Below are 57,245 nucleotides of genomic sequence, written 5' to 3'. Positions count from 1 at the left end.
AGGGAATCAATAGCCTCATCCAGGCGGCCAAAGCACGGGCACGGGGTTACCGCACTACCAAAAATCTCATCAATATGATCTACCTGATCAGCGGGAAGCTTAATTTTGGCTTACCCACTTGAAATAGCGAGGAGCCTAATATATACAACCGGATATGGAGGACGCTCAAAAGGGGAAAGGTATGGCGTGGAGAGCTGCTCAACAAGAAAAAAAACGGTGACCCCTACTGGGATAACGTCATTATCGCACCGGTAAAAAACGATCAGGGGGTTGTTACCAACTATGTCGCACTGGCCGAAGATATCACCGAACAGAAAAGGCTGTGGAGCGAACTTGTTGCCGCGAAGGAAAAGGCCGAGGAGAGCGACCGCCTGAAAACCGCATTTCTTGCCAATATGAGCCACGAGATCCGCACTCCCATGAACGGGATACTCGGGTTTTCGGAACTGTTGAAAGACCCGCTGCTCAGCGGCAGCAAAAAAGATGAATATATCGAGCTTATCCACAAGAGCGGAAGAAGAATGCTCTGCATTCTGAACGATCTTATCGATATTTCAAAAATAGAGGCGGGAGAGATTACCCTACAGTATACGGTAGTCTCTCTCAATGATGTTTTTCTCGATCTTAAGGCCTTTTTCGAACCACAGGCAACCCTGAAAGGCCTCTTTCTGCGTTGCGGCAAATGTCTCGATGCTTCCGATTGCCTTATCGAGACCGACAGTACCCGGCTTATCCAGATACTGACCAATCTTATGCAGAACGCACTGAAGTATACCCTTACCGGAGGAATAGATTTCGGCTGCACAAAAAAAGGCGACCAGCTTGAATTTTATGTCAGGGATACAGGTATCGGTGTTCCCGAATATCTCAAGGAAAGGATTTTCGACCGTTTTCTGCAGGGGCATGCAGATGTCGTTCACCTGCATGATGGAGTGGGTCTCGGACTGAGCATTTCAAAATCCCTGGTCGAACTGCTTGGTGGTTCTATCAGGCTTGAGTCCGGGGACGGGCAGGGGTCTGTTTTTTATTTCACGCTGCCGTACCGGAAGGGTGTATGTCAGAAAACGGATATGAACCCGCTTTCAGTGCTGTCCGGCCAGAAATTCAAAAAAGACCTGTGCATTCTTGTCGCAGAAGATGACAACGTCAACCGGATACTTCTCGAGAAAGTGCTTGGCGGCAAAAATATCGATGTCATTTCAGCTGTCGACGGGAGCCAGGCCGTTCGGGAAGCACTTCGCAACCCTCATATTGATCTTGTGCTTATGGATATCCGGATGCCGGGAATGAACGGATACGATGCTCTCAGGGAGATCAAGAAGAGCAGGCCGGAACTGCCGGTTATTGCCCATACGGCTTTTGCTTTGTCCGAAGACAAAAAAAAAGCGCTTGATGCCGGTTTTGACCAATTTCTTTCAAAGCCGGTCAATATTGATGAATTGTTTGCCCTGATTCACCGTTTTACGGAATAATTTCATACGACTGATAACGGATTGCATTTTTTATACAACCCTAATAAATAAAGGAGCAAGCCATGGAGATCAAAAGCGTAATTGCCGGAGCAGTCCTGATCATTGCGGTTGCATCCTGCGCACCCGCGCCACAGGCGGGCAAGGAGAGCGTACCGCCTGAAACCCTGAAAGTCGAACCACCCAAACCAAGGACCGGAGAACCCGTTTCTCCCATTGCGGCGGCATCGGTTTCAAACCCCGCTATGGCGGAACTCGGTAAAAAGCTTTTTTTTGATCCACGGCTTTCAAAATCCGGCTTTATCTCCTGCAACTCCTGCCACAATCTCAGTATGGGAGGCAGCGACAACCTTAAATCCTCTGTAGGCCACAAGTGGAACAAGGGTCCCATCAACTCGCCGACGGTACTGAATTCATCGATGAATCTCGCACAGTTCTGGGACGGCAGGGCCAAAGACCTCAAGGAGCAGGCAGGCGGTCCTATCGCCAATCCTGGTGAAATGGCATTTACCCACGAGCTTGCAGTCAGCATGCTGCAATCGATTCCAGGGTATGTCGAGGAGTTCAAAACAGTATTTGGTTCCGACGGGATTACCATTGATCAGGTCACCCAGGCAATCGCAGCTTTCGAGGAAACGCTTGTCACTCCCGGTTCCCGTTTTGACAAATGGCTTCTTGGAGAGGATGAGGCCATAACCAAAGAGGAACTTGAGGGGTATGAACTCTTCAAGACAAGTGGCTGTACCGCCTGTCACAACGGCCCGGCTCTCGGTGGCAATTCCTACCAGAAAATGGGTGTTGTCGAGCCATACAAGGCAACGAGTCCCGCTGAGGGGCGTTCGGCAGTAACGGGCAAGGATGCCGACCGTTTCAACTTCAAGGTACCTTCGCTGCGCAATGTCGAGTTGACTTATCCCTACTTTCATGACGGCGAAGCTGCTACGCTTGCCGAAGCCATTGACGTGATGGGACAGATACAGCTCGGAAAGAAGTTTACTCCGGAAGAGAACGCAAAGCTTGTGGCGTTCATGAAAACGCTTACCGGAACCCAGCCTGTTTTCGAGTTGCCGATTCTGCCGCCTTCCTCGGAAAAGACGCCGGCTCCGGAACCTTTCGGGAAGTGATACCCCCATACCATTTCCTGACGGAGACCGGAAAAGGGCGCACATATTGAAAAGTGTGCCCTTTTTTTTGTGCTTATTGCCCGAAATGTATTGTATCATAGAGGAAGCTTAATTCTTATATCCCATCATTCCCCATGAATGACAAAGAGAAAACCAGAGCTGAACTCATAGACGAGCTTGAAAATATCCGTCGGCATTGCGCCTTGCTTGAAAGGATCGCAAAGCTTCGGAAAACGACCGAGGATCTTCGTTTTAACGAGGATGTGGTACTGCAAAGCATTTTTCGAGCGGTTTCTGCCGGAATCGGGCTGATTTCCGACCGTGTATTCATGGAGGTCAACAGTCGTTTCTGCGAGATGGTGGGTTATTCCAGAGATGAACTGCTTCACCGAAATAGCAGGATGCTTTATGTGAGTGACGATGATTATGAGCATGTCGGCAGGGAAAAGTACCGCCAGATAAGGGAACACGGTACCGGAACCGTTGAAACCCGCCTGAAATGCAAGGACGGACGAATCATCAATGTTCTGCTCAGCTCATCTCCTCTCGATCCGTCTGACTACTCTCAGGGTATTACCTTTACTGCGCTGGACATCACCGATCAGAAACAGGCGGAAAAAGAGTTTGAGGAAACACGCCGGAGGTACTCGGCCCTGTTCGAAAACATGGGAAGCGGATTGGCGGTGTACGAGCCTATGGAAGGTGGGCGTGATTTCAGGTTCAAGGCGTTCAATCCTGCAGCCGAGTCCATAACCCGGATTTCAAGGGAAAAGGTTATCGGCAATACCCTGCTGACCCTCTTTCCGAACATGGATAAAACCGGACTTCTCGATGCGCTGCGCCGGGTTTCGGAGACCGGACGTCCCGAACATCTCCCCCCGTTTTATTATCAGGACAACGACAGGCAGGGGTGGCGTGAAAACCACCTTTACAGGATACCCTCGGGAGAGGTTGTCGCTCTTTTTGATGACATTACCGGATACTGGGAGACGAAGCATGCACTGCAGAAGAGTGAAGAAAGGCTCAGGTTGCTCTTTGAGCATATCAGGGATGGCGTGTTTGTGCATCCTATTCTCGAAAACGGCGATTTGGGCAGGTTTGAAATGGTGAATGCAGCGGCGTGCGGGACTCTGGGCTACACCGAAGAGGAGCTTCTCCAGATGAGTCCCGGGGAGATTGACGATCCGGAACATTCATCCAGCTATATTCCCGAGGCGACGAAGCATCTCTTGCATGAAGGTCAGGTTCTTTTCGAGGCGGTACAGGTCAGCAAAAACGGCACCAGGATTCCTGTAGAGGTGAGTTCGACAAGGGTCGAGCTTTCCGGATCTCCATACATTATCTCCACGGTACGCAATATCTCCGGTCGCAAGGAGAATGAGCGGGAATTGCAGGAAAACAGGCGGTTTCTCCAAAGTATCTATGAAGGGGTCAACCACTCGATTTTCGTTGTTGATGTTCTGCCTGACCGCTCCTACCGCTACAGGGGCATCAACCGGCTGCATGAAACCCTGACCGGCATCAGCAATGAAGAGATTGCGGGGAAAACACCCGAAGAGGTTATCGATCCCCTTTTTGCCGAAGAGGTCATCCGGCACTATGATACCTGTGTGCATGAAGGCGCTCCCATTCGGTATGAGGAGCTGCTTCCGTTCAGAGGCAGGGAGAGCTGGTGGGAAACCGTTCTGAACCCTGTCCGCAACGATGAGGGGTTCATATTCAGAATTATCGGGACCAGCACCGATATTACCCGTCACAAGAAGACAGAGGCAGCGCTTAAAAAACTCAGTGTTGCCGTAAAGCAGAGCCCCTCAGTTGTCGTCATTACCGGCCTGGACGGAACGATCGAGTATGTAAATCCCAAGTTTACCCGTCTGACCGGATATTCCGCCCGGGAAGTTATCGGAAAAAATCCGCGAGTTTTCAAGTCGGGCATGGTACCCAAAGAGGTCTACGACAAACTCTGGAAGAAGGTGCTTGCAGGACAGGAGTGGCATGGGGAATTTTACAATAAAAAAAAAGACGGCGAACTTTACTGGGAAGAGGCAGTCATTGCTCCCATTCTGAATGAAGAGGGGATCATCACCAATTTCGTTGCGGTAAAAGAGGATATCACCGAAAAGAAAAAGCTCTGGAGCGAACTGATTGCGGCCAAGGAAAAAGCCGAGGAGAGCGACCGCCTTAAAACCGCTTTTCTGGCCAACATCAGCCACGAGATCCGTACTCCCATGAACGGTATACTCGGTTTTTCCGAGCTGCTCAAGGACTCGCACCTGTCCGGAGAGGAACAGGCGGAGTATATCGGTCTCATCGAGCAGAGCGGCTTGCGCATGCTGAACATCATCAACGAACTCATCGACATTTCACGTATTGAAGCCGGAGAAACCGTGCTTCAGATCGCCGAAACCTTCCTCAACCGCCTCATGCGCGAACTCCATGCTTTTTTCAAGCCTGAAGCCGAAAAGAAAGGGCTGCATTTCGGTTGTTTTCCCGGACTCTCCGACGAGGAAAGTCTTATCGAAACAGACAGTTCGAAGCTGAGCCAGATTTTGACGAACCTTATCCAGAACGCCCTGAAGTTCACTGCCGAAGGCCATGTGGAGTTCGGCTATACCAGAAAAGACGGAATGCTCGAGTTTTATGTGACCGATTCCGGTATCGGCATTCCGCTCGACAGGCAGGAAGAGATTTTCGAGCGTTTCAGGCAGGTTGATTCGCGTCATGCCCGGAGCTTTGAGGGCACCGGTCTCGGGCTGTGTATTTCCAGGGCTTTTGTCGAGATGCTCGGAGGCTCGATCGGGGTGACATCGGTTGAGGGCCGGGGAAGCCAATTCCATGTTACGCTGCCATACAACCGTGCAGGAACATCTCAAACAGCCGGTTCAGGCTCGCTGCTCGACGAGAAGACCCGGTTTTTGCGAGGAATGACCATTCTGGTAGCCGAGGATGACCGATCCTGCAGTATTCTGCTGAAAGCTATCCTGAAAGGGGCCGACATGACGATTCTACACGCGCAAAACGGCAGGGAAGCGGTGGAGCTGATCTCACGGTACAAGGATATCCGCCTTGTACTGATGGACATTAAAATGCCGGTGATGGACGGTTTGGAGGCTACAACGCGAATAAAGAAGATAAGGCCCGCGCTTCCGGTGATAGCCCAGACGGCGTTCGCTCTGGAAAGTGACCGGCAAAAAGCAGCAGATGCAGGTTGCGACGCGTTTATCACAAAACCGATCAGAAAGGCCGAACTTCTCGAACTGATACAGGAACTTCTTTTGCGGTAAGGAGAACCCTGTATTTGTGCCGGAGGAGAACTTTGTTGTCAAGACATTTTTCGTGCAATTCCGGCCAGAATCGCAAGGGTTCCGATTACGGCATGGGAAAACGATACGCCGGCAAGATTGGGATATTTTCTGTAAATCCCGGCAAAGACAAGGCCTGCGACGAATGTCGCCAGCGTGGTGAAGGCGTCAAGATAGATGATATGCAGAAAGGCAAATGAAGCAGCCGAAACGACGACCTGTGCTGAAGCCCGGGTAATGCCGGAACGGTACATTTCCGCAAACAGAAAGCTCCGGAACAGGAACTCCTGCAAAGGGCTTGAAATGAGCACATAGAAAAAGAAAAAAATGGTCTTCGGGGGTTCGGCTTTTATGGCCAGCACATCAGTATCGTCCAGAAGCAGGAAAAGCGCCATGACAGGGATGATGAAGAGTGCGTTGGCCAGCAGGGACTGCTTAAGGTTTGAAATCCGGATTCCCAGTTCTTCGGCACGATATCCCTTGAGCCGCGAGATCAGCAGCGACACCAGGAAAATACCGGCAAGAACCATCCAGCGGAAAGAGAATGGAACCGCTCCCGATACAAGAAGAACGACCGGCAGATAGTACAGCAGGAACAGCTGGATCAGAAATGCCGCTGGTGAGGGCTTTTTTATGGGAGAAAGCAGGCTTTCTATTCGAAAGAGTGGTTGCATTGCGTTTCAGCTTGAGGTCGTGAATGCGGGTGAGCGGACAAAACAGTGCCATATTCTGATAAGCTGTTTTCGGGACAATCCGTTCAGGTTACCGGAGCCACGAACCGATTCTTCTTGCTGCCGTGAAGCTGCTCCAGGCAAGAAGGCCGAGAAGCCTCCCGTCGCCGGGAAATGAGGCCGAAAATTCGCGGATGTGCTCTTCGGTGATTCGGTAAGGTGCGAGTGCGGCCAGAAGCGAAAGCCTTCCCGCGCTTTTTTCGGAAGCTTCGAACCGGGCCAGCGCGTTGTCGCACCACCTGCCGGAAATATCGGGATCGCCTCCATTCCAGTTCATGACCATCTCCCCGGTGATATTCCGGACCGATTCCGGAACGGCAGCCGAACCTGCCGTTTCAATCGCGCCTGCAAAGCGTGCAAAAGCTCCTGCAGTTTCAACCGAAGATTCCGCCCAGGAGAGGTCATCCGGCAGTTCCGCTGCAGGCAGCAGTCCGAGCGAAGTGCCAGGTATCTTCTCCAGATGGATAGCCGGTTTGAAATACCATGCACCGAGGCGCATCGAAACCGTTTTCCCGATGCCGGATTTCAGCGGCAGGGGGGAGCTTCCAAGCAGGATCGTGACCATGCGGTTGATGTAATGGAAGAACACCGAGGTTCCGATAAATGCAGGCGCTTCGTCCGGTGTGAACGGAGGCGCGGCGAGCGATCTCGCCTTCGGGTCTCGCGTTGCGGCAGCCCATGCGGCAACTGCACGGAGGTACGGATCCCTGTTGCGCTGATTTCCCGATGTACCCATCAGCATCATCGAGTGCGCATCCACGCAGTAAGGACAGTTGTTTATCGACGAAACCGCTGCGGCGACCATCTCTCTGCCATCACGGCGGCCTTTTCCGGCAAGCAGCGTTTCCCGACAGGTCATCCAGGCCCCGGCAAGCAGCTCCGGCAACGGCAGGTGCAGGGTGAACGGCTCGACTTCAGCCCCGAACTCTCTTTTTATCTCTCTGAGCACTCTACCCTGGAGGCTTTCCCTGGAGGGTCGGGGCATGGACCGGAAATATCTGATGCTCATAGCCGGAAAGTCTGCTGAAGGTGACTTGCCGATAACCCTGTCGGACTCTGAATGATTTGACAGCATGTATTCCGTTTCGACGGTTCCGCATGGAAACAGCTTTCGGCTTCCGGATGAAGCATGGAGATTGCCCTCTTGCGTTTTTTTGTCAGGAACCGGAACGGCGGCTTCCGGGGTTTTCTACTGCAGGGCCCGGATCTTTTCGATGATCTCATGATGCGGGTGCTTCAGGAGGTCGTCGTCATGTTCCGGCAGGGTGACGTGCCGGGCAACCACTTCGAGCATGCGCTTTTCGAGGTGCTCGGCAATGTCGAGTATATGGGTGAGATGGTGCTGCAGTTCGTAGTGAATGAACTTTTCGGCATGATGCCTTTTCATTTTGGCGAGCAGTTCGGCCATCATGGTGGCATCGATGTGCCGGGAAACTTCGCTGAAATACTCGAGCGGCAGGTCGTTGGCGTAGCCTGTGGCCTGGTCGACGCCCATTTTCCGGCATACGCCTGCTGCGATGGCGGGTTTGATATGCTCGACCATGAGCGGAATCACCACGAAATGCGGGATGTATTTCACGATCATGCCGATTGCCTGGTAGAGCTCTTCGAAGCCGTCGGTTTTACGGTTTACTACCGCCCTGACATAGGCGACAACGCTTTGCTTCTGCTCCTCCGGCAGATGACGCAGATCTTCGGGTACGGGAATATCGGTCCATGCCAGCGCTTTCTTCAGTTCACTCATGGGATTGTAATTCTTCTTGCAACGTTGACGGTTTTGCCTTGCGGTTCGGGGAAAGTGCAGTTTATCAAAAAAAAACCGAAGAATGAACCCCGGAAGCCAGTTCAGGCTTAAAACAGTAATGAGCAGGGAAAAACCATAGGTTGATTGCCTATATTGAGCGGTTTTTGGATGTGAAGATTATCACGCGAATGTGATGCCCCGAATAACATAACAGGTGGAAAGGTATGGTGCTTTTAACGGTGGAAGGCCTGAGCAAACAGTACGGCCTCAAGAAACTTTTCGAAGATGTCTCGTTCGGAATCGACGACAGGGACAAGATCGGTATTATCGGGGCGAACGGCAGCGGCAAGAGCACGCTCCTGAAAATTCTTGCCGGGGTCGAAACTCCCGATACGGGGCGGGTGACGGTCACCAATAATCGGAAAATCGCCTATCTCCCCCAGGAATCCCCTTATAACCCCGAAGATACGGTGCTCGAGGCCGTCCTGAAATCGGGCGACAACGTCATGCAGCTCATTCTCGATTACGAGCTGGCCTGCCGGGAGCTTGAAGCAGGCCACAGCGACGATCCGGAGCTGCTTGAACGCTTCAGCCGCCTCTCGCATGAACTCGACGCTTCCGGAGCCTGGGATCTCGAATCGAACGCTACGGTCGTGCTCGGCAAACTCGGCCTGAACGATGTGACTGCCAGAATGGGCGAGCTTTCAGGAGGGCAGCGCAAGCGGGCCGCCCTGGCTCACGCCCTTGTAACCCCGTCCGATGCCCTGATTCTCGACGAACCCACCAACCATCTCGACGCCGACAGCGTCGAGTGGCTTGAAAACTATATCCGCCGCTATCAGGGAGCTGTTCTGCTCATCACGCACGACCGGTATTTTCTCGACCGTGTAGCCAACCGCATGTTCGAGCTCGATGGACGCACGGCGCGAACTTTTTCGGGAGGCTACGCAAGTTACCTGCAGCAGAAGGACGAACTGGAGCAGCAGGAGCAGCGCGAGGACCGAAAGCGGCAGGCTCTGATCCGCCAGGAACTCGAATGGATGAGAACCGGCTGCAAGGCTCGTACCACCAAGCAGAAGGCCCGCATGCAGCGGGCCGAAGAGCTGGTCTACGCTCCCGGAAAGGAGCAGCAGAAAGCGCTCGAGATCGGTTTCGGAGCCGATCGGCTGGGCGGCATGATTATCGAGTTTCATCAGGTCTCCAAATCGTACGGCGATAAAAAACTGCTGCACTCGTTCGACTATATGCTGCAGAAGGGAGACCGTATCGGTATTATCGGCCCCAACGGTTCGGGCAAGACAACGCTTTTCGACATGATCACCGGACGGGTGCAGCCCGACAGCGGCCGCATCGATATCGGCAAGACCGTAAAGATCGGCTACTACGATCAGGAGAGCCGTGAGCTCGACGACGACAAGCGGGTGATCGAGTTCATCCAGGAAGAGGCCGAACAGATAAAGCTGAAGGACGGACAGGTTTTTTCGGCATCGAAAATGCTGGAGCGTTTTCTCTTTACCCCCTCGACGCAGTACAGCTATATCAGAACGCTTTCCGGAGGCGAACGCCGCAGGCTCTACCTGCTCCGCCAGCTTATCGGCTCGCCCAACGTGCTGCTGCTCGACGAGCCCACCAACGACCTCGACATTCCCACCCTGCGGGTGCTCGAGGATTATCTCGACAACTATCAGGGGTGTCTTCTCGTGGTGAGCCATGATCGCTACTTCCTCGACCGCACGGTCGAGCATGTGTTCGTTTTTGAAGAGGAGGGACGTATCAGACGCTATCCCGGCAATTACAGCGTCTATCTTGAAATGAAGTCGAAGTACCAGGAACGGCCGGCGTCGAAACCTGTCGCTAAAGAGCCGAAGAAAGAGGTTTCGTCTGTCGCTGCCGTTTCGAAACAGCGCAAACTCAACAGCAGGGAGAAGCGTGAGCTCGAACAGCTCGAAGAGTGGATAGCCAAGGCCGAGGCCCGTCAGGCGGCTATCGGGGATGAACTGACCGCAGCGTCCAGCGACTTCCCGCTGGTACAGAAACTGACCGACGAACTGCGCGCCATCCAGCAGGAGATGGACGGCAAGATGGGCCGCTGGACGGAGCTTGCCGAGTTACTTTAGGGGGAAGGAGGCATTCTGTGTGGGCAGTGGGCAGTGGGTAGTGGGCAGAAGTGTTGGTTGAAAGCAATGGGGGAGATTCCGGATTTTGAATTCCGGATTGTTTATCCGGGTGAACAGCATGTAACGATCGCCAATATGATGGTAGCGGAAATACGCGGCAGGCTTGAAAAGCTTGCCGATCAGGAGACGGCGGAAATCCTTCGTCGATTCTTTAAAACCGGCCCCGGAGAGTATGGAGAAGGGGACATGTTTCGTGGAATCCGTGTGCCCGTGCTTCGCAAACTGTGCCGCGAGTTTTCCCGTGCAAGTGTCGATGATGCCGTCGAGCTTCTGGCCTCCGGGTGGCATGAAGACCGGCTGCTGGCCCTTCTGCTGCTTGTCGAGCGCTCCAGACAAGCGGATGAAGCTCTAAGAACACTGATTTACACGCACTACTGTTCCCATACCGACAGGATCAACAACTGGGATCTTGTCGATCTTTCCTGTCCGCGGATCGTCGGTTGCCACCTGCAGGAGCGCGACCGTTCGCCGCTGTACCGTTTCGCCCTGTCGGAGAGCCTCTGGGAGCGCCGGATCGCTATCGTTTCGACGTTTCATTTCATCAGGGCCGACGACTTCGACGATACGCTTGCCATAGCCGAAAAGCTGATGGAAGACACCGAAGATCTGATACACAAGGCAACAGGCTGGATGCTCCGCGAAGTCGGCAAACGGAACGAAGAAGTGCTGGAGGGGTTCCTTTCTGAATATTACAGCGACATGCCGAGAACGATGCTTCGTTATGCTATCGAAAAGCTGCCGGAGCCTCGCCGACAGGCCTGGCTCAAAGGCCGGGTCTGAGCCGCCGGCCTTGCCGGGAATCTTCAGCTCACCCGGGGAAAGAAAGGGACATAAGGGACCTCAAGGAATCAAGCGCCGAAAACCCTTCGTCTGAGGTGATGTTCTATCCCGGAGTTCCACGTCGCGCTACCGATATGCCGCTCCTGCGGAGCCGGAGTCTTCCGTTCTCCGGCTACTCTGCCGCCTTAATGCTGAAATTCCGGATGTCCGGTCTGCCAGAGACCGAAACTCAGGATGTCGGACAGGGCTTCAAAGTTTTTCGTTTTCGAGTTTCCCATTCCGTGTCCGGCCTCGAAATCGGTAAACAGGATCACAGGTTTGCCGGAAGCGGTTGCATTCTGCAGGCGCGCGGCGAATTTTGCCGGCTGCCAGGCGATTACTCTCGGATCGTTTATTCCTGCCGTAACCAGTGCTGCAGGGTAGTTCACGCCATTACGCAGGTTGAGATAGGGATCCATGGCAATCAGCGCCCTGCACTCGGCGGGAATTTTCATGGTGCCGAACTCCGGGACGTTGACCGGCCCGTTTGCCGTGGTCTCGCCGCGCAGCGGATTCATTGCGCCTACCTGGGGAATGGCGGCGGCGAAGAGGTCGGGTCGTTCTGTCATTGCCCTGCCGACCATGATGCCGCCTGCGCTTGCGCCGTTGATGGCGATATTGCCGGGAGAGGAGTAGGCGTTTTTAACCAGATACTCCGCCATGCTGACGGCGTCTTTCCAGGTATTGGCTTTGGTGGTTTTCATGCCTGCCGTATGCCACTGGTAGCCGAGTTCCCCTCCGCCTCGTACGTGCGGTACCGCCAGAATGCCCCCTTTCCATGTCCAGAGCAGCATCGGCGGACTGAAAAACGGGGTCATGGAATTGCCGTAAGCGCCGTAGCCGTAAAGCAGGACGGGGTTCGAGCCGTTCTTCAGGAGACCCTTGCGGTAAATGAGCGAGAGCGGCACCTCAACGCCATCATGCGACGGCACCATCAGCTCTTCTACGGCAAGATCCTCATATTCCGGATAGAGAGCCGGGGAGGAGAGGGTTTCGTTGACGAATGAACCGCTTTCGGCGTCGAAACGGAACCGGCGGTAGTCGCGGTTCCATCCGGCAAGCACCGTCCAGACCTCAGGATACCTGAACCCTTTCGACGAAAGCGTTATGGTGCCTGCCTGGAAGGGGAGGGAGAGCTTTCTGGAGAGAACGCTTCCGTAATCCTGATGGTAGAGCTCCTCCTGCACCCCGTTCATTGAAAGGGTATAGAAAATACCGCTTCTGGAGAGGACGAACCCGCTCAGCTTGGCTCCGCGGAACTCCGGTACGACCACTTCGGCTCCTTTCAGGTCGGGTTTCTGGAGGGAGGTTTTCAACAGCCTGAATCCCGGAGCGTTTTTCGGGGTGTACAGGTAAAGATCTTTTTCCGTTACGGCAAAATCGTGGATTTCGTCTTCCGGCCTGAAAAGCCTTTTCCAGGCGATTTTTTCCTTTTCAAGTTCGGCGACAGGTGCGTAATAAACGGTCAGACGCCGGTCGACATTGGAAACGAAGGCGAAAAGAAAGCTGCTCTCCTTGTCGTAGGATACTTCGGGAATATCGTCGGGATCGATGCCGAGTTCGGCGTTCAGGGTGCTTGAAAAGATTTCCCTGTCCGAAGACGGATCGGTTCCTGGCTTGTGCAGCCAGGTTTTGCTGGCGTACCGCGGACTGTTTTCCTTTTTTGAGGGCGCATCCAGGCGATTGTACAGAAACGAGCTTCCTTCTGGCGTCCAGGAGGGTGAAGCGAAACGGCAGCGGCTGATGGTTTCAGGGTAGAGCTGAACGGTTCCGGTTTCCATGATCAGGAGTGTGGCGTTTTCCGAGCCGTTAGGGTAAACGGTGAATGCCACTTTCGATCCGTCATCGGAGGGAGATACCGTTCCGACGACATAGCTGCCTTTTCTGTCTCCGGAGTAAGTCGCCGGATCGAACAGCAGGGTTTCCTTTCCGTTGAATCCGTCCCGGTAAAAGAGTTTTCCTGTTTCGTCGCCGGGTGTCTGTTTCAGGTAGAAGTAGCGGTCGTTGTCGGTAATGGCGAGATTGTAGATTTTTGCCGATTTTCGTCTATCGAACTCCTGCATTTTCTTCAGCAGCTCTTTTCTGCCCGGAATGCCGGTCAGGACTTTTCGTGCGAATGCCGACTGCGCTTTCATCCATTTGAGCACTTCCGGATCCCTGAGCTTTTCCATATAACGGTATGGGTCGGCTATGGTGGTATCGCAGAGTGTTTCCTGAAACGATGTTGCTGCTGCCGGTGAGGGTGCGTCCGAAAGCGTCCCCGAACGGTCGAGAGCGGAGGCTGTTCCCGGCATAACAAACAGAATGGAGAGTGCGAGAAGGCTTTTGCAGAAAGTCATAACGGTTCAGATCAATATAATGTGTTATCGGGAGCAGTGTGTCCCCAAATGGTCGGCAGTGTTCGAGGGCTGCGCCGATGCGCGCCCGGCAAAATCTCAATATACGATCTCCGCTGGCGAAAACAGCCTCTTTGCCTGTCGGCAGGTTTTCCGGAAAGCGGCGAACAACACAACGGCGGGATGCCGGACCGGCAGACCCGGTGCGACATCCCGCCGTAATGGCGGGTATTCATAACTCCCTACCTTCTGTCGTCTCCGCTCCGGTTGCCGTTGTCATTCCGGTCATTCCGCCTCTCCTCGAAACGGCGGTCGTCACGACTCTCCATCCTTCTGTCTGCCGGAGGCCGCATCTCCTTTTTTACCCAGCGGTTCCCGTGTTTTTTGCGGTACTCGATGTCGCGGTGCCTTCTGATCTCGGCCCAGCGGTATTTTCTGAGTTGGCGGGGCAGCCGGTTTTCGCGAACCACTACCCATTGGCCCCGGTGTGATGACGACCGGTACCAGTAGCCCTGCCTGTAGACGTAGTAGTAGTTGCCGTAACGGATTATGTCATAGGAGTTGGCGGTCGATACCGAAAAGCCGAGTTTCGGCACGTAGATGAAGTCCGGCCAGGAATTGATGACGAAAGCCGGTCGGTCGGAAGTCCTTACATGGACGACGACATCCGCATTCGCGTTTGCCTGGGGCACTCCGCCAAGCAGCATCCCTGCTATTCCCGCCGTTATCCAGATCTGTTTTTTCATGGTGATACTTTTTTTGTTATTACAATAGGGTTACAGGTATATGAGCCGCGTGATTGCATCTCCTCCTTCCTTCATTTTCTGTAGCCATCCCGCCATTGGGTGTCGTTATACCTGGTTTCGTTCCGGTTATCCTTGTTGACACTTCTGTTGTCGATGTCCTCCCGTTTGTTATCAGGGTTATCCGCCCGGTCTCCTTTTGGGTCACGGCCATCGCCCGGCTTGTTGTCCAGACGCTGTTTTTCGACAACCCGGATGTTGTTTTCGGGACGGCGTTCAGTTTCGCTTCTCCGTTTGTCGTCGAAGCGGCGTTCGTCGCGATTGTCCCTGCGCTCCTCAAAGCGCGGGCCCTGCTCGAACTGGCGGTTCCTGTCGCGTTTGCGGTATTCGATATCGCGGTACCTCCGGATATCCATCCAGTTGTGTCTGCGGATCTTTCCGGGTATCCTGTCGTGCCGGACGATCACCCATGGTCCGCGTTTATGAGACGAGCGGTACCAGTAGTTGTTGCGGTAGACATAGTAGTGGTTGTCGTACATCACGATATCCCAGGGACTTCCCACAGAAACGGAGAACCCGAGCGCCGGGATGTAGATAAAGTCATACTGTTCCGCGTTTTCATACCATCCATTGTCATGATGTTTCCGGTATTCGACATCACGATACCGCCGGATGTCAACCCAATTGTGTCTGCGGATATTGTAGGGCAGTCTGTCGCGCTCGACAATCACCCATGGACCACGCTGGTGGGATGAGCGGTACCAGTAGTTGTCGCGATAGACGTAGTAGTAGTTGTCGTACCTCAGAATATCCCATTGATTCCCCTCGGCTACAGCAAAGCCGAGATACGGCACATAGATAAATTCCGGCCAGACATCGATGGCGATCGGTGGCCTGCTGTTGACTCCGATATGGACGTTGATATCGGCATGGGCGTCGAATGGGGTATTGCCGAGAAGCATTCCTGCAATTCCGGCTGCTACCCAGATCTGTTTTTTCATTCGTCTACTCCTGTTTGTTTTATCGGTTGTTCAAACCCTGTTCTGCATCGTTTCTATCTGTTGAGACGATCTTTTTTTTTCGATTCCTGCGCATGAAAATTCCGGAACCGGAAATAAACGCACTTTCGGCAAGGATGGGGAGGGGAGTGAAAGACGGTGAGAGGTGTGCCATATGCAGTGAGCAGGAAAAGACGCCGGGAGCAGGGAGGCAGTGAAAGATTGTGGGCGGTGGGCGGTGAGCGGGAAAAGGAGTCGGGAGCAGGGGAGTAGGTGAATAAGGACAAATACGGGTGATTGGATGTCAGCTGTGGAGCTGGCTTGCAAGCACGGTTCTTACCCTGTCGAGCGTACGGAGCATGTCTACGGGCAGGGGGGCGCTGAAGGAGAGCGTTTCATGCGTCGTGGGCTGGCTGAAGCGCAGTTTTTCGGCATGCAGTGCCTGACGGGGCATGCATTCGAGCAGGTTTTTTACGAAGCTTTCGCTTCGGCTGAAGGAGAGTGTCCGGAGCACCCGTCCTCCATAGGTTTCGTCTCCGAGGATCGGATGGCCGATATGCAGCATGTGCGCCCTGATCTGGTGGGTGCGGCCGGTATGCAGGGTGAGCGAGACGACCGAGAACCAGTGCAGGTTTTCCTCGACAAGGTAGTCCGTAACGGCATGTTTGCCGTCAGGTCCTTCGTAGGGGTAGTTTGCCATTACCTTCCGGTTTTTTTTCGATCTTCCAATGTTGGTGAGGATGGTGCCAGATGCGGGATCGGGCACCCCCCAGACAATGGCCTTGTAGACCTTTTCCACCTGCCGCTGCGCGAACTGCCGGGCAAGCCGGTGAAGGGCGGTCGGATTTTTGGCAATGATGATAAGGCCGGAGGTGTCCTTGTCGAGCCGGTGGACGATGCCCGGTCTTAGTTCCGAAGGGTCCAGCGTTCCTGCGTCCTTTCCGATATGGTGCAGAATGGCGTTGGCCAGAGTGCCGGTCCAGTTGCCGAAGGCGGGGTGTACCACCATGCCCGGCTCCTTGTTGACCACCATCAGATCGCTGTCCTCGTAAACGATGCTGATCGGGATGTCCTCCGGGGCAAGCTCAGGAGCGGGAGGACGAAGAAAGGTGATCTGGATGGAGTCGCACGACTTGATGCGGTAGTTCGATTTGACCGGTCTGCCGTTTACGAGCACCCGTTCCTCTTCTATAGCTTCCTGCACCTTGTTGCGTGTGGCGTTTTCAACCTGCTGGGTAAGGTATTTATCGATCCGCATGGGTATCTGCACCTTGCTGACCTGGAGCGTAAGCTTTTTGGGTTCGGAATTCTCCTCTTCCGGCTGGAAGGATTCGTTTTTTATGGTGTGATTTTGCATTTTGTGAAACTTGACGGCATCCGGCGGTTCTCTTCCGGATAAGGTAAAATAAAACCAGCAGATTTCTTTCTTATGCAGGAACAAAGGGAAAGCGGGCTTTACGATGTCGATCTTGCCGTTATCGGTTCAGGCCCCGGGGGATATGAGGCCGCCCTCAAGGCGGCCCGAATCGGCATGAAAGTTGCTCTCGTCGAAAAGGCGGCTCCCGGAGGTGTCTGCGTGAACTGGGGCTGCATTCCTACCAAAGCACTGCTGCGCAGCGCGGATCTGTTCGATGAGCTCCCTAAAGCCGCAGTGTACGGCGTGCACGTGGAAAATGCCTCATTTGATCTCGCGCAGGCGGTCAAGCGCAGCCGAAATGTGGTGCTGAAGCTCTCCAAAGGGATCGAATTCATGCTCGGAAAAGCCGGCGTCGAGTACCGGCAGGGCGAAGCCCGGCTCAGTGATTCGCATGAGATTACGGTTGTTCGGCAGGGAGCTCCCGATTCGGTGTTTTCCGCCCGTCATATCATTATTGCAACCGGGGGGCGTTTCAGGGAGCTGCCGGGCCTGAAGCCGGACGGCAGGCACATCATCACCAGCCGTGAGGCGCTTGCCCTGAAGGAGGTACCCCGTTCCATGCTCGTTCTAGGCGGAGGGGCCATAGGCGTGGAGATGGCCTGGTTCTATGCAAAAGCCGGTTCGAAGGTCACCATCGTTGAAATGATGCCCCGAATCCTCCCACTTGAAGAGAGCGAAATTTCGGAAGCCCTCGGCCGTTCGTTCGAAAAGGCGGGCATTGAAATCATTACAGGAGCAAAGCTTGAAGAGGTAGTTTGCAGCGATGGGAGCGTTCATGGCGTTATCCTGAGAGAGGGCGAAGAGCTCCGTCAGGCCCTTGCCGACTTGCTTCTGGTGGCCGTAGGGGTGGCGGGCAATGCCGAGGGACTCGGGCTCGAGGAGGCAGGCGTGGAAATTTCCAGGGGCTTTATCCTCACCGATGACCAGTGCCGTACCGCGGTTCCCCATATCTATGCCGTCGGTGATGTCCGCGGAGGTATGCTGCTTGCCCACAAGGCATCTGCTGAAGCTGCAATCGCCGTCGCTGCCATTTCAGGAAACCCGCTTGCCGCACTCGACGAGACGAAAATCCCGAGGTGCGTCTATGCCGAGCCCGCTGTTGCAAGTGTTGGGCTTACCGAAGCCCAGGCTGAAGCTGCAGGGTACCGGGTCATCACCGGACGATCGATGTTTGCCGCCTCCGGAAAGGCCAACGCCTACGGTCATCTCGAAGGTATGGTGAAGCTGGTATTCAATGCCGCCGACCATCGGCTTCTCGGCGCCCACATTCTCGGCCGCAGTGCAGTGGAACTTGTCGGCGAAATCGCTCTTGCCCGTCATCTTGAAGCCACGGTCGAGGATATGGCGCATACCGTTCACGCCCATCCCACCCTCTCGGAAACCATCAGGGAGGCCGCCGAACATGCGCTTGGGCAATAGGCTTTCCGGGCCGTTTGCCGCCGAATCGCAAAAACCTTTCCGAAGTGCGAGAACTATTTTCTATTGTCTCCTTAAAAGCATAAATTCTGAGTTTATTATTTGAGTTTTAAAAAAAACAGTAAGCCTTTGCCTCTGAACAAGTTCACCCTTCAGCAGGCGGAGTAACAACCAAAAGATCAATTATGACTCAGACTGAAACAGCTGCAAAAAAGAGTGCCGCAGCCAGGGCAAAAACAGGTTCGGATGCGCCGGCAACCCAGGAACCGAAGAAGGCTACGAAGCCTGCTGGCAAAAAGAAGTCAGGCCTGGCATTTCCGTTTACGGCCATCGTCGGTCAGGAGGAAATGAAACTCAGTCTGATTCTCAATATTATCGATCCGAGGATCGGGGGCGTGCTGGTCATGGGCCACAGGGGTACCGGAAAAAGTACCACCGTAAGGGCTCTTGCCGAAGTGCTTCCCTTTATCGACAGGGTCAAGGACGATATCTACAACCGCACTCCCGAGCAGTACCTTGAAGGCGAGGACGCCAGAAAGGGCCGCAAGGCAATCGATCCGGCAGCCATCAAAATCGAAAAAATTCCGGTTCCTGTCGTCGATCTTCCTCTCGGCGCCACCGAAGACCGCGTTTGCGGCACCATCGATATCGAACAGGCGCTCACCAGCGGCGTCAAGGCTTTCGAGCCCGGACTGCTCGCCCAGGCGAACCGCGGCTTCCTCTACATCGACGAGGTCAACCTGCTTGACGATCACCTGGTCGACGTGCTGCTCGACGTGGCCGCCAGCGGCAAGAACGTCGTCGAACGCGAAGGTATCAGCATCCGACATCCGGCCCGTTTCGTGCTTGTCGGTTCCGGCAACCCCGAAGAGGGTGAGCTCCGTCCCCAGCTGCTCGACCGTTTCGGTTTGCATGCCCGCATCATCACCATTCTCGACGTCGCCAAACGCGTCGATATCGTCAAGCGCCGCCGCGATTTCGACGAGGATCCGGACGCCTTCATGAAGAAATACAACCGCGAACAGCTGAAGCTCCAGAAAAAGATCCAGCAGGCCAAGGATCTGCTTCCCCAGGTGAGCATGAACGACAGCGTACTGACCGATATCGCAAGGCTCTGCATGAACCTCGGCATCGACGGTCACCGCGGCGAACTCACCATTACCCGTACGGCCCATGCCTACGCGGCTTTCCTCGGCGACAAGGAGGTGACCATGAAGCATGTCAGGGAAATTGCGGGACTCTGTCTCCGGCACCGTCTGCGCAAGGACCCGCTTGAAACTCTCGACGCAGGTGAAAAAATCGAACGTGAACTCGCAAAAGTCCTTGGAGAAGCGGAAGCAGTATAATGATAGCTTTTACCGATATAGTTGGAATGGATCTGGCCAAGCAGGCGCTGATGCTGCTGGCCGTCGATCCTTCACTCGGAGGGGTGGTTATTCCCTCGGCGGTCGGTTCCGGAAAGTCAACGCTTGCCCGTGCATTTTCGGGCATCCTTCCTGAAGGGACTCCTTTTGTCGAGCTTCCTCTGAATGTAACCGAAGACCGCCTGATCGGCGGTGTCGATCTCGAAGCTACCCTTGCATCCGGCGTTCGCGTCGTTCAGCACGGGGTGCTCTCCAAAGCCCATGGCGGCGTACTCTATGTCGACTCGCTCAGCCTGCTCGACAGTTCCGCAGTGTCGCACATCATGGACGCCATGTCGCGGGGTGAAGTGCTCGTCGAACGCGAGGGCCTCAGCGAGGTGCACCCGGCCAACTTCATGCTGGTCGGCACTTACGACCCGAGCGACGGCGAAGTGCGCATGGGACTGCTCGACCGGATCGGCATCATCGTGCCGTTCACCGCCCAGAACGATTTCAGGGCGCGCAAGAAAATCGTCAATACCGTGCTCGGCAAACGGGATGCGGAGGACACGCAGGATGAACTGAACATGCTCAAAGGCCTTATTCAGGCCGCAAGGGAGCAGCTTCCGCACGTTTCCATCACCGGCGATCAGGTAAAAGCGCTCATCCAGACCGCGCTCAGCCTCGGGGTCGAGGGAAACCGGTCCGACATCTTCACCGTTCGGGCTGCGCTTGCAAGTGCAGCGCTTGCCCAGCGCACCGATGTCGAGGAGGAGGATATGAAGCTCGCCATCAAAATCGTGCTGATTCCCCGCGCCACGCGCATGCCCGAAAGGGAGCCCGACGTCGACGATATGCCGCCTCAGGAGGAACCGCCGCCACAGGAAGAGCCCGAAGCCGAGGACGAGGAGGCTCCGGCCGACACTCCCGATTCGGATGCCGAATCCGACGAGGAGCAGAAGGATACTCCCGACATGATCGAGGAGCTCATGATGGACGCCATCGAAACCGAACTGCCCGACAACATTCTCAATATTTCGCTTGCCTCCAAGAAGAAAAGCAAGTCCGGCAGCAGGGGTGAAGCGCTCAACAACCGGCGCGGCCGTTTCGTGCGGGCTCAGCCCGGCGAAATGCGTAGCGGTAAGGTCGCCCTTATACCGACGCTCATTTCCGCCGCTCCGTGGCAGGAGACCCGCAAGCGCGACAAGAAAATGGCCGGACGGCCGAAAACCGCGCTCATCATCAGCAAGGACGATGTCAAGATCAAGCGGTTCCGTGACAAATCGGGTACGCTTTTCATCTTCATGGTCGATGCATCCGGATCCATGGCGCTCAACCGCATGCGGCAGGCCAAGGGCGCTGTGGCAAGCCTGCTGCAGAATGCCTACGTGCATCGCGACCAGGTTTCGCTGATCTCCTTCCGCGGCAAACAGGCCCAGGTGCTCCTGCCTCCGTCGCAGAGCGTGGACCGCGCCAAACGCGAGCTTGACGTGCTGCCGACCGGTGGCGGTACTCCGCTTGCCTCGGCGCTCTATCTCGGATGGGAAACCGCCAAGCAGGCGCGTACCAAAGGTATTTCCCAGATCATGTTCGTGCTCATTACCGATGGGCGCGGCAATATCGGCCTGCAGTCGGCATTCGATCCCGAAGCGGCCAAGCCCTCCAAGGAGGAGCTTGAAAAAGAGATCGAAGCGCTCTCCGGTTCCATTTGCGCTGACGGAATCGCGGCTATTGTGGTGGATACCCAGATGAACTACCTTTCGAGGGGCGAGGCTCCCAAACTTGCCCAGAAACTCGGAGGCCGTTACTTCTACCTTCCCAATGCCAAGGCGGAACAGATTGTCGAAGCCGCCCTCAGTTTTTAGTTTTTCTTGTGCCTCCTGTGTATCTTGTTTATACGGGAGGCATTAAGGAATGATTAGCCTTCGAATTACATTAGATGCTCACGTTTCAGTGCGAAAACAGAATTTTTCGTCTAATGCTCACCTATCAGTCACATCATGTCAACTCGCCGCAAAATTGCCGCTATTGTAGGGCTTGAGCAGTACAATGCCGGTCTTTGGAAAAAAATCACGGGGCTTCTCCAGAACGAAGCCGAACTTACCCAACTGAGCGATGTCGATCTTGAAAAGCAGACCCCTGCAGCGGCTGCGGCCATTCAGGATGCGGACTGCGTTTTCATGAGCATGATCCAGTTCAAGGAGCAGGTCGACTGGTTCAAGCTGCAGCTCGATCAGGGCAAGCCCGATAAAACGATTTTCGTATTCGAATCGATGCCAGAAGCCATGTCGCTTACCAAAGTCGGCAACTATGCAGTCGGCGACGGGAAGGCAGGCATGCCGGACATGGTCAAAAAGGTGGCCAAGATGCTGGTCAAGGGGCGCGACGAGGATGCCCTCTACGGCTACATGAAGCTCATGAAGATCATGCGCACCATTCTGCCGCTCGTGCCCAGCAAGGCGAAGGACTTCAAAAACTGGCTGACGGTCTACTCCTACTGGATGCAGCCGACTCCCGAGAACATCGCCAACATGTTCCGGCTGATCCTGCGTGAATACTACAACGAGCCGGTTACGGTAGGCGCCATTGTAGACGTGCCGAACATGGGGCTCTACCACCCCGACGCCCCGGCTTACTTCAAGGATGTCAGGAGCTTCAAGAACTGGTCGAAGAAACGCGGCGTCAACTTCGACAAAGGCCAGAAAATAGGCGTTCTGTTCTTCCGCAAGCATCTCATTCAGGAAAAAACCTATATCGACAATACGATCCGTGTGCTCGAGAAACACGGCATCCATGTCTATCCCGCTTTCGTGATGGGTGTCGAGGGGCACGTGCTGGTCAGGGACTGGCTGCTCAGGGAGAATCTGGACCTGCTCCTGAACATGATGGGATTCGGCCTTGTAGGCGGTCCTGCAGGTTCCACCAAGCCCGGAACCGCCTCCGAGGCCCGTCAGGAGATCATGTCGAAACTCGATGCGCCCTATATGGTGGCGCAGCCGCTTCTGACACAGGAGTTCGAGTCATGGCAGGATTACGGCGTTTCTCCCATGCAGATCACCTTCACCTACTCCATTCCGGAAATGGACGGAGCGATATGCCCGGTCATACTCGGAGCGCTCAAAGACGGCAAGATCGAAACGGTTCCGGAACGCCTCGAGCGGCTTGCCCTGCTCGTCAAGCAGTGGCTCCGTCTGCGGGAAGCGTCAAATCGGGATAAAAAACTTGCCTTTGTCGTGTACGACTATCCTCCGGGTCTCGGCAAGAAAGCCAGTGCAGCATTGCTCGATGTACCGAGAACGCTTTTCGTCATCCTGCAGCGTCTTAAAAAGGAAGGGTACAACGTCGGGCAGCTTCCCGAAAGCCCCGACGAGCTTTTCCATGCGCTTGACCGTGCGACCGACTACCAGATACAGCAGCAGCGTCCAGACGCCGTGAAGATCAATTACGAGAAGTTCAGGGAGCTGACCTCTGCCCGTGAGCGCGAACGCATCGAGGAGCGCTGGCAGGGATTTCCCGGTGAAATCGTGCCGATCGGCACCGAGGAGGTGTTTGTCGGCGGCATACGATTCGGCAACATCTTTATCGGCGTTCAGCCGAGAATCGGCGTCCAGGGCGATCCCATGCGCCTGCTTTTCGACAAGGCAAACACTCCGCACCACCAGTATATAGCCTTCTATCGCTGGATCAGCCGCGAGTTTCAGGCGCACGCCATGGTGCATGTGGGCATGCACGGATCGGTCGAATGGATGCCGGGCCTGCAGACCGGCCTGACCGGTGATTGCTGGCCCGATGCGCTGCTCGGCGAAGTACCGCACATCTACATCTATCCGGTCAACAACCCCAGCGAATCCTCGATTGCCAAACGCAGGGGGCTGGCAACCATGGTGTCGCATGTGGTTCCGCCGCTCTCACGCGCAGGCCTCTACAAGGAGCTTCCCGCGCTCAAGGACCTGCTCACGGATTTCCGTGAACGCAATCTTGCCATCTCATCCGACGGCAACGACGACAGATCCGGCATGGAGGAGGCAATCATGCAGAAAGCCGAACTGCTCAACCTTACCGACGATTGTCCCCGCCGTGAAGGCGAAGGATTCGGCGATTACGTCAGCAGGCTCTACATCTATATTTCGGAGCTCGAGAACCGGCTGATTTCAAACTCCCTGCATGTGTTCGGCGAGGCGAGTCCGCTGGAATCGCAGATCATCACCATTACCGAAACCCTCAAGAACCGCGGAGAGGACGGCAAAACCCTGCCCTATATCCTCATGACCTCTTCCGGCAGGAACGGGCACTACCGGAGCTACGAGGAGCTAACCGGTCGGTCCAGAAAGGGCGATGAAGAGGCGATCCGCCTGCGCGAGTGGGTGGAGCAGGCCTGCCGGGATTTCGTGCAGCAGGTGCTCTTTGACCGGAAAAACGCTTCTTCGACGTTCGCCTCGATAACCGGCGGTACCCAGCTTTCCGCCGAGTATATGCCCCTCATCGAGCGCCTGACCAGCGAAGGTTCGCAGCTACTCCATGCGCTTCGAGACAATACCGGAGAGATGGAATCGCTCATGAAGGTGCTTCGCGGCCGCTACATTCCTTCAGGCCCCGGCGGCGACCTGGTGCGCGACGGCATGAACGTGCTCCCTTCGGGGCGGAACATCCATTCCATCGATCCCTGGAGAATTCCTTCTGAGCTGGCCTTCAAGAGGGGCACCCTCATTGCAGACAGCATCGTCAAAAAGCATCTCGAAGAGAACGACGGCAACTACCCCGAAACCATCGCACAGGTGCTCTGGGGTCTCGATACCATCAAAACCAAGGGCGAGGCTGTAGCTGTTGTCATCAGGCTGCTCGGAGGCGAACCCTCCTACGACGGTTCCGGCAAGATCAGCCACTACTCTCTGGTGCCGCTTGAAAAGCTCGGACGGCCGCGAATCGACGTGCTCATGCAGCTCAGCCCGATTTTCCGCGACGCGTTCGGCATTCTCATGGACCAGCTCGACCGTCTGGTCAAGGATGCCGCGAAAGCCGACGAATCCATTGATATGAACTACGTTAAAAAACATGTCGACGAGGCTCTCGCCACCGGCGTGGAGTTCGACAGCGCCACGGCCAGGCAGTTCACCCAGTCGCCCGGAGCCTACGGCACCTATGTAGACGATATGATCGAAGACTCCGCCTGGGAGTCGGAAGGCGACCTCGACGACCTTTTCATCCGCCGCAACAGCAGCGCCTACGGAGGTGGCCGCAAAGGGGAGAAGGAGACCGAAATTCTCAAGAACCTGCTCGGTTCGGTCGACCGGGTGGTGCACCAGGTCGATTCCACGGAGTTCGGTATTTCCGATATCGACCACTACTTCTCCTCGTCAGGTTCACTGCAGCTTGCCGCTCGGCGCCGCAACACCCGCACAAGCGATGTGAAGCTCAACTACGTCGAGTCATTCACCTCCGACATCAAGGTGGACGACGCCGAAAAGTCGCTGCGCGTTGAGTACCGCTCCAAGCTGCTTAATCCGAAATGGTTCGAGGGCATGCTCAAGCATGGCCACAGCGGCGCAACGGAAATCAGCAACCGGGTGACCTACATGCTGGGATGGGATGCCGTGACCAAGAGTGTGGACGACTGGGTCTACAAGAAAACCGCAGAGACCTATGCGCTCGATCCCGACATGCGTGAAAGGCTTGCGACGCTCAATCCCCAGGCCATCAAGAACATCGTGGGACGCATGCTCGAAGCTCACGGACGTGGCATGTGGAAAGCCGACGAGAGCATGATCAACGAGCTGCAGGAGATCTACGCCGATCTGGAGGATCGGCTTGAGGGGATGACCGACGACGAGTGATTGAGGTGCCGCTGTACATCTGTTGCACACTTGGATAGCTGCGTTGGGTGGTGCTCGAAATCCTCACGTACTTCGTGTACGCTCCGGTTTCTGCGCTCCATCCGCCTTGCTATCCAAGTGCTCACGACGATCTACAGCGGCACCTGCTCCGCCAGATAAGTTGTAAACGACTTTTGGCCCTTTCAACCCCTGATATCTTTTTTTTTGGTGATTTTATTGCACTGGCAGGGGCGGTTCACTGACCGCACCTGTTCAGCACGATCAGCACTGTTTTACAACTTCGTGCGCATGCAGCGGTCGAAGCGCGATTTCACCTTGTCTGCGAACCACTTCGTGGAAAGGTTCCTGCCGGAAAACTTGTCGCTTTTCAGGGGAATTTCCGGCATTCCTGCATAGATGGTACTGCCGAATTTCGATTTGTGCAACGCCGAAATCGTTTTGTATGAGAAGGTTTTCTCGAAATCGGAGCTCTTTTCTTTTCGGAAATCCTTTTTGATCTCCTCTTCGTTAAAAGCCATTCCCATCTCCTTCAGATAGTCGATCAGGATGCCATAGGTGGATCCAAAGGCTGCATGGCCATCTTTATAGCTGAGCAGGTCGCCATCCGTAACGATTTTTTTACGGGTCAGATTTGCCAGCATGTTCTGAAAGCCGACGTTCCGGCAAGCATAGTGACCCGCGTTGTAATCGGCGAACACATATTTCCAGTCATCGTAATTGTGTTTGTAATCGAGCATATAAGCCGATCCGTAGAATACTCCGCCCTTGCAGGTGTAGAGGATTTTACGGATATCGTTATGCCCGACGTTTTCGGGTTTTTTCGGGTAATGCCCGGCAAATTTGACCGATATCTGCATCGATCCGATTGTGGTGATAAGATCGTCCACATCCTTGTCGAGCACCTGAAGAATAGGCTTGGTGACATCAGCAGCGATAAATTCGTTATACCACAGCTCTACATCGCGCTCGCTTTCAATTGAATCGATGTTTTCACGGAACGTTTTCCCGTTTGCTGCCGGTTGATCAAGTCTTGAATCGATGATAAAGCGGACAATCGGGTTGCTTCCGGCATTTTTCAGTTTGTTGCGCAGGATATTGCCCATGCCGGGTGTTTTCGGAACGGTTTTGAAGCCGCTTTCCTGAGCAATAACAGCTATGACGGCACATGCATTTTCCTTGCTGACAGGCACGCCGATCTCCTGAAGGCTCTCTTTTATTGCTTTTGCCCATATGTCGGGAGAATCAAGGCCTGGAGTGGCCACAAGAACCAGTTTCTCTATCTGTTGTTCGGCAAGTCCGGAAGTATCGTTTCGAGAGCAACCACTCTGAATAAAGGTGAAAAAGAGCGCACAAAGAGTGAAGAGTGCGATGCGTGTTTCTCTGATCATAGCCGGCAGATTCTTGCTGGATAAACGTTGAACGAGGCCATCAGGACAAAACCTTCCAGCTTAGATTCTTGTGTGCATGCAGTGGTTGTACCGTGACTTCACGCGCTGGGCAAACCACTTCGTGGAAAGGTTTTTGCTGGTGAATTTCGGACTGTTCAGGGGGATATCGGGCAGTACCGCATAGATCGTGCGTCCGAATTTTTGCTTGTACATTTCAGTGATCTTCTTATAAGACCAGGTGTTCTCGAAATCACGGCTTTTCTCCTTCGAAAAATCCTTCCTGATCTGATCTTCGTCGAACTCCACTCCTTTGTTCTTCAGCAAACCGGTGAAGGTGTCATAGGTAACCGACGTGGCGATATGGCCGTTTTCATAGCTCATCAGGTCGCCGTCAAGCACGACGGTTCTGTGTGTCAGTTTCGCCAGCATTTTCTGGAAGCCGGCGTTCCGGCTTGAGTAATGGCCTGCGTTGAAATCGGCGAACACATATTTCCAGTCATCGTAGTCGTGTGTGAAGCCGAGCAGATAGGCCGTTCCGTAGAACACTCCGCCTTTACAGGTGTAGAGCATGCTGCGCACGCTTCCGAAGCCGACGTTTTGTGGCTTTTTCGGATACTCTTCGGCGAACTTCACCGACACCTGCATCGAGCCGATCGTGGTAACCAGATCGCTTGCATCCTTCCGGAGTACGAGAAGAATCGGCTTCGTTATGCTCGCGGAAGTGAATTCGTCGTACCAGCGCTCGAAATCCAGTTCGCTTGCAACCGAATCGATGTTTTCGCGGAATGTTCTGCCGTTCGAAGCCTTTTGATCCAGCCTGGTTTCGATAATGAAGCGCAAAACCTCGTTCGATTCGGCAGCCTCTATCTTTTTTCGCAGGATGCCGGCCATTCTCGTGTTTCTGGGGGCGATCGAAAGTCCGCTGACCTGCGATATGACGGCCACCACGGCAGAGACATGCTCCTTGTCGACAGGCTGATCCAGCTCTTCGAGGCTCTCTTTTATGGCTTTTGCCCAGATGTCCGGCGAGGGAGTGTTAGGTCTGGCGGCAAGAACCAGTTTTTCTATCTGCATTTCCGTCAGGCCGGAATCCCGGGATCCCGAGCATCCGCCCAGAAACAGGGCGAAAAGCAACGTAAAGAGTATGAACCGGTTCTCTCTCTGCATGGTACTTGTTTCTGTGGGTAATGCCGGATACAGTGCTGCTGCTATCGGAAAACCCCGGTTTATTGCCGGGGGTTTCCGGCGTTTTTCCTGCCGGGCATCTCTATTTATTGTCAGAGAGGATCCCGACACCGTCGGGAAAGATGGCTGGAGTTCCGACTTTGTCGGGACAATACAGCAATCGGCTTCGGAACAAATAAACAGAGGTGTCCTGTGTTACATCGATGTTGAATAGTTCGGCGCCTCCTTGGTGATCTTGACGTCGTGCGGATGGCTTTCGCGCAGGCCGGCCGATGTGATGCGTACGAACTGCGTATTCGTTTTCAGCTCACCTACCGTTCCCACGCCGCAATAGCCCATGGCCGATTTCAGCCCTCCGATAAGCTGGTAGACCACCTCGTCGAGTTTGCCTTTCGACGGGATGCGTCCCTCTATGCCTTCCGGAACATACTTTTTCGATTCGCTCGATGCGTCCTGGAAGTAGCGGTCGCTGCTGCCTTCAGGTTCCGACATGGCGCCCAGCGAGCCCATGCCGCGGTAGGTCTTGAACCTTCTGCCTTCGTAGAGAATGGTTTCGCCGGGGCTCTCGTCGGTACCTGCGAAAATGCTGCCCATCATCACCGAATCCGCTCCGGCTGCAAGAGCCTTGGCGATATCGCCGCTGTATTTGATGCCTCCATCCGCGATGATCGTCGTACCGGTTTTGGCGGCTTCTTCGGCACAGTTCATGATTGCGGTAAGCTGCGGCATGCCTACGCCGGCAACAATGCGGGTCGTGCAGATACTGCCCGGTCCTATGCCCACCTTCACGCAGTCGGCACCGGCCTCTACGAGGTCCCGCACCGCTTCGGGTGTGGCCACGTTGCCGGCGATGACCTGCAGTTTCGGATAGGATTTCTTGATGGCTTTCACCGTATCGATAACGGCCTGGCTGTGTCCGTGAGCCGTATCGACAGCAACCGCGTCGACTCCGGCCTCCACCAGCGCCCTCACCCTGTCGAGCGTGTTTTCCCTGATGCCTACCGCTGCGCCTACCCGAAGGTGGCCCTGGCTGTCCTTGCAGGCGTCGGGAAACTGCTTGCGCGTCTGGATGTCCTTAAAGGTGATGAGTCCCTTCAGGTTATTTTCGTCATCGACGATCAGGAGCTTTTCGATCTTGTTTTTCAGCAGAATCTGTTCTGCGGATTCGAGATCGACATCCTCCCTTGCGGTGATAAGATTCCTGCTGGTCATGATGGTCGCGATCCCGGCATCGAGCGATGGCTTGATGCGAAGGTCGCGGTTGGTGACGATCCCCTTGAGCTTCTTTGACGGATCGCCCTCGTAGGCAGGCTGTTCGATGACCGGAATGCCCGAAATGGAGTGGCGCAGCATGAGATCGAGCGCATCCTGCATGGTGGCGTCTTCGTAAAGGGTGAAGGGATCGCGGATGATGCCGCTCTCGTAGCGCTTCACCTTGGCGACTTCGCGTGCCTGCTCTTCGATGGAGAGGTTCTTGTGTATAATGCCGATGCCGCCGGAACGGGCCAGCGCTATGGCCAGTCGCGACTCCGTTACGGTGTCCATGGCCGCACTGACGAGCGGTATTCTCAGCTCTATGGATTTCGTGAGGCGGGTCGCAACCCTGGTCTCTTTGGGAAGTATGTTGGAATATGCCGGAATCAGGAGTACGTCATCGAACGTGAGCGCTTCGTAAAGGATTTTCGTCATCGTAAGGCAGGTTTAGATTTGCTGCTGAATTGAATCTGCCAATTTACGAAAAGTGCCGGGACTATGGCAACGTTAATCACTGTTAAAGCGCACATGAAAATTTGCCGGTGAGGCGTCAAGCGCCATAAAAAAGGGTGCTTAGCCGCATTTTTATCTGGAATGCGTTTTTGAAAAGTCAAAAGAGAATGTAAATTACAGGCCATTTATTACGGAGAGGTCGCATAGTTGGTCTAGTGCGCTCGCCTGGAAAGCGGGTAGGGTGTAACAGCCCTCGAGGGTTCGAATCCCTCCCTCTCCGCCAGGAAAATCAGTACCGAGCAATGAGTGCCGAGTGCTGAGTGAACAAGGGAAAAAGGCAGGAGAGAGGGAGGGTGAGAACCCTCGACTGGGTTCGAAAACGGCTTCAGGCCGTTTCGACGGCGAGCGAAAGCGAGACCGCCCCCGGCAATCCGGGGGTGAGGGCGAAAAGCCCGAATCAATCCCTCCCTCTCCGCAGAAGACCAGAGTCAAGTACTGAGTGCCGAGTACTGAGTGAAAGGCCGGAGAAAGGCAATGAGAGGGAGGGGTGAGAACCCTCGACCGGGTTCGAAAACGGCCTCAAGCCGTTTCGACGGCGAGAGGAAGCGAGACCGCCCCCGAAGGGGGTGAGGGTCGAAAGGCCCGAATCAATCCCTCCCTCTCCGCCAGGAAGAAATTTCAGCTCCGGAGGAGCGGCGTATCGGTAGCGCAGGGCGACAGCCCAGGGGAAAAATCCGGTATTATTTTTCTCTGGCATTTTTCCCGCAATTCGCTATCTTTGATGCCTGTTCTTCAGGATAGCTGGAGGATTAGCCTAATTGGTAAGGCAGCAGTCTTGAAAACTGCCGGGTTCACGCCCATGGGGGTTCGAGTCCCTCATCCTCCGCACAACATTTTCAGGAGAGGTGGCCGAGTGGCTGAAGGCACCGGTTTGCTAAACCGACGTAGTTCGTAAAGGGCTACCGAGGGTTCGAATCCCTCCCTCTCCGCAACAAACCCCGCACCAGCGGGGTTTTTGCATTATGGGAGGGGTGAGAACCCGAAAGGAGGGTTCGAAAACGGCCTCAAGCCGTTTCGACGGCGAGCGGAAGCGAGACCGCCCCCGAAGGAGGTGAGGGTCGAAAGGCCCGAATCAATCCCTCCCTCTCCGCAAAACAGCAGTCTACAGCTGTCTTATGTAGTCCGAAAAGCCCTGATTTTACAGGGCTTTTTTTGTTTTTATGTCTGATGTTGTCTGAATTGGTTTTGTAAAGGCCAATGTTTTTGGGGGTATTTTTGGTGGTAGATGCTATCAAGGGGATTTCGAATACCATCAAGACAAAATTTGAACCGATGCCAAAACGGATTCCCTCTCTTTTGCATTAAGGGAGGGGTGAGAACCCGTTTATCCGCCACCCAGCTTCGCGTACTCCGCTCTCAACTGCTCTCCGGCCTCGCCCGCGATGAGCAGCACGACCGGGCAATCCTTTATGTGTACAACCCCGTATTTTCCGAACAGGTGCTTCTGTTCGCCGACCGACTCTATCGCCCTCCAGGGGATGAAAAGCGGCGGGGAGAGAAAGCGGAAGATGAAGAAGATGCCGAGATGCACCCCTCTGCTGTCAAGAGTCACTGACAGGCAGTTCCGGTAGCTGACCGGTAAGAGCCTGAATCGCCTGATGAACCCTGAAGCGAAACGGAACTGCTTTCCGGTAGATGGTTCGGCGCCCTTAAACCGTTCGGCAAGGAGCGACCATCCGCTCAGTTTCGAGAGCAGGGCGCTTACTCCGATCCACAAAAGGGCGAACACGGCGATCAGAAAAACCGGCAGCAACATGAAAAAAGATGTATCCATCATGCTTCGGTTGAGCTATTGTCGTCAACGGATCGAGGGAAAGGCCGGGGATGCACACCGGCAAACAGTGCTTCCTGGCGTCTTCGCATGGACGCGAACCCGGACGCAGGCCTTATGTTCAAGGATTTCGCAGGGCATCGAGTACGTTTGAAAAATCCTGCCGGATGCGGAGCGCGGCTTCGGGCGTAATCCTTGCGGCAGCGGCGAACTCCGGCCAGCGCCCGACGGCCTCGGCCACTTCGCTAAGGATGCTTTCATGGTACGGAACCCTGAAGCGCTTTCCGACCATATCGAAATCCTCTCGTGAAATATCGCTGAACTTCCCGTTGACCGACATCCGGTGCCGGAACTTCCACTCTCCGTAAGGGGTGAACGCGTGCGTCAGGCCGCAGGCCGGGGAGAGCGACCAGTTGCCGGCAGGCTCCATGAGGAACGAGAGCTTCCGGGTGTGATCGTCGCAGTTGGCCGCAAGCACGTTGAACACCATACGCCGGAAAGCCTCCTGCATGGCCGTTTCCGGAAGCCTAAGCGCCCCGACGGTTTCGAAATACCGGTCGTAATCGTGGGCGTCCCTCCGGGTGAAGTCGAGATGGCACAGGGCGCAGAGGCTCTGCATATGCAGTTTTTCGCCATCCCTGCGGTCGAAGCGGCGGGTCATGAAGTGCGCCCTTCCGTTCTCCTCGAGCAGGCAGCACTCCGTCATGGCAATGCCCGCCGCTTTTGCCATCATCGAATAGGCGTACTCTATGCGTCCTGCAGAGCGGTCGTTTACCGCTTCATCCTCCACGCCAACGCCGTCGAGTTTGATGATCCAGTGCTCGAAGCCCGGTCCGGCCGGCAGTTGACCCGAGCGGATCTCGTCGGTTTCCTCGTTCCACGAGATAACGGCTTTCGGCTGTTCGCCGCCGGCCGACGTGCCGACCTGGAAGAGGTTTGCTGTTGCGGCTTCGGTTTCACGGTCGTTGTGGAAATTTCCCGCAAGCGCCGCGTTCGATGCGGCTACCAGATGGTCTATCTCCAGTTCCTTCGGTTTCGAAAAACGCGGGCCGCGCACAGGGCGGAACTCCAGCGCGCCCATGCCGCTGCTGCCCATGTAAGCGAGCCGGTCAAGCGGCGTGATCGCCTCGGGGGAGAGCCCCTCCTTTGCCAGATAGGTCTCGATGAGCCTGCTGGCGAACCCTTCGGGGATGGAATCGGCAAGCAGGCCGGGGAGGCGCATGAAGGCGGCTTCCGGGAGCAGCGGAAAGGTGTGGACGGCCTCTGCGATCGGCATGGTCAGCGGTGCGAGTTCGATGCCTCCGGCCTGCCACGAGGGGTCGTACCCGAAAATGCAGCAGCCCGAAGCGGCATCCAGGGTAACGGCTCCGACGGTGCGATTCCAGATGCGAACTTCAATGCGGTTGACGGAACGGTACATGGCGAGGTAACTCCGGTTATGTTGGCTGCGCAGGTGCATGGTGAAGCCTGCAGGATAACGATTATTGCCGAGATACAAAGCCCGTATCGGGGTTGTTTCCCCGTTTTCCGGGTCATCGCCGGTCGGTCGGGTTCAGGATTGCGACGGGCCGGGAATCTCCTTCATGGCCCCAGGTGCATCGGCGAAGAGCGCAGATGCCGAACCTACTCGATCTCGATGCCGTAGGTGTCGAGCAGGCCGACGACCCCCGGCAGGGTGAAGCACGCTTTGCGGAGGCGGTTGGCTTCGGGGTTGATGGAGTAGTTGAAGGCCGTGCGGAAATCCGCCTTTTCGAGGTTCGTGTGGTGAAAGAGGGCTTTCAGGAGGTCGCTCCCGGCAAAAGAGGCTCCCGTGAGATCGGCTTCGGTGAAGTCCGCCTCCTGAAGGTCGCAGTTTTTGAACACGGTCTCTTTCAGGCTGAGCTTGAGAAAGGTCGTGAGCTTCATCATGCAGCTTTCGAAGCGCAGTTCGAGAAGAAAGGTCCTGCACTCGCCGAACTGCACGCCGAGCAGCTTGCACTCCCTGAAGAGCACCTCCTGCAGGCTCAGGTTTTTCACCTTCGCCAGGCTGAAATCGCACCCTTCGAAGGTGCAGTTCCTGAAGGTCACTCCCGAAAGCTCCGCGTTGGTGAAGCCGCAGCCGAGAAAACGGCACTCCTCGTACACGCCGCAGAGCGGGTTTTCTGCATCGAAAACGGTTTTCTCGAAAACCCGGTTTTCGGTAAGCTCGATGTTCGCTTTGTTCCCCTTGTTCATGCCTTCAACTTACCATCCGGAAACCTTTTCTGAAAATCAGTCAGGCCCTCACCGCCATAGTTACATTATTGAGTGAATTGATTCGTATTTTGCACAGTGTTAACACTGAAACCTATTGGTGCAAAAAATGGACAGAAATACAGCGCTTAACCTCCTGAAAGCCATCGCGGCACCGATCCTTGTCGACGGAGGATACTCGCAGTTCGGACGCACGCTCTATGTCCTGACGGACGAAGGACTGATCACCGTGGATTGCCGGGTGTACGACCCTCTGCTCGGCCCCATCGAGTTCTCGCTGCAGCATTATGCGGAAATAAAGGATATATCGAAAGAGAACGAATCGCTCGAAGAGAACGAAGATCTCGACCCCGACGAAAAACTTTTTCTCTTCAACGACGGCAAACCGGGCGTTGCGTACTGGGCATTCCAGCCCCACGACGACGCAGCCCTCGACGACTACGTTTTTTCATCCGACAAAACTGAAATCGAACAGGCATTCATAGAACAGGCGCTCGGCGGCAAGGTCGAGCCGTGGGAGGGTATGAATGAGAAGAAGGTTATCGAGTGGGCTGAGAGGGTTGAGGCGCATGGAGATGCGGGGGAGTAGGCCGTGTGTTTAATAGCTGTTGATTTTTAAATTTGATTGCATTTCTTTTTAAGTAAGTATAAATATATATGAAAAATCATAAAGAGCCGAAAAATATACTTGATTTGGTCGTTGCATCAATTGCAATATTTACGTCTATATTTTTTTTATCTGGCTTTATTTATAATTATTTTTTTCTTTCGTACTTCGGTATTGATGTGGGTAGATATTTTTTAGTTTCCGATTATTTTGAGTCAAGTGTTAGCGTTATTTTTCTTTGTTTAATTTTAGTGCTCTGGGGTATAGTGCCATATTTTTTTGGTGGGATTTTGGCTCAATTAGAGTTTGTGAGGGATAAAAGAGAGTCAGATGCAATTTATTTGGATCCGTGTGAAAGATGTCGTATTGCTAAAGAAAAATATCAGATTATTAATGATAAGTATGAAAAGGTGATGAAAATAAATCATATTTTTGCTTTTGTGGTTTTGATTTATTCTTTGATTATTATGCTCTTAACTGTTTGGTATGGTGGCTGGAATGCATTTATTGGAGAGGTACTACCTTTTTTTTTGTTAATACTTATAGTTTATATATTATATTGGTATTTTGGCAAAGAGAAAGAGTTGCTTGTAAATACAATTATACCTTTTGCTTTGTATCCAATTCTTTTATATATGGCTACTTTTTCGTCAATTATGAATGCGGTAAATGATTATAAGAGAATGGGAGATAGTTTGAGTGTTGTATTGGAGAGAAAAGCTGAGGTGCCGAGAGGAAAACTGTTTTATCTAGCGAGTAGCTCGAGATATATATTCTTTTTGGATCAGCAAAAAAAATCTATAATTATTCCGCGGGAACATGTTGTGTATTATATTGAAAGTAGTGAGTTATTTAATCCGCTAAAATGGATTGTTATAAATGAAGATAAAACTAAATAAAGTAAAAAATGTAGTGGTATTTAATAGGTTGTGTCGATGGTTATCTTATAAAAATATTGGTTTCGCATGTTTTTGTAAGAATACTAAAGAGAGTTTTATAAGGGTGCGGATCAAAAGTTGGGTATTTGATATTATCAATGTCTGTCATAGATAGGAAATAGGTAGTGAATACACAGAAGGTGTTGAAACATCTAGAAAAAAGGAAAGTCATTGCTCTGATTGTAGCAGTAGCATTAAGTATTATTGGTAATGCTGTGTGGGAGTACGCGGCAAAACCTTTATTATTGCTGTCTCGGGATTTATTCCTTGATATCGCTACTCTTGGAACTCAAAGTTTCAAAGATGCGTGCTATCAATCAATTGCCCAAGGGTTTAGTGAATCGGCAAGCTTTAGTCTCCTTTTCGAACTCAACGTTCTCTATATCACTGCATGCTTGTTAATTGCGCTTCATTTTTTCCTGCAATTAAGATCGTTGACCATTCGAGTAACAGAGTTGGATGAAATGCGGAAAAATCTAAGTAAGGTTGAGAAATGCAACCCGGTATCAATCGCTGAAAAACCAACAATAGATGAACAACAACGAGAATTGTTTCGATCGCTTGTCAAGCTCAAAGTTCTCGTGTGGTCATTTGTCTTTCTTGCTGTATTCGCCGTGAGTTTGAAAGTAATGAATGGCGTCAAATATGGCTACGTCCATTCGGCAATTACCCATTATAGGCAAATACTCGTTACGGCTCGTCCTTACTTAACTGAGAATGATTTTCAATTAACTGAGTCTAAGTTTAGTCGGATACGCAATAAAGATGACTATGCTTCAGCATTACGTAGTCTTTATGAAGTCTGTGATAAAAATGGGATCAAGCATTCGACCTTCAACCCATGGTAGTCTATTAACATTGAATGATTTTCATTATAGCCTTGGAGCAATTCCGGGATGTTCCACTGAGCTCTTAATTATTATCAATACTTAGGGACTTGCGGATATACATTTGTGGAATAGTTTACACGTGCCGGAAAATGCGAAATGTCTTATTTGTGGCCCTTGCACTCCGGAAAACTGCCTGAACGATTCGTTCGGCTTCGGGATTCAGGAGGTCGTTTTGTCCCGGAAACGTAGCGGTGGATGAGGTTCGACACAAGAGTCTGGTAGGGGATGGGTTGTTTGTGCTACCGGTATGCCGTCCCTACGGGACTGAGGAGAAAAGAGGATGTCTCCCGCCTCGGGATTTAGCGTCCATGCCTTTTCAAAAATAATTCACTGAAAGGATTTGGTGTTGCACATTAGGAAAGTGCTTAAAGAGGCAGAAAACGTTTGTCTTTGCCGTTAACTGCCGATGAATGAATAAGGGAGTACGAGAGAGTACGGGACGCAGTGCAATAGCATAGAATAGAATATTCTGTTTTGCGGGTAGTAAGCCGTATTGTGCTGGTATAAGTTTTTGAAAACTTCAAAACGATAAAGCTATACGCTACGAGTATAGAGACTTGACGCACGGGGAAAGCCACATCATTTGATGAGGCGGGATTGGCTTTTTTTGTGTTGTGATGCGCGACGCACTGATTGAGTGAGGCGCATTGAATATATTTCAAAGGTAGTCATACTTTGTTATCGAGGAGGTGGAGAATTATGGGAACAGAAGATAAGCGCATGGCGACCGAGTCAATTGATATTCAGATCCGGAAAGTGCTTGAACGGCATAACGCCATCCGTTTGGCGCTGTTGTTTGGCTCATTGGCCAAAGGTACCGCTCACAGTGAAAGCGATCTCGATCTGGCGGTCGGTGCGGATCATCCGCTCGACGCAGATGAAACCATGAAACTGATTTCCGACCTTGCAGAAGCATTAGGTCGCCCTGTTGATCTGATCGACCTGTCAACAGTTGGAGAGCCTCTGCTTGGCCAGATCATTGCAGGAGGACGAAGAATCGTTGGCAGCAATTCGCTCTATGCCGAGTTATTGCTCAAACATCTTTATAATCAGGAGGATTTCGTGCCTTATCAGAGAAGAATTCTCAAGGAGCGGAGGGAAGCATGGATTGGCCGTTAATTCATGATTTTCAAGGCGTAGAGAGGATACATTTCATGATCGGTCTCGATAGTATGCCAAATGTCAATCGCGATCCTGACCAAAAAATCTTTCTCCGAGCCATGGAAGGGTAAGGATGAGAAGAAATTAATCGAATAGGCGGAGAGAGTTGATGCGCGTGGGAGTGCTGTGAGAAGGCTGGTTTTTAAATAGTTGTTATTGTTTTTGCTGAAGGATTGCCCTAAGAGCCAGCAATCAATTTAGGATAAAGCTCAAAATTTTTGAAAAATAACACATATATCTTTTCGGTTTGGATCACTATACTTGATTCGTTTGCAAAAAGGCCTGTTAAGCGTTTGTGCAAGATATGTCTTTTCGCGTTTGACGATGAAATCATTGCATATGAAACTGTGCTTGATGCCTGTAAGTAGTTGATTGATCTGGCTAATCACTAACTAAAGAAATATTGAACGAAAATCATTTATGTGATGATAATCAAATCCATAGAAGAAGTCGTTCGCGAACGCATAATAGAAGCATCGGAAGTAGCGCTTACACATTTTCGCAATGCAGTGCGCACGATTTATGGCGTATCAAGCAAAGGAAATCCAACGCACAGTGGGTCAGCAATTTTTCTCCAGTTACAAGATATTCATTACCTTGTAACTGCCGCTCATGTAATTGACTGGAATTCCTCGATGACACTGTACCTTGGTGCTGACACCTTTGATGCGCTCCAATCAGAACTGCTCATCACTGTTGCTCCAGAAGGTGATCGACAAAAAGATCACTTTGATTTCGCTGTAGTGCCTTTGGACTCTGAAATCATATCCAAGCTTTCTGGTGCAAAATTTATTACTGAAAATGAAATCAGCCGTTCCATCGAGAAAACCAATGGAAGAATCTATACGTGTCTTGGATATCCTAATTCAAAAAACAAGGTTAACTCGTACAAGGACACGAAAGTACAACCCTCTCTTGGTATCTATACGAGCCTCGGTAAAACTACTGACTTTCTTGAAGAAATAGCCACAGATCACGACCATATCCTAATCGATCACGATACACAATATTCCTGCGATGGTTCAGGAAATCAGATTAAATCGATGGATCTCCACGGCTTCAGCGGTGGCGCAATTATCGATGTTGGCCGAATCTCTCCAGATACACTCAATTCTAACTTAACTCCAAAGCTTGCTGCTTTATTTATCGAGGTAAGTAATAAGAAAAATAACAGAAAACAGTGCATACTTGGAACGCGTCTTAGCACAATTTTAGGTGGAATTCAAATGCAATGATCCAGCAAGTTCGCAGGATAAAACCAGAGTTTCTCGTCACAATTTATCACGCCGCACCGGATTCGTAGACGTGTAAATAACTGTGTGCTGAATGTTCCGGTGCCCAAGGTAATCCTGAATGGGCTGAGTATCCGCTTCCTGATAGGCCAGAACATATCTGCAATCCTTTCTTTATCTGGATACAAGATAGGGCTTTCGATATCCACCTGCGATAATTGAAAACCACAACTTTCAGAAACATACAAGCAATACCGTGGAACGTCAGTAAAAGAAAATACAGGTGACGGGCAGCGTTTCGACAGATCTTGGTGGCCTCGATGAGCTTGACTGCCTTGTTAAAAAAAAATAGCTATTTGAAACTGAACAAAGCATGCTTTATATACAGGTTGTATTTCTTGTCGTAAAGTAATGCAAGTATTTGTAGAATAAAAATTCCCAATCATGACAGTGGTGACTATCTGTATAATTACAGCCCTTATTTGTACAGGAGTAGGCTAATAGGGGTGTTATTAGCCCATTTAAGTATATTGGTGTTCTTCCAAAAGATAAAACATTTGATTCCTTTATGGCCCGTAATCTCGGTGGTGTAGTGTGTTTGATTTTAATCATAAAATGTTTGGATATGATTACATATGGATATCGAGGAGTTCAGTAAGTTTTTGATGGATACGTAACCAACTGGATCACTTACAGCTATTTCCTAGAATGTGGTCACAACAGGCCAAATGTAGAAATAATAATCGGAAGATGTGGTAATGTAATGCAATGGAATGAAAAAAGCGGAAAGCTATCTGGGTGTTTTAAAGTTTTTTGTATAGTTAAAACAGGTATGCGAAATTATAGGGCGATATTTTTGGTTCCAGTAAATAAGTAGAATTCATGATTATGAAGGCGTTTGGATTTAGCCCTATAAACATTCATCAATTAGGTGCGCAAATAATCAATCCTTTAATCACTGAGGGTCAAATTCCCCGAAGCTTGCTTCGTGAAAGAATAATCTTCTTATGAATTCATACCCCGCTGCTTGCGGCGGGGTAGTTGATTGGTAAAATTTGAATGTATTATGGTAAATACTATAAAATAATAAAAAATATGCTTTTGTTAATCATAATATTATTAAATTATACTTGCTTCTAAGTGTTTTTTGAAAAAATTATATAATAAATTAATAATAATGAAAAATCTGATAAAATACAGTTTAATTGTTTTAAATGTTATTTTAGGCAGTGGTGCTGCAATTGCCGAAGAGTGTAATTATATGGATCTGGAGAAAAATGTAACATTATCTAGTGATAATAGTTATGGTAGGCATGATGGAAAGGGATTATTAACAAGTAACAAAATTAATAATCATTTTACATATATTTTGCATATTGGGAATAACAAAATATATATAGAAATATTGGACAGCCAATCAGGAATGCATAGGGTAAATATTAACGGTAAGTTGGGTATGGCTTTTGAGGTAACAAGAAACCATTGGCAGGGAGCGACGCTTGATTTAAAAAGATCTTTTGAGTGGAATTTTGATAAGCAATAAATGATGACAACGGATTGCAAGTCGTGTCAAGGTTCGCTGGAATTTATGGATAAAAATCTGGGATGTTGAACCATATCTACAATATGTCTGTAATGTAAAGAAGAGTAATCAGATAGGAGTGAGTGGACGGTGAATTTGATTTGGGGCCCGTGAGAGAATTCGGGACGCCTATCCGTATCAAAAATCACCATAACATACATCTTTGGAATAACTTGCAAGCACTGTAAAGTGAGGAATTGTTTCTTGATTGTCTCCCTTGTAATCCGGAAAACTGCCTGAACAATGCGTTCGGCTTCGGGATTCAGGATGAGGTTTTGCCTGAAACGTAGCGGTGGATGAGGCTCGACACAAGAGTCTGGCAGGGGATGGGTTGCTTGTGCTACCGGTATGTCGTCCCTACGGGACTGAGGAGAAAAGAGGATAGCTCTCGCGCCGGGATTTGCGCCCATGCCTTTTCAAAAATAATTCACTGAAAGGATTTGATGTTGCGCCTCAGGAAGGTGCTGAAAGAGGCGGGACTCTTTTGTTTTTGCCGTTAACTCCCGATGAAAGCCCAAGTCCGATTAGAGTGAATATTGAGCAGGTGTTGGTTGAAGAGGGGAATAACGGAAGCATTTCTGTGACCCGGCAGCAGGAAAGGGAGTTGGCGTCGAGGAAAAAGACCCTGACGCCGAAGTTTGTCTGGAAGCACGGCTTATCGATAGCCGCTTCATCCGATAGAGCGGGTCTTGTTATTGTTCTGATCGAGGGTGCTGAGATGCGGAATGCAGAAGCCGGAGGTGGTGTTTTCCAGCTGCCTTATCAGCTTGCGTGCGCTTTCGCCGTCGAGCGTGAAGTGGCGGTTGCCGGGAGAAACGATGCCCCAGGTCGCATAGTAGGGCATAGTGCGATGCTGAACCAGTTTTTCGTACAGCGTTCTCAGTGTGTCCACATCGTCGTTGATGCCCTTGAGTATTGGCCCCTGCTGGAGAAGCACGATTCCGGCATCGGAAAGTCGGTCGAGCACGCTGCACACCTCGTCACTCAACTCTCGCGGATGAATAAAAGAGGTGATCATGACGAGGGGTTTAAACCAGCTGAGCATCCTGATCAACTCATCGGTAAAGATTTCCGGAGCGAATATGGGCGCACGGGTAGTAATGCGGATGATTTCCACATGGGGAATGCAGCGAACTTCATACAATGCGTGTTCCAGACGATCGGGGTTTCCGTACATCGGATCACCGCCCGTGAAGATCACGTCACGGATCGATTCGTTTTTTCGCAGATACTCGATGGCCTTGTCGAGCCGCCGTCCATCAAGAGTTGAAGCGACTTTCTCCGACCTGAAGCAAAAACGGCAGTGGGAAAAACAGGCGGTAGTGTACATAAGCAAAACCTTGCCCGGATAGCGGTGGATGATTCCTTCAACCGGCTGATATTTGGCCTCGTCCCGATGAATATCCACCGCTTCATCATCCGGGTATCGTACCAGCTCTTCGACCGAAGGAATGGCAAGCTTCCTGAGCGGATCGTCAGGATTGTCGCGATCCAGCAACCCTGCATAATGCCTCGTGATTTTCATCGGCATTATCGGCCTGCACTTGCGGATTCCCTCTTTCTCTGCATCGGTCAGCGTGACATATTCAGCGAGCTGCTCCTGTGTGGTGATAATATCGTGTTTCAGGCGCCTCCCGTTCATCGTCTTCTCCAGTTATTGCTTCCATCGAATACCTTATTTTTTGAGGAAATAATGTAGCTCAAAACATTGTTACGTCATCGTTACTTCTCATGTTTTGTTCAAGATAATCATTTCCGGGGTGCTGATTTTGGGACTGTATGTTGAGGGCAAGTTCATAACCACGGCAACGTTTACTTTGGAGCGAGCGCCTGTGTCGCTGCTTTTTTAAACGACAGGTCGGGACCGGTGGGGATGAGTTGCATGTGCTGCCGGCATGTCGTCCCTGTGGGACTCGGGAGAAAAGGGGATGCCTCATGCCGTGATTTAACCTCCATGCCTTTTCAAACCCCGTAGGGGTGTACTGTCGGTAGATAAGCGCGCTCCCTCCTCCCACATCCAGCTCCGCAGGAGCTGCATGAGACTCCGGGGCATCGATCCGGATTCACAATAAGTCTGCAAGGTATTGAAGAGAAACCGGACAGACGCGACAGGCGCGCGCCGTTCAGGGCTCTGCCCATTGTGCGCAGTCGCGCCAGCTCATGACGCTTACCCCGCCTCTTTCGTATGAATCGTCACCTCCGTAGATCAGCCAGGGCTGAAGCGCCTCGTCAGCGGCAAATCGTGCGGCTTTGAGGCCTGAGCGGATATAGTCGCCGGTAATGGTCTGGCCTGATTTTATTTCTATCGGCTGAAGCATTCTGCCCCTTTCAAAAACAATATCGGCTTCGAGCCCGTTGTTGTCGCGCCAGAAGTAGAGGTCGGCAGGAAGTCCTCGGTTATACCGGGCTTTGAGGCATTCGCTGACGATGCATGATTCAAAAATTGCTCCTCTCAGGGGATGAATGGCAAGAAGTTCGGATGAACGGATGCCAAGAAGCCAGCAGGCAAGACCCTGATCGATAAAATAGAGCTTCGGCGTTTTTACGAGCCTCTTTCCGAAGTTTCTGTAGTATGGCGGAAGCAGATGAACAAGGTAACTCGATTCGAGCACCGAAAGCCATGAACGGGCGGTTGTATGGGAAATGCCTGTTTCGCCCGCAAGAGCATGCAGGTTCAGCATCTGTCCGTTTCTCCCTGCACAGAGGCGCACAAAGCGCTGGAAGACCGACAGATCCTGAATTTTTATGACCTGCCGGACATCCCTTTCGATATAGGTTGCCGTATAACTTGAAAACCAGTCGCCATGCAGCATGTTTCGGGCATGAAGGGCGGGATAGCATCCCTGCAGGAGCAGATGGTCGAGAGATATCGAATGCTCGCCAACTCCCGGTATTTCCGACAGCGATAACGGGAGCAGCGTGGTCATGCCCACGCGGCCGGCAAGCGACTGGCTTACTCCGGAGAGCAGTCCGAATTGCTGTGAACCGGTTACGATGAATTTTCCGGGAACCGGCGCTTCGTCAACCATGCCCTGAAGGTACGAAAACAGATCAGGCCAGCGTTGCGCCTCATCGAAGATGGCTCCATCACGGAACCGCTGAAGGAATCCTTTCGGGTCTTCCATCGCGAATGCCCGTTCTGCCGGATCTTCAAGCGTAACATATGGCTTGCCGGCAAAAACGGATTTTGCCAGCGTTGTTTTTCCCGATTGCCTTGGTCCGGTTATCGCAATAACAGGAAATGCGTTGGCCAACCGCTGAAGGGTTGCTGTCATGTTTCGATAGATCATAGGAAATTATACAATTTTAAAGTTGAAAATTCAAATTGTATAAAATGTATGGATGGCGAGGAACCCGGACGGGGAGGCGTTGACTGTTGCGATGAGGAAAAAAGGTCAGTTCGAGTAAAAAGCGATCAGCCCGAAGGAGACAAAGAGCACGGAGGCCAGAAGAATGGTATAGTCGCTGATTTTGCGCATGAAGGCCGTTTTGTTCTCCTTGTACAGGCTTGCGATTACGATGACGGCGACATTGTTCGCCAAAAGGAAATAGGTGGATGATGGAAGGTTTTCCGCGTTGGTGAAGTAGAGCAGGAGCAGTCCGCTTATCAGGCTCGTCAGGATGAGAAACCGCTTTGTTTGCGCGAAGGAGAGCGTGTTGGCGATTGTTTTGATGCCGCTCATAAGGTCGCCCCTGTGGTCGCGCATGTCCCACATCACCTCCACGAAAAACGCGCATATAAACACATACCCCCAGCAGATCCAGGCTTTCAGCGACAGTGCCTCGCCTTCGAAAAACAGGGGAAGAAAGACGAGGGCGGTGGCCCAGTCGATTGGAGGGGTGAGGTTCTTGACGATGTAGATGTCTTTCAGCCGCCGGGCTCCGTTCAGGCGACGGGAGAGGAAGGACGGAAAGCATTTGTGGTTGTACAGAAAGCCGATGAGGATGACGAGCGCCGTCGTCAGGAACGCAGACAGCCCGAACTGAAAGGCTATGACGAGCGAAACCAGAGATAGCAGGTAGAAGGTCGCGTAGGTGATAAACGCTTCGTGCCGGAGGGCGTTTTTCAGCCCTTCGGGGTCGTTCGTGGCGTCTTCGCCTTCATCGGTAAGCCGGTTGTCCTGGTAGATCGAGAAGGTCAGAAAGAAGACCGTCAGAACGGCCCACAGGTTGACCGGAATATCGAAATACACCGACCAGCTCGCGGCTCCGAGAGAGGAGAGAAGCGACAGATGCAGTTTGTTTCTGAAGAAGTAGTGCGGCACGTCCTGTTCTTCCTTTCGGTTTGTTTGTAAAGGGCACCTCTGTAACGATTCCGTCCGACTTGCATTTTGATCGCTCATCACACTTTACAGAGTGTGCCCTTAAGGTATTTCCGTGCCGGTGAAACACGTGTTCCTTTAATGGAACGGCCGGCGACCCATTGTCCTATTGTGCCATCGGCGGGAATTTGCCGGGGTCGATAACGAACCAGACCTCGTTGAGTTTATGGCCTTTCATATCGCCCGCCTGCTGGTCCATGGCGTAATAGTAGAGCGGATAGCCGCGGAAGGTGTTCTGTTTTTTCCCGTCAGGCCGGTCTATGGTACCGAAATCGGTTGCCTTGAGGGATGGAGGAACGGTGAGCATCGCGCCGCTGAAAAAGGCCGGCCACTTTTCCAGACAGGCACCGGCGCAGTTGCTGGTGTTTTTAGAATCTTTTTTAAACCAGTAGAGCGTTTTTCCGCTGCCGTCGGCAAGATAGCTGCCGATTCCCTCTTTCTGCATGACCTTGACGTTCGTATCTGCAGCAATAGCGGAATGCTGAACGATAAACATCATCGCGGCGCTAAAAATAAACAGCACAATCTTTTTCATAATCTTCTCCCTTCGCGTTTTAATGGATTGAGTACGTATCATCGGGTACTGCATTTCAAGAAAAGCCCTGACTGCCGGTATTGATTATGGGGGGAAGCAAAATCATCAGGTGAGCCAGACAATAAAAACAGCCCGGAAAACGTAAAAAGTTTCCATTCCGGCAGTTCTGCTTCGAAATATAAAGCGTTTTCTCGGAGATATCGGCACTATGCGACGGCGATGGCCATGTTGAGTAACCCCCCCGTGCTGAACCCTCAGGTTCATAAATGTGTTAAAAGGTAAATATCCGAAACATTCACCGTTGAGGACTTTTACCATGTCGATACTTTTCACTTCAGCCGCACTCGGCCCGATGGCGCTGCAGAACCATATGGTGATGTCGCCGATGACCCGCAACCGGGCAACCGGCAACATTCCCAATGCGCTCATGGCTGAATACTACGACCAGCGCGCAACTGCCGGACTCATCATCACCGAGGGGACCTCCCCTTCGCCGAACGGCCTGGGTTACCCGCGCATTCCGGGAATATTTTCCCGGGAGCAGATCGAGGGATGGAAAGCCGTTACCGGAGCGGTGCATGAAAAAGGCGCGAAGATTTTTCTGCAGATCATGCACTGCGGGCGGATAGCCCATCCGCTGAACATGCCCGGGGGAGCCCGCGTGCTTGCCCCTTCATCCGTTGCGCCCGCCGGCACGATGTACACGGATGCCGAAGGGCTGCAACCCTTTCCCGTGCCGGAGGCCATGAGCGGGGAGGATATCCGCTCAACCGTTGCCGAATATGCCGATGCTTCCCGCAATGCCCTGGCGGCAGGGTTCGACGGCATCGAGCTGCACGGGGCGAACGGCTACCTGCTCGAACAGTTCATCCGTCCCAATACGAACCTGCGTACCGATCTCTACGGCGGTTCCATAGAAAATCGTGCGCGCTTTGTGCTCGAAGTGGTGGGTGCGGTGATCGGGGCCATTGGCAGGGAGCGGGTGGGCATACGGCTTTCACCCTTCGGAGTATTCAACGACATGCCGCTTTACGCCGCAGTGGAGGAGGAGTACGGCTTTCTGGCCCGGCAGCTGGACGCTTCCGGTCTCGCCTATATCCATCTCGTCGACCACTCCTCGATGGGCGCTCCCGTTGTGCCGGAGAGCATCAAGGCGACCTTCCGCAAGTGGTTCAGGGGCTCGTTGATACTTTCAGGTGGTTACGATGCGGAGCGGGCCGAAAACGATCTGGAAGCGGGCAGGTGCGATCTCGTGGCTTTCGGAAGGCCTTTTCTTGCCAATCCCGATCTTGTCGAGCGGTTGAAAACCGGAGCGGAGCTGAACACGCCCGACATGGATACGTTCTATACACCAGGGCCGAAGGGGTATACCGACTATCCGGCCATCCGTTCCTCCGTTTGAAGCCGGGGGGTTACCGGAGGAGCAGGTTCGTGCACCTGCAGAGCGGGTTACTTCCGTTCGAACATTGCCCAGACGACCCTGTCGGACGTCGTATAGGCTTTTATAGCCTGACAATCGTCATACCGCCACAGTCCGGTTGCAAGGTTGTATTCCAGAGATTTGCACCATATGGTTTCACCCGAATCATTGACGATTTTGTATGGTATCAGAATTTCGACATTGGTCGCATTGGTCGCTCCTGAGATGTAGGGAGGGTAGTCGGGGCCGGTTCTGTGCGTGGGGGCGAACGGGTTGATGGTGCCGTTCAGCGCGTCACGAAGGGACTCGTTTGCATAAATGGCGGCATCATCGTCGTTCAGATAGAAGCAGTTGGCTTCAATTTCGCCCCAGTTTTCCGCAACGGATCCTGTTTTGAATAAAACCAGAAAATTTCCGAACGATCTGGGATAGCATTTTTTGAAGTCGCGCAGGATGTCGGTATCGAGTGTGCCCAGTACCCGGAAATTATCTATCCAGCGCAGCTTCCCGTCTTCGCCACCAAAAGAGATTTTGTTCTGGTAATCGTTTCTCGGGCCTATCTTAAATGGCTCATAAGGAGTGTTCAGGGCGCGATCAGGGTGTTCTCCCTGCGCCTCTGCCGATGCGGTTTCGTTCAAGGTTTCCGTCATCAGTTGCCATTCGCTCTCCGTCCAGTCCTCTTCAGGACGATTATTGACGGGAGAGCCCTGCTCCTGCCAGAGTTTGTAGGCAAGCGTCCGGATCTCTTGTTCGGTGATCTTCGCCATGGGCGGTTTTCCTCGGATGTTAAAGGTTAACGGGGCTAAAGCCTCCGGACACGAAATTTATGGGCGCAGCGGAAGATAGCAGTTTCCGGACGGAAAAAAAGCCGTTTTTCGTAGTGAATCAGCAGGAAAAAGAATACTCTGTTGAACTGTCGAGTACAAAAAAAAGGTTTGAATTCGGGTTCTGAAACTTTTCGATTTTATAAAAGAGTACCTGATTTCAGGCAATAATCATTTCTATCAATGGATCGTGAGCATGAAACAAGGAGCGGTGGTTCGCATGATGCGAGCTGTTCGGATTGCGGGTTCCTGAACTGCTATCGTCAGGAGAGCCGGTTTCCGGATTTTTGTCCCGGAGAGAGCCTCGAAGATCAGACGCTCGGGAGCGTTGTGGCCGGTTACTGCGGTGACGAAGCCGATGCCCCTGCAGCGAGGGCGGCAGCGGAGGTCGAGGGGCTCTATTACGGCAAGCTGACCCGTGTCGAGGAGGTGCTTGCGTTTGCCCGTCGCATAGGTGCCCGTAAAATCGGGCTTGCCACCTGTGTGGGCCTGATCGGAGAGACCCGTCTGTTTTCGAAAATCCTCAAACTGAACGGGTTTGAGCCTTATGCCGTGCTCTGCAAGATCGGCTCGGTCGACAAGTCGGAGATCGGCATCGAAGAGGAGCTGAAAATCCGTCCGAATAGCTTCGAGGCGCTCTGCAATCCGATTCTGCAGGCGAAAATGCTCAACGACTGGAAGTCGGAGCTGAACGTGGTGATCGGTCTTTGCGTGGGGCATGACGCCCTGTTCTGCAAACATTCCGATGCTCTGGCGACGACGCTCATCGTCAAGGACAGGGTTCTCGCGCACAACCCGGCAGCAGCACTTTATACCAGCGGTTCCTACTACAAGAGGATTATGGATACGGAGCGAAATCTTTAACAGGCTGCAATTCCATGATCATTTCCTTTCAACAGACCCCAATAGGTCTTATCGGTATAGCGGAATCCGGGGGAGCGATCACGAACCTCTGTTTCGAGCATTACCCCGTGCCGGACGGAGCAGTGCCTGGCGATTCGGAACTGCTTGGGGAAGCTTTCCGGCAGTTGCAGGCATATCTTCAGGGAAACCTCAGGGCGTTCGATCTGCCGCTCGATCCCCCGGGCACGCCGTTCATGTGCGAGGTGTGGCGGCATGTCGCAGCAGTGCCATACGGCAGGACAGCTTCGTACCGCGATGTCGCCGTGGCTGCCGGCAACCCGAAGGCCGTTCGGGCGGTCGGCATGGCGAACCGGCGAAACCCGGTTCCGGTGTTCATTCCCTGTCACCGCATCATCGGCATCAACGGAAAGCTGACCGGCTATCGTGGTGGCCTTCCGCTGAAGCAGCGCCTGCTCGATCTGGAGCGATGCTGACAGGCCCCTCCCGCCCTGAACCCGAACTGTGTGCGGGGATGGCGAAATCCGCCGACATGTCGCTTTTCCTGAGCTGAAGAATAACCCCCGAGAGATAGCGACGATGTGTACGCTGTTCTGACGATATGCCGATTCGCCGGCGTCGGGCAATAGGGGAAAAGTTCATTATCTCTTATCTGCCGCAACACTCGCCTTTGCGTTCTTTGTTTCGTTCAGGTTAAAAAATTAAGAAAAGAAATCGCTTTTTGTGCGGCTGGGGATGGGTACATTTCAGTAGGAAAAGCAGGCGGGAACAGCTTTTTTAAGCTTGAAGGAAAGGCTTTTTTGATAAGCAGCATTCTTTAGGGTGTTCGAAAAGTGCAATGTTTAGGGAGAATTGTCTATCGTATTTAATGTGACTTCGTTTTATGTTTATGTCTGAATTGTGCAAAACCTGGTTAACAATTGATGAAAGACACGTGAACCCCAAGCATGATATTCCGCTTGCCCGCCTTGAGAACAGCTTTTTTGAAATAGCCGAGTTCAGGGAGCTGGGGGATGAAATAGTGCGAGAGCATCACCGGCACGATTTTTTTGAAATCCTCTGGTCGACATCGTCCACCGGGAGTTTTCATTATATCGATTTCGAGCCGCATCCGGTCGAGGCGGGCCTGATGTATCTCATGGCTCCCGGTCAGGTGCACGCTTATTCGGGCCGGGCTCCCTCGGGCTGCTATATCGCTTTTTCCGTTGATTTTTTCAGCAGCATCATGGAACCCGAGTTCACCATCCTGTTCAATCCATTCATCAACTGTGGCATCAGCATTCCCGAGGAGGCGGTGTCGCCGCTCCAGCAGCTTGTGGATTTGATGTTTCTTGAAAGCCGAGGAAAAAACGATTTCTGCATTCTTCTTGCCTATCTCAAAACCTTCCTGTTGCATATCGCCCGCCTGCATCGGGAGAAGAATTTTTCTTTCGACAAGAACGGCAAGCGTATGAGCCTGCTTTTCGAGATGATCGAAAAGCATTTCCGCAAGGAACGCCATGCGGAGTTCTACGCTTCAGCCCTCGGTATTACCCCGAAACGGCTGAACGAGATTCTGCACGACAAGTTTGATGTGACGCTTACCCGCATTCTCCACTCGCGCCTCATTCTCGAAGCCAAACGTGAAATCGCTTACGGGAGAAAGAGCTTCAAGGAGGTTTCCTTCGAACTCGGGTTCAGCGACCAGTCCTATTTCAGCAGGTTTTTCAAGGCGCAGACCGGCTATATGCCGGCAGATTTCCGCAAGCATATCGTATCCCTTTCAAGTACCGGCAATGGATTACTTCCTACTATTCCTACTATAAAATAAATGAGATGACGATGATGATCCACAGACGTTTTTTTCGAATGCCGGTTGTTGCGGCTTTTTTTGTGCCCCTGCTGGCGTTTGGCGGTTGCGGCGGTCAGCAGGGGCCCGGCGCCCATCAGGCCATGCCCCTTGCTGCGCTGAAGCTGAGGCCTGAAGCGGCCGTGGTGATGCAGGAGTATCCGGCCAGGCTCGAAGGAAGGATCAATGTTGAAATCCGCCCGCAGGTGGACGGTATTCTGGAGAAGATCTATGTGGACGAAGGTGCGCTGGTCAAGGCCGGTCAGCCGCTTTTCCGCATCGACGGCCGCCTCTACCGCGAACAGTACAATCTGGCGCTTGCCGCGCAGCATGCGGCTGAAGCTTCGGCGGCCATAGCAAGGCTCGATGTCGACAAGCTTGTTCCGCTGGTGAAGAACAAGGTGGTCTCCGATATTCAGCTTAAAAGCGCAAAGGCGTCGCTGCAGGCGGCCAACGCCAATGTAGAGCAGGCGAGGGCGGCCGCACAGTCGGCCCGCATCAATCTCGGCTATACGGTTATCAGTGCGCCGGTTGGAGGCTATATCGGCACCATACCGTTCCGCCCGGGAAGCCTGATCGAGCGGAGCGGCAGCAAGCCGCTCACCATACTTTCGGACGTGCGCGAGGTGTACGGATATTTCAGCATGAGCGAGGCCGATTTCATGCAGTTCCGGCGCCAGTACCCCGGCGCGACGATCGAGGAGAAAATCATGAACGTTCCTCCGGTGACGCTGCTGCTTGCCGACGGAAGTCCGTATCCGGAAAAAGGGGAGCTGGAAATGGTTGGCGGGCAGTTCGACGAGTCGACGGCGGCGATTGCCGTGAGGGCGGTGTTCCCCAACCGGAACGGACTGCTCCGTACGGGCAATACCGGCAGGGTAAGGCTTGAAAGCCGCTTCGATGGTGCGCTGCTGATTCCGCAGGCGGCGACCGTGGAGATGCAGGACAAGGTTTTCGTTTTCAGGCTCGACAAATCGGGAAAGGTCCGCCGCACGGCGTTTACGGTAAAGGGCAAAAGCGGCGACCGGTACATCGCCGGCGCCGAACTGAAGCCGGGTGATGTGATTGTGACCAGCGGCCTCGGCAGGCTGCAGGACGGCATGCCGGTGAAACCGGTTTTTGGCAAAGCGGTGCAGAATTAAACGATGGTTTAACACGTTCAGTCCATGTTTGAAAAATTCATAACACGTCCGGTACTTGCCACCGTCATTTCCATTGTGCTGGTTATTCTCGGCATTGTGGGTATGGGGAGGCTGCCGGTTACGCAGTTTCCCGACATCGCTCCTCCGAGCGTGGTGGTCACGGCCATGTACCCCGGAGCAAGCGCCGAAACCATAGCCCGTTCGGTTGCGCCTTCCCTCGAGGAGGCGATCAACGGCGTCGAGAACATGACCTACATGACCTCGACCTCAGGCAACGACGGCATGCTGACCATTACGGTCTACTTCAAGCTGGGCACCGATGCCGATCAGGCTGCCGTGAACGTGCAGAACCGGGTCTCGCAGGCGCAAAGCCAGCTCCCTTCGGCGGTTATCGAGCGCGGTATCACCACGGTGAAGCAGCAGAACAGCATGATCATGGTGATCAGTCTCATCAGCGAGAGCCCGAATTACGATGAGACTTTTCTGCAGAACTATGCGAAAATCAACCTTATTCCGGATATCAAGAGGGTGCCAGGAGTCGGACAGGCCACCGTTTTCGGCAACAAGGACTACTCCATGCGCATCTGGCTGAAGCCCCAGCAGCTTGCAGCCTACAACATGACCCCTGCGGAGGTGGTGGCTGCCATTCAGTCGCAGAATATCGAGGCCGCTCCTGGCAAGTTCGGAGAGGGGAGTCGGGAAGCCATGGAGTTCATCATCAAGTACCGTGGAAAATTCAACACTACGGAGGATTTCGGCAATATCGTCATCCGTTCCGGCCAGGATGGCATGCAGCTCCGGCTCAGTGACGTGGCCCGTATCGAACTCGGCTCTTATGACTACACGGTCAACTCGAAGGTGGACGGACGCCCTTCGGTGACCATGGCCATCTATCAGGCGGCGGGCTCCAACGCCAACGCTATCCAGACCGAGCTGCAGAAAGTGCTCGACAACGCCTCTGAATCCTTTCCCGAAGGGATCAGTCATGCGGTGCCCTACAGTACCAAGAAATCGCTCGACGAGTCGATCGAACAGGTGGTTCACACCCTGCTCGAAGCATTCGCACTCGTGTTCCTTGTAGTGTTCATCTTTCTGCAGGATTTCCGTTCCACGCTGATTCCGGCCATTGCCGTGCCGGTCGCCATTGTCGGTACCTTTTTCTTCATGAACCTGTTCGGTTTCTCCATCAACCTGCTGACGCTTTTTGCGCTGGTGCTGGCCATCGGCATCGTGGTGGATGACGCCATCGTGGTGGTCGAGGCGGTGCATGCCAAGATGGAGCACCGGGGACTATCGGCTACGCCCGCTACCGCCTCCGCCATGAGCGAAATCACAGGAGCGATCATCTCCATTACGCTGGTGATGTCTTCAGTGTTCCTCCCGGTCGGCTTCATGGAAGGTCCTACCGGTGTGTTCTACCGGCAGTTCGCCTTTACCCTGGCCACGGCCATCCTGATTTCGGCGGTTAACGCGCTGACGCTGAGTCCTGCGCTCTGCGCGCTTTTTCTTGCCGCTCCCGCCGATGGAGGCAGGAAGAAGCGCGTCATGTTCAAAGGTTTTGGCGAGCGGTTTTTCAGCGGCTTCAATGCCGCCTTTACGACACTTACCGAAAAGTATATCCGGAACCTGCGTTTTCTTATCGACCACAAGTGGCTGAGTATGGGGGCTCTGGCGGCTGTGACGGCAATGACCTTTATTCTGTTCAGAACCACGCCGACCGGCTTTATTCCCGACGAGGACAACGGCTTTGCCATGATAACGGTTACGCTTCCTCCCGGCGCATCGCTCGAACGTACCAACAGGGTGCTCAAGGAGGCCGATGCACTGCTGCACAGGGAGGAGAGCGTCGAGCGGGTGATCTCCGTGTCGGGTGTGAACATCATATCCGGAGCGAACTCTCCATCGGCCGGCATCATGTTCGTTCAGCTCCGGGAGATTGCCGAGCGGGGCAAGGTGAAAAACATTCAGGCCATTACCGGCATGATGAACCAGAAACTCGCCATGCTCACCGACGCGTCGTTCTATGTGCTCACCCTGCCTACCGTGCCGGGTTTCGGCAACGTGAGCGGGGTGGAGTTCGTGCTGCAGGACAGGACAGCCGGCAGCCTGCAGAAATTCAACGATGTTTCCGGAGGCTTTATCGGTGCGATCATGCAGCGTCCCGAGTTCGCCTTTGCCTTTACTCCCTTCAATACCGGTTATCCGCAGTATGAACTGGTTGTCGATGCAAACCGGGCAGAGCAGCTCGGTGTGAGCACGTCCGATATCATGACCGTTATGCAGGGGCTCTACGGCGGTATGCAGGCCTCCGACTTCAACCGTTTCGGCAGGTACTACCGGGTGATCATGCAGTCCGAAGCTTCAGAGCGTGCCGATCCCTCCTCCCTGAACGGAGTTTCGGTGAAGAACCGCTCGGGATCGATGGTGCCTCTCACCTCTGTGGCCTCCCTGAAAAGGGTGTACGGACCTGAAACCGTCGATCATTTCAACCTCTTCAACGCTATAGGCATCACCGCCAACGTCAAACCGGGCTACAGTACCGGCCAGGCGATCACCGCCGTCGAGGAGGTGGCCGAAGAGACGCTTCCCGCCGGATACAGTTACGACTGGAAAGGCATGAGCCGCGAGGAGACCGAGTCCGGGGGCAAGGCGGCGGCCATCTTCGTGCTCTGCCTCGCATTCGTCTACTTCCTGCTTGCCGCTCAGTACGAAAGCTACATTCTGCCTTTTGCGGTGATGTTTTCCATTCCGACCGGTCTTCTCGGCGTGTTTCTCGGCATCAAGCTGGCGGGAATCGACAACAACATCTACGTTCAGGTGGCGATCGTCATGCTTATCGGGCTTCTGGCCAAGAACGCCATTCTTATCGTGGAATACTCGATTCAGCGCCGGAGGGCGGGAAAGGATCTCGTGCTCTCTGCACTCGAAGGATCGAGGGCAAGGCTTCGTCCCATCCTCATGACCTCATTCGCCTTCGTGGTGGGACTCCTGCCGCTGCTCTGGGCATCCGGCCCGTCGGCTCTCGGCAACCACTCCATCGGCTGGGCTGCGGTTGGTGGTATGCTCAGCGGAGTGATGCTCGGCATTTTCATCATTCCGGTGTTGTTCGTGATCTTTCAGGCTCTGCAGGAGCGTATTTCCGGTCCGGCGCACCGCATCGAGACGGCGCACGCACCGGTGCTCGATGATGCGGACGATGTTCCTGATTTTTAACGGGGCTTCAATAACAGAACGATATGCAACCAAAGCTAAATAACCTCTTCAGGGCCTTGCGGGTGCCCGGTTTCGCCATGCTTTTCATCATGGCACTTGCGGCCTGCAGCGCCACGGCTCCCTACAGGCGTGCAGAGATGAACCTTCCGGCATCCTACCGGGGGGCAGGGGCGCAGTCCGGTCAGCGGCAGGCGATCGGGGAAATTCCATACCGCACTTTTTTCGGCGATCCGGTGCTGGTTTCTCTTATCGATACGGCGATGGTGCGGAACCATGATCTGCAGATCGCCCTTAAAAACATCGACTACGCCCAACAGAGCCTGAAACAGGCCCGGCTCGGTTTTCTGCCCTCGTTATCGCTCGGCGCATCGGGGGCAGTCAATCGTCCTTCCGACAACAGCCTCAGTGCATCGAGCCTTCAGCAGGCTCTCGGCAGAAGCTATTCCGAGGATTATACGCTCTCTCTGGGCACATCCTGGGAGATTGACATCTGGAGCAGAATCCGCAGCAAAAAGAAGGGTGCACTGGCCGGTTACCTGAAAACCGTGGAGGCGGCAAAAGCCGTACGCACCAAACTTGCCGCCGATGTGGCCTCCGGCTACTACAATCTCCGGATGCTCGACGCCCAGCTCGATATTGCACGGAAAAACCTTGCGCTGGCCGACACCACGCTCGGTATGATCCGGTTGCAGTACGACGCCGGCCAGGTTACCATGCTTGCCGTCGGGCAGCAGGAAGCCGCCATGCAGGCCGTGCTGCAGACCGTGCCGCAGATCGAACAGGAGATCGCCGTGCAGGAGCATGCGCTCAGTATTCTTCTGGGCAGTTATCCCGGAGCGGTTCTGCGAGGCAGGGGCCTCGCCTCCCTTCCGGTAGCGGACAACCTTCCGTCGGGCATTCCGGCTGCGCTGCTGCAGAACCGCCCCGACGTGCGCGAGGCCGAGATGGCCGTGATGGAGGCGCATGCCGATATGGCTTCCGCAAAAGCAGCCATGTACCCTTCGCTCACCATAACCGCCCAGGGTGGTCTGAACTCCTTTCGCAGCAGCAACTGGTTCACCACTCCCGGATCGCTTTTCGGGCTGGTTCAGGGGGCCATTCTTCAGCCGATCTTCCAGCGGGGGGAGCTGAAGGCCGGGTACGAGAAGTCGCGTATCCGCAGGGAACAGGCCGAAATCACCTTCAAGCAGTCGCTTCTGAAAGCTGTTGGAGAGGTTTCCGATGCGCTGGTACGTCTCGACAAGCTCCGAGAGCAGGAGCGGGCCGCATCGGCGAGGGTAGTTACCCTGAAAAAGGCTGTCGGAAACTCCAATATGCTCTTCAGGAGCGGCATGGCGACCTATCTTGAGGTTATCTCCGTCCAGACCGGTTATCTTCAGTCCGAACTTGCTCTTGCCGACATCCGTCGCCAGCATCTTACAGCCATGGCGGAACTCTACCGTTCTCTCGGTGGAGGGTGGCGGTAACCTAACCTTCAGGATCAGCATGCGCATAATCGATATCGTTATCGTCGGAGGCGGGGCTGCCGGCATGCTTGCGGCTATCGCGGCAAGGGAGAGTGCGCGTCGGCGCCGGATTCCGGATAAGGACTTTTCAATCGTCATTCTGGAGCGTAACGATCGGACAGGCGCCAAAATCAGAATATCGGGAGGCGGGCGATGTAACGTTACACACGCTCTTGAACCGGACGGACTGCTTGTAAAGGGGTTTTTGAAGAAGGGAGAACAGCGCTTCCTTCGCCATGCGCTCCACGCCTTCAGGAGCGGGGAGCTGCTTGAGCTGCTTTACCGGTATGGCGTCCGGTGTGAATCAAGGCCGGATGGCAAGGTGTTTCCGGTTGAAGGGTTTACCGCCTCCGACGTCGCGCATGCGTTCGAGCGCATGATCGAGGAGCGTGCCGTTACGATCGAGTACGCTTGTACGGCAAGTTCCGTCGAGCGGATCGACGGGATTTTCGCCGTTACGGCAGGAGAGCGAACCTTCAGGGCGGCATCGCTCATTCTTGCTACGGGAGGAGTTTCATACCCTTCTACCGGCAGCAGGGGAGACGGCCTGCTCTTCGCTCGCCGACTCGGTCACACTATTGTCAAACCCTCACCGGCACTTGCTCCGGTACTGACCACTGACAAACCGTATTCAGGGCTTGCAGGCGTCTCGCTCCGTTCGGTGGCGTTCATCGCTTCAGCCGGCGGAAAGCAGGTCAGCCGAAAAGGAGATGTGCTCTTTACGCACCGGGGGCTTTCCGGTCCTGCGGTACTTTCTCTTTCAAGAGAGGTCGCGGAACTGTTCAGAACGGAGGGAAGCTGTCGGCTTTTCGCGGACCTGTTTACAGACCTCACCCAGGATGAGCTTCAGGAATTGCTGCTTTCGGAGGCCAGGCGCAACGGTGCAAAGATGGTACGGAAATTCCTGCAGCAAAGCCCGGAGGGCCCTCCTGCGGCTCTAATACCCTTGATCATGCGCCTTGCAGGGATTCCTGAAGATGTGCTTTTGAGCGGCCTTGTCCGCGGGAGTCGGATTATGCTCCTGAATACGCTGAAGAGGTTTCCACTTGGCAGCGTCAAGGTCGTTCCACTCGCAGAGGGAGAGGTCTCGGCGGGTGGCGTATCGCTCGCTGAAGTGAACCCGAAAACCATGCAATCCCGCCTCGTACCCGCCCTTTTCTTCGCCGGCGAAATTCTCGACTACGCCGGCGAGATCGGAGGCTTCAATCTGCAGGCCGCATTCTCCACCGGATGGATGGCGGGGGAGTCGGTAGTCGGTAGTCAGTAGTCAGTAGTCAGTAGTCGGTAGTCGGTAGTCAGTAGCCAGTAGTCGGTAGGCAGTAGTCAGTAGTCGGTAGTCAGTAGTCGGTAGTCAGTAGTCAGTAGTCGGTAGGCAGTAGCCATAATAAATAA

General features: G+C 53.3%; 41 protein-coding genes, 3 tRNA genes and 1 pseudogene. 26 read left to right on the top strand and 19 right to left on the bottom strand.

Going from position 1 to position 57,245, the window contains the following annotated elements; all coding sequences use genetic code 11:
• Positions 1-140 precede the first annotated feature (140 nt).
• The 3 genes from K9G39_RS05160 (at position 141) to K9G39_RS05150 (ending at position 5,877) form a co-directional block, all read left to right on the top strand.
• A complete protein-coding gene (locus K9G39_RS05160; protein WP_363319362.1) occupies positions 141-1,472 on the top strand; it encodes a response regulator in 1,332 nt (443 codons plus the stop codon).
• Positions 1,473-1,534: 62 nt separating this feature from the next.
• Complete coding sequence (locus K9G39_RS05155; protein WP_292003867.1) at positions 1,535-2,593, top strand: cytochrome-c peroxidase; 1,059 nt, start codon at positions 1,535-1,537, stop codon at positions 2,591-2,593.
• 134 nt (positions 2,594-2,727) lie between these two features.
• On the top strand, positions 2,728-5,877 hold the full coding sequence (locus K9G39_RS05150) for a PAS domain S-box protein (protein WP_292003866.1): 3,150 nt from the start codon (positions 2,728-2,730) through the stop codon (positions 5,875-5,877).
• Between the two features lie 38 nt (positions 5,878-5,915).
• On the opposite strand, the gene K9G39_RS05145 is transcribed toward K9G39_RS05150, so the two are convergent.
• From K9G39_RS05145 to K9G39_RS05135, 3 genes are all read right to left on the bottom strand, one after another.
• On the bottom strand, positions 5,916-6,569 hold the full coding sequence (locus K9G39_RS05145) for a CPBP family intramembrane glutamic endopeptidase (RefSeq protein ID WP_292003865.1): 654 nt from the start codon (positions 6,567-6,569) through the stop codon (positions 5,916-5,918).
• 88 nt (positions 6,570-6,657) lie between these two features.
• On the bottom strand, positions 6,658-7,635 hold the full coding sequence (locus K9G39_RS05140) for a carboxymuconolactone decarboxylase family protein (RefSeq protein WP_292003864.1): 978 nt from the start codon (positions 7,633-7,635) through the stop codon (positions 6,658-6,660).
• A gap of 180 nt (positions 7,636-7,815) precedes the next feature.
• The gene (locus K9G39_RS05135) at positions 7,816-8,370 is read right to left on the bottom strand and encodes a hypothetical protein (protein WP_292003863.1); all 555 of its coding nucleotides are present in this window, start codon (positions 8,368-8,370) and stop codon (positions 7,816-7,818) included.
• Positions 8,371-8,594: 224 nt separating this feature from the next.
• Between K9G39_RS05135 and K9G39_RS05130 the strand changes: the two genes are divergently transcribed.
• Both K9G39_RS05130 and K9G39_RS05125 read left to right on the top strand, forming a co-directional pair.
• Positions 8,595-10,487 carry an ABC-F family ATP-binding cassette domain-containing protein gene (locus K9G39_RS05130; protein WP_292003862.1) on the top strand — a complete coding sequence of 631 codons (1,893 nt, stop codon included), beginning with the start codon at positions 8,595-8,597 and terminating at the stop codon, positions 10,485-10,487.
• 135 nt (positions 10,488-10,622) lie between these two features.
• Complete coding sequence (locus K9G39_RS05125; protein WP_292003861.1) at positions 10,623-11,327, top strand: DNA alkylation repair protein; 705 nt, start codon at positions 10,623-10,625, stop codon at positions 11,325-11,327.
• A 185-nt stretch (positions 11,328-11,512) separates the two neighbouring features.
• Here the strand turns inward: K9G39_RS05125 and K9G39_RS05120 are convergent, their stop codons facing one another.
• From K9G39_RS05120 to K9G39_RS05105, 4 genes are all read right to left on the bottom strand, one after another.
• Positions 11,513-13,705, bottom strand: coding sequence for a prolyl oligopeptidase family serine peptidase (locus tag K9G39_RS05120; protein ID WP_292003860.1), 2,193 nt, complete (start codon positions 13,703-13,705; stop codon positions 11,513-11,515).
• Positions 13,706-13,944: 239 nt separating this feature from the next.
• Complete coding sequence (locus K9G39_RS05115) at positions 13,945-14,448, bottom strand: hypothetical protein (RefSeq protein WP_292003859.1); 504 nt, start codon at positions 14,446-14,448, stop codon at positions 13,945-13,947.
• A 71-nt stretch (positions 14,449-14,519) separates the two neighbouring features.
• Positions 14,520-15,446, bottom strand: a complete 927-nt coding sequence (locus K9G39_RS05110; protein WP_292003858.1) for a hypothetical protein — start codon at positions 15,444-15,446, stop codon at positions 14,520-14,522.
• 301 nt (positions 15,447-15,747) lie between these two features.
• Complete coding sequence (locus K9G39_RS05105) at positions 15,748-16,800, bottom strand: RluA family pseudouridine synthase (protein WP_292003857.1); 1,053 nt, start codon at positions 16,798-16,800, stop codon at positions 15,748-15,750.
• A gap of 72 nt (positions 16,801-16,872) precedes the next feature.
• Between K9G39_RS05105 and lpdA the strand changes: the two genes are divergently transcribed.
• The 4 genes from lpdA to bchH all read left to right on the top strand — a co-directional run bounded on the left by lpdA (position 16,873) and on the right by bchH (position 25,450).
• Entirely contained in the window at positions 16,873-18,279 is a 1,407-nt protein-coding gene (gene lpdA / locus K9G39_RS05100; protein ID WP_292003856.1) for a dihydrolipoyl dehydrogenase, read from the top strand.
• 182 nt (positions 18,280-18,461) lie between these two features.
• Positions 18,462-19,622 (top strand): magnesium chelatase ATPase subunit I, encoded by a 1,161-nt coding sequence (gene bchI, locus K9G39_RS05095; RefSeq protein ID WP_292003855.1) that lies wholly within the window; start codon positions 18,462-18,464, stop codon positions 19,620-19,622.
• On the top strand, positions 19,622-21,484 hold the full coding sequence (gene bchD / locus K9G39_RS05090; protein WP_292003854.1) for a magnesium chelatase ATPase subunit D: 1,863 nt from the start codon (positions 19,622-19,624) through the stop codon (positions 21,482-21,484). The genes bchI and bchD overlap by 1 nt, the downstream gene beginning before the upstream one ends.
• Before the next feature lie 135 nt (positions 21,485-21,619).
• Positions 21,620-25,450 (top strand): magnesium chelatase subunit H, encoded by a 3,831-nt coding sequence (gene bchH, locus K9G39_RS05085; protein ID WP_292003853.1) that lies wholly within the window; start codon positions 21,620-21,622, stop codon positions 25,448-25,450.
• A gap of 272 nt (positions 25,451-25,722) precedes the next feature.
• On the opposite strand, the gene K9G39_RS05080 is transcribed toward bchH, so the two are convergent.
• The 3 genes from K9G39_RS05080 to guaB all read right to left on the bottom strand — a co-directional run bounded on the left by K9G39_RS05080 (position 25,723) and on the right by guaB (position 29,712).
• Positions 25,723-26,838: a DUF1615 family protein gene (locus tag K9G39_RS05080; RefSeq protein WP_292003852.1), complete on the bottom strand. Its 1,116-nt coding sequence runs from the start codon at positions 26,836-26,838 to the stop codon at positions 25,723-25,725.
• 60 nt (positions 26,839-26,898) lie between these two features.
• Positions 26,899-28,005, bottom strand: coding sequence for a DUF1615 family protein (locus tag K9G39_RS05075; protein WP_292003851.1), 1,107 nt, complete (start codon positions 28,003-28,005; stop codon positions 26,899-26,901).
• A gap of 213 nt (positions 28,006-28,218) precedes the next feature.
• A complete protein-coding gene (gene guaB / locus K9G39_RS05070) occupies positions 28,219-29,712 on the bottom strand; it encodes an IMP dehydrogenase (protein WP_292003850.1) in 1,494 nt (497 codons plus the stop codon).
• A gap of 210 nt (positions 29,713-29,922) precedes the next feature.
• On the opposite strand from guaB, the gene K9G39_RS05065 reads away from it, so the two are divergent.
• The 3 genes from K9G39_RS05065 to K9G39_RS05055 all read left to right on the top strand — a co-directional run bounded on the left by K9G39_RS05065 (position 29,923) and on the right by K9G39_RS05055 (position 30,719).
• A tRNA-Ser gene (locus K9G39_RS05065) sits at positions 29,923-30,013 on the top strand.
• Between the two features lie 520 nt (positions 30,014-30,533).
• A tRNA-Ser gene (locus tag K9G39_RS05060) sits at positions 30,534-30,616 on the top strand.
• Positions 30,617-30,629: 13 nt separating this feature from the next.
• Positions 30,630-30,719, top strand: a tRNA-Ser gene (locus K9G39_RS05055).
• 395 nt (positions 30,720-31,114) lie between these two features.
• On the opposite strand, the gene K9G39_RS05050 is transcribed toward K9G39_RS05055, so the two are convergent.
• The 3 genes from K9G39_RS05050 to K9G39_RS05040 all read right to left on the bottom strand — a co-directional run bounded on the left by K9G39_RS05050 (position 31,115) and on the right by K9G39_RS05040 (position 33,775).
• Positions 31,115-31,567 (bottom strand): hypothetical protein, encoded by a 453-nt coding sequence (locus K9G39_RS05050; RefSeq protein WP_292003849.1) that lies wholly within the window; start codon positions 31,565-31,567, stop codon positions 31,115-31,117.
• 115 nt (positions 31,568-31,682) lie between these two features.
• Positions 31,683-32,981 (bottom strand): type II toxin-antitoxin system HipA family toxin, encoded by a 1,299-nt coding sequence (locus tag K9G39_RS05045; protein ID WP_292003848.1) that lies wholly within the window; start codon positions 32,979-32,981, stop codon positions 31,683-31,685.
• A gap of 203 nt (positions 32,982-33,184) precedes the next feature.
• Positions 33,185-33,775 carry a pentapeptide repeat-containing protein gene (locus K9G39_RS05040; RefSeq protein ID WP_292003847.1) on the bottom strand — a complete coding sequence of 197 codons (591 nt, stop codon included), beginning with the start codon at positions 33,773-33,775 and terminating at the stop codon, positions 33,185-33,187.
• 127 nt (positions 33,776-33,902) lie between these two features.
• On the opposite strand from K9G39_RS05040, the gene K9G39_RS05035 reads away from it, so the two are divergent.
• The 5 genes from K9G39_RS05035 (at position 33,903) to K9G39_RS05015 (ending at position 38,624) form a co-directional block, all read left to right on the top strand.
• A complete protein-coding gene (locus tag K9G39_RS05035) occupies positions 33,903-34,382 on the top strand; it encodes a hypothetical protein (protein ID WP_292003846.1) in 480 nt (159 codons plus the stop codon).
• A 68-nt stretch (positions 34,383-34,450) separates the two neighbouring features.
• Positions 34,451-35,299, top strand: a complete 849-nt coding sequence (locus K9G39_RS05030) for a hypothetical protein (RefSeq protein ID WP_292003845.1) — start codon at positions 34,451-34,453, stop codon at positions 35,297-35,299.
• A 164-nt stretch (positions 35,300-35,463) separates the two neighbouring features.
• Complete coding sequence (locus K9G39_RS05025; protein ID WP_292003844.1) at positions 35,464-36,186, top strand: hypothetical protein; 723 nt, start codon at positions 35,464-35,466, stop codon at positions 36,184-36,186.
• 762 nt (positions 36,187-36,948) lie between these two features.
• Positions 36,949-37,347, top strand: coding sequence for a nucleotidyltransferase domain-containing protein (locus K9G39_RS05020; RefSeq protein WP_292003843.1), 399 nt, complete (start codon positions 36,949-36,951; stop codon positions 37,345-37,347).
• A gap of 464 nt (positions 37,348-37,811) precedes the next feature.
• The gene (locus K9G39_RS05015) at positions 37,812-38,624 is read left to right on the top strand and encodes a hypothetical protein (protein WP_292003842.1); all 813 of its coding nucleotides are present in this window, start codon (positions 37,812-37,814) and stop codon (positions 38,622-38,624) included.
• Between the two features lie 36 nt (positions 38,625-38,660).
• Here the strand turns inward: K9G39_RS05015 and K9G39_RS11155 are convergent.
• Positions 38,661-38,786 (bottom strand): annotated as a pseudogene (locus tag K9G39_RS11155) (recombinase); the annotation flags it as partial.
• A gap of 1,012 nt (positions 38,787-39,798) precedes the next feature.
• Between K9G39_RS11155 and K9G39_RS05010 the strand changes: the two are divergent.
• Positions 39,799-40,164 carry a hypothetical protein gene (locus K9G39_RS05010; protein ID WP_292003841.1) on the top strand — a complete coding sequence of 122 codons (366 nt, stop codon included), beginning with the start codon at positions 39,799-39,801 and terminating at the stop codon, positions 40,162-40,164.
• Between the two features lie 709 nt (positions 40,165-40,873).
• Here the strand turns inward: K9G39_RS05010 and K9G39_RS05005 are convergent.
• From K9G39_RS05005 to K9G39_RS04990, 4 genes are all read right to left on the bottom strand, one after another.
• On the bottom strand, positions 40,874-41,845 hold the full coding sequence (locus K9G39_RS05005; protein ID WP_292003840.1) for a KamA family radical SAM protein: 972 nt from the start codon (positions 41,843-41,845) through the stop codon (positions 40,874-40,876).
• A gap of 481 nt (positions 41,846-42,326) precedes the next feature.
• Entirely contained in the window at positions 42,327-43,478 is a 1,152-nt protein-coding gene (locus K9G39_RS05000; protein WP_292003839.1) for an ATP-binding protein, read from the bottom strand.
• Between the two features lie 120 nt (positions 43,479-43,598).
• A complete protein-coding gene (locus K9G39_RS04995) occupies positions 43,599-44,468 on the bottom strand; it encodes a UbiA family prenyltransferase (protein ID WP_292003838.1) in 870 nt (289 codons plus the stop codon).
• A 163-nt stretch (positions 44,469-44,631) separates the two neighbouring features.
• Complete coding sequence (locus K9G39_RS04990; RefSeq protein ID WP_292003837.1) at positions 44,632-45,060, bottom strand: hypothetical protein; 429 nt, start codon at positions 45,058-45,060, stop codon at positions 44,632-44,634.
• 316 nt (positions 45,061-45,376) lie between these two features.
• Between K9G39_RS04990 and K9G39_RS04985 the strand changes: the two genes are divergently transcribed.
• Positions 45,377-46,462: an alkene reductase gene (locus K9G39_RS04985; RefSeq protein ID WP_292003836.1), complete on the top strand. Its 1,086-nt coding sequence runs from the start codon at positions 45,377-45,379 to the stop codon at positions 46,460-46,462.
• Between the two features lie 47 nt (positions 46,463-46,509).
• Here K9G39_RS04985 and K9G39_RS04980 read toward each other — a convergent pair whose 3' ends face one another.
• The gene (locus tag K9G39_RS04980) at positions 46,510-47,247 is read right to left on the bottom strand and encodes a DUF2934 domain-containing protein (protein ID WP_292003835.1); all 738 of its coding nucleotides are present in this window, start codon (positions 47,245-47,247) and stop codon (positions 46,510-46,512) included.
• 240 nt (positions 47,248-47,487) lie between these two features.
• Here K9G39_RS04980 and K9G39_RS04975 point away from each other — a divergent pair, with 240 nt between their 5' ends.
• From K9G39_RS04975 to K9G39_RS04945, 7 genes are all read left to right on the top strand, one after another.
• Positions 47,488-48,168: a DUF1847 domain-containing protein gene (locus K9G39_RS04975; protein WP_292003834.1), complete on the top strand. Its 681-nt coding sequence runs from the start codon at positions 47,488-47,490 to the stop codon at positions 48,166-48,168.
• Positions 48,169-48,182: 14 nt separating this feature from the next.
• Positions 48,183-48,641 (top strand): methylated-DNA--[protein]-cysteine S-methyltransferase, encoded by a 459-nt coding sequence (locus tag K9G39_RS04970; protein ID WP_292003833.1) that lies wholly within the window; start codon positions 48,183-48,185, stop codon positions 48,639-48,641.
• Between the two features lie 458 nt (positions 48,642-49,099).
• On the top strand, positions 49,100-49,975 hold the full coding sequence (locus tag K9G39_RS04965; RefSeq protein ID WP_292003832.1) for an AraC family transcriptional regulator: 876 nt from the start codon (positions 49,100-49,102) through the stop codon (positions 49,973-49,975).
• A gap of 5 nt (positions 49,976-49,980) precedes the next feature.
• Positions 49,981-51,135 carry an efflux RND transporter periplasmic adaptor subunit gene (locus K9G39_RS04960; protein ID WP_292003831.1) on the top strand — a complete coding sequence of 385 codons (1,155 nt, stop codon included), beginning with the start codon at positions 49,981-49,983 and terminating at the stop codon, positions 51,133-51,135.
• A gap of 24 nt (positions 51,136-51,159) precedes the next feature.
• On the top strand, positions 51,160-54,348 hold the full coding sequence (locus tag K9G39_RS04955) for an efflux RND transporter permease subunit (protein WP_292003830.1): 3,189 nt from the start codon (positions 51,160-51,162) through the stop codon (positions 54,346-54,348).
• A gap of 23 nt (positions 54,349-54,371) precedes the next feature.
• On the top strand, positions 54,372-55,814 hold the full coding sequence (locus K9G39_RS04950; RefSeq protein WP_292003829.1) for an efflux transporter outer membrane subunit: 1,443 nt from the start codon (positions 54,372-54,374) through the stop codon (positions 55,812-55,814).
• A gap of 19 nt (positions 55,815-55,833) precedes the next feature.
• Positions 55,834-57,120 carry an aminoacetone oxidase family FAD-binding enzyme gene (locus K9G39_RS04945; protein WP_292003828.1) on the top strand — a complete coding sequence of 429 codons (1,287 nt, stop codon included), beginning with the start codon at positions 55,834-55,836 and terminating at the stop codon, positions 57,118-57,120.
• Positions 57,121-57,245 lie beyond the last annotated feature (125 nt).

It is taken from the genome of Chlorobium sp., assembly GCF_021740465.1.
Lineage (GTDB): Bacteria > Bacteroidota > Chlorobiia > Chlorobiales > Chlorobiaceae > Chlorobium.
Note: the sequence above shows the minus strand (reverse complement) of the source record. Positions and strands in the feature narration are given on the sequence as shown.

Bases quoted from the DNA above. Each gene is read 5' to 3' on its own strand.
- K9G39_RS05155 (WP_292003867.1), top strand. From the start codon at position 1,535: ATGGAGATCAAAAGCGTAATTGCCGGAGCAGTCCTGATCATTGCGGTT.
- K9G39_RS05150 (WP_292003866.1), top strand. From the start codon at position 2,728: ATGAATGACAAAGAGAAAACCAGAGCTGAACTCATAGACGAGCTTGAA.
- K9G39_RS05145 (WP_292003865.1), bottom strand. From the start codon at position 6,569: ATGCAACCACTCTTTCGAATAGAAAGCCTGCTTTCTCCCATAAAAAAG.
- K9G39_RS05140 (WP_292003864.1), bottom strand. From the start codon at position 7,635: ATGAGCATCAGATATTTCCGGTCCATGCCCCGACCCTCCAGGGAAAGC.
- K9G39_RS05135 (WP_292003863.1), bottom strand. From the start codon at position 8,370: ATGAGTGAACTGAAGAAAGCGCTGGCATGGACCGATATTCCCGTACCC.
- K9G39_RS05130 (WP_292003862.1), top strand. From the start codon at position 8,595: ATGGTGCTTTTAACGGTGGAAGGCCTGAGCAAACAGTACGGCCTCAAG.
- K9G39_RS05125 (WP_292003861.1), top strand. From the start codon at position 10,623: ATGATGGTAGCGGAAATACGCGGCAGGCTTGAAAAGCTTGCCGATCAG.
- K9G39_RS05120 (WP_292003860.1), bottom strand. From the start codon at position 13,705: ATGACTTTCTGCAAAAGCCTTCTCGCACTCTCCATTCTGTTTGTTATG.
- K9G39_RS05115 (WP_292003859.1), bottom strand. From the start codon at position 14,448: ATGAAAAAACAGATCTGGATAACGGCGGGAATAGCAGGGATGCTGCTT.
- K9G39_RS05110 (WP_292003858.1), bottom strand. From the start codon at position 15,446: ATGAAAAAACAGATCTGGGTAGCAGCCGGAATTGCAGGAATGCTTCTC.
- K9G39_RS05105 (WP_292003857.1), bottom strand. From the start codon at position 16,800: ATGCAAAATCACACCATAAAAAACGAATCCTTCCAGCCGGAAGAGGAG.
- lpdA (WP_292003856.1), top strand. From the start codon at position 16,873: ATGCAGGAACAAAGGGAAAGCGGGCTTTACGATGTCGATCTTGCCGTT.
- bchI (WP_292003855.1), top strand. From the start codon at position 18,462: ATGACTCAGACTGAAACAGCTGCAAAAAAGAGTGCCGCAGCCAGGGCA.
- bchD (WP_292003854.1), top strand. From the start codon at position 19,622: ATGATAGCTTTTACCGATATAGTTGGAATGGATCTGGCCAAGCAGGCG.
- bchH (WP_292003853.1), top strand. From the start codon at position 21,620: ATGTCAACTCGCCGCAAAATTGCCGCTATTGTAGGGCTTGAGCAGTAC.
- K9G39_RS05080 (WP_292003852.1), bottom strand. From the start codon at position 26,838: ATGATCAGAGAAACACGCATCGCACTCTTCACTCTTTGTGCGCTCTTT.
- K9G39_RS05075 (WP_292003851.1), bottom strand. From the start codon at position 28,005: ATGCAGAGAGAGAACCGGTTCATACTCTTTACGTTGCTTTTCGCCCTG.
- guaB (WP_292003850.1), bottom strand. From the start codon at position 29,712: ATGACGAAAATCCTTTACGAAGCGCTCACGTTCGATGACGTACTCCTG.
- K9G39_RS05050 (WP_292003849.1), bottom strand. From the start codon at position 31,567: ATGATGGATACATCTTTTTTCATGTTGCTGCCGGTTTTTCTGATCGCC.
- K9G39_RS05045 (WP_292003848.1), bottom strand. From the start codon at position 32,981: ATGTACCGTTCCGTCAACCGCATTGAAGTTCGCATCTGGAATCGCACC.
- K9G39_RS05040 (WP_292003847.1), bottom strand. From the start codon at position 33,775: ATGAACAAGGGGAACAAAGCGAACATCGAGCTTACCGAAAACCGGGTT.
- K9G39_RS05035 (WP_292003846.1), top strand. From the start codon at position 33,903: ATGGACAGAAATACAGCGCTTAACCTCCTGAAAGCCATCGCGGCACCG.
- K9G39_RS05030 (WP_292003845.1), top strand. From the start codon at position 34,451: ATGAAAAATCATAAAGAGCCGAAAAATATACTTGATTTGGTCGTTGCA.
- K9G39_RS05020 (WP_292003843.1), top strand. From the start codon at position 36,949: ATGGCGACCGAGTCAATTGATATTCAGATCCGGAAAGTGCTTGAACGG.
- K9G39_RS05010 (WP_292003841.1), top strand. From the start codon at position 39,799: ATGAAAAATCTGATAAAATACAGTTTAATTGTTTTAAATGTTATTTTA.
- K9G39_RS05005 (WP_292003840.1), bottom strand. From the start codon at position 41,845: ATGAACGGGAGGCGCCTGAAACACGATATTATCACCACACAGGAGCAG.
- K9G39_RS05000 (WP_292003839.1), bottom strand. From the start codon at position 43,478: ATGACAGCAACCCTTCAGCGGTTGGCCAACGCATTTCCTGTTATTGCG.
- K9G39_RS04990 (WP_292003837.1), bottom strand. From the start codon at position 45,060: ATGAAAAAGATTGTGCTGTTTATTTTTAGCGCCGCGATGATGTTTATC.
- K9G39_RS04985 (WP_292003836.1), top strand. From the start codon at position 45,377: ATGTCGATACTTTTCACTTCAGCCGCACTCGGCCCGATGGCGCTGCAG.
- K9G39_RS04980 (WP_292003835.1), bottom strand. From the start codon at position 47,247: ATGGCGAAGATCACCGAACAAGAGATCCGGACGCTTGCCTACAAACTC.
- K9G39_RS04975 (WP_292003834.1), top strand. From the start codon at position 47,488: ATGGATCGTGAGCATGAAACAAGGAGCGGTGGTTCGCATGATGCGAGC.
- K9G39_RS04970 (WP_292003833.1), top strand. From the start codon at position 48,183: ATGATCATTTCCTTTCAACAGACCCCAATAGGTCTTATCGGTATAGCG.
- K9G39_RS04960 (WP_292003831.1), top strand. From the start codon at position 49,981: ATGACGATGATGATCCACAGACGTTTTTTTCGAATGCCGGTTGTTGCG.
- K9G39_RS04955 (WP_292003830.1), top strand. From the start codon at position 51,160: ATGTTTGAAAAATTCATAACACGTCCGGTACTTGCCACCGTCATTTCC.
- K9G39_RS04950 (WP_292003829.1), top strand. From the start codon at position 54,372: ATGCAACCAAAGCTAAATAACCTCTTCAGGGCCTTGCGGGTGCCCGGT.
- K9G39_RS04945 (WP_292003828.1), top strand. From the start codon at position 55,834: ATGCGCATAATCGATATCGTTATCGTCGGAGGCGGGGCTGCCGGCATG.